At 59.0% G+C, this 57671-nt stretch carries 51 protein-coding genes (1 of these 51 only partly in view); 23 read left to right on the top strand and 28 right to left on the bottom strand.

Annotation, left to right across the window (positions count from 1 at the left end; genetic code table 11):
* The first annotated feature begins 127 nt into the window (after nt 1–127).
* Together GJU83_RS10100 and GJU83_RS10095 are read left to right on the top strand one after the other, a co-directional pair.
* A complete protein-coding gene (locus GJU83_RS10100; protein WP_008176957.1) occupies nt 128–646 on the top strand; it encodes an Hcp family type VI secretion system effector in 519 nt (172 codons plus the stop codon).
* A 97-nt stretch (nt 647–743) separates the two neighbouring features.
* On the top strand, nt 744–1202 hold the full coding sequence (locus GJU83_RS10095) for a hypothetical protein (protein WP_228715170.1): 459 nt from the start codon (nt 744–746) through the stop codon (nt 1200–1202).
* Between the two features lie 56 nt (nt 1203–1258).
* Here the strand turns inward: GJU83_RS10095 and brnA are convergent, their stop codons facing one another.
* The 3 genes from brnA to GJU83_RS10080 are packed head-to-tail and all read right to left on the bottom strand — an operon-like array spanning nt 1259 to nt 2441.
* Nucleotides 1259–1504 carry a type II toxin-antitoxin system BrnA family antitoxin gene (gene brnA, locus GJU83_RS10090; RefSeq protein WP_136630415.1) on the bottom strand — a complete coding sequence of 82 codons (246 nt, stop codon included), beginning with the start codon at nt 1502–1504 and terminating at the stop codon, nt 1259–1261.
* A complete protein-coding gene (locus GJU83_RS10085) occupies nt 1494–1757 on the bottom strand; it encodes a BrnT family toxin (RefSeq protein WP_069182562.1) in 264 nt (87 codons plus the stop codon). The genes brnA and GJU83_RS10085 overlap by 11 nt, the downstream gene beginning before the upstream one ends.
* Before the next feature lie 42 nt (nt 1758–1799).
* Nucleotides 1800–2441, bottom strand: coding sequence for a type IV toxin-antitoxin system AbiEi family antitoxin domain-containing protein (locus tag GJU83_RS10080; protein ID WP_228715169.1), 642 nt, complete (start codon nt 2439–2441; stop codon nt 1800–1802).
* Between the two features lie 251 nt (nt 2442–2692).
* Between GJU83_RS10080 and GJU83_RS10075 the strand changes: the two genes are divergently transcribed.
* Nucleotides 2693–3358 carry a hypothetical protein gene (locus GJU83_RS10075; protein ID WP_153634437.1) on the top strand — a complete coding sequence of 222 codons (666 nt, stop codon included), beginning with the start codon at nt 2693–2695 and terminating at the stop codon, nt 3356–3358.
* On the opposite strand, the gene GJU83_RS10070 is transcribed toward GJU83_RS10075, so the two are convergent.
* Complete coding sequence (locus GJU83_RS10070) at nt 3342–5987, bottom strand: nitrate reductase (protein ID WP_228715168.1); 2646 nt, start codon at nt 5985–5987, stop codon at nt 3342–3344. The two genes, GJU83_RS10075 and GJU83_RS10070, sit on opposite strands and share 17 nt — an antisense overlap.
* Before the next feature lie 503 nt (nt 5988–6490).
* Here GJU83_RS10070 and GJU83_RS10065 point away from each other — a divergent pair.
* The 3 genes from GJU83_RS10065 to GJU83_RS10055 are packed head-to-tail and all read left to right on the top strand — an operon-like array spanning nt 6491 to nt 9794.
* Entirely contained in the window at nt 6491–7873 is a 1383-nt protein-coding gene (locus tag GJU83_RS10065; RefSeq protein ID WP_153634230.1) for a CmpA/NrtA family ABC transporter substrate-binding protein, read from the top strand.
* Between the two features lie 25 nt (nt 7874–7898).
* Nucleotides 7899–8906, top strand: a complete 1008-nt coding sequence (locus GJU83_RS10060; RefSeq protein WP_153634229.1) for an ABC transporter permease — start codon at nt 7899–7901, stop codon at nt 8904–8906.
* A gap of 21 nt (nt 8907–8927) precedes the next feature.
* Nucleotides 8928–9794 (top strand): ABC transporter ATP-binding protein, encoded by an 867-nt coding sequence (locus tag GJU83_RS10055; RefSeq protein WP_153634228.1) that lies wholly within the window; start codon nt 8928–8930, stop codon nt 9792–9794.
* A gap of 10 nt (nt 9795–9804) precedes the next feature.
* On the opposite strand, the gene GJU83_RS10050 is transcribed toward GJU83_RS10055, so the two are convergent.
* Entirely contained in the window at nt 9805–11100 is a 1296-nt protein-coding gene (locus GJU83_RS10050; protein ID WP_153634227.1) for a nitrate- and nitrite sensing domain-containing protein, read from the bottom strand.
* A gap of 387 nt (nt 11101–11487) precedes the next feature.
* Here GJU83_RS10050 and GJU83_RS10045 point away from each other — a divergent pair, with 387 nt between their 5' ends.
* The 3 genes from GJU83_RS10045 (at nt 11488) to nirD (ending at nt 15824) form a co-directional block, all read left to right on the top strand.
* On the top strand, nt 11488–12720 hold the full coding sequence (locus tag GJU83_RS10045) for an NAD(P)/FAD-dependent oxidoreductase (RefSeq protein ID WP_167516394.1): 1233 nt from the start codon (nt 11488–11490) through the stop codon (nt 12718–12720).
* A 35-nt stretch (nt 12721–12755) separates the two neighbouring features.
* Nucleotides 12756–15269: a nitrite reductase large subunit NirB gene (gene nirB / locus GJU83_RS10040; protein WP_153634226.1), complete on the top strand. Its 2514-nt coding sequence runs from the start codon at nt 12756–12758 to the stop codon at nt 15267–15269.
* A gap of 186 nt (nt 15270–15455) precedes the next feature.
* Nucleotides 15456–15824 carry a nitrite reductase small subunit NirD gene (gene nirD / locus GJU83_RS10030; RefSeq protein WP_069182555.1) on the top strand — a complete coding sequence of 123 codons (369 nt, stop codon included), beginning with the start codon at nt 15456–15458 and terminating at the stop codon, nt 15822–15824.
* Between the two features lie 125 nt (nt 15825–15949).
* Here nirD and GJU83_RS10025 read toward each other — a convergent pair whose 3' ends face one another.
* Both GJU83_RS10025 and GJU83_RS10020 read right to left on the bottom strand, forming a co-directional pair.
* Nucleotides 15950–19120, bottom strand: a complete 3171-nt coding sequence (locus tag GJU83_RS10025) for an efflux RND transporter permease subunit (protein ID WP_153634225.1) — start codon at nt 19118–19120, stop codon at nt 15950–15952.
* Nucleotides 19120–20196, bottom strand: coding sequence for an efflux RND transporter periplasmic adaptor subunit (locus GJU83_RS10020; protein WP_228715167.1), 1077 nt, complete (start codon nt 20194–20196; stop codon nt 19120–19122). Before GJU83_RS10020 ends, GJU83_RS10025 begins: the two co-directional genes overlap by 1 nt.
* A 187-nt stretch (nt 20197–20383) precedes the next feature.
* On the opposite strand from GJU83_RS10020, the gene GJU83_RS10015 reads away from it, so the two are divergent.
* Complete coding sequence (locus tag GJU83_RS10015; protein WP_153634224.1) at nt 20384–21751, top strand: WS/DGAT/MGAT family O-acyltransferase; 1368 nt, start codon at nt 20384–20386, stop codon at nt 21749–21751.
* Between the two features lie 9 nt (nt 21752–21760).
* Here GJU83_RS10015 and GJU83_RS10010 read toward each other — a convergent pair whose 3' ends face one another.
* Together GJU83_RS10010 and GJU83_RS10005 are read right to left on the bottom strand one after the other, a co-directional pair.
* Complete coding sequence (locus GJU83_RS10010) at nt 21761–22168, bottom strand: NINE protein (RefSeq protein WP_069182551.1); 408 nt, start codon at nt 22166–22168, stop codon at nt 21761–21763.
* Nucleotides 22169–22534: 366 nt separating this feature from the next.
* Nucleotides 22535–23641, bottom strand: a complete 1107-nt coding sequence (locus tag GJU83_RS10005; protein ID WP_153634223.1) for a helix-turn-helix domain-containing protein — start codon at nt 23639–23641, stop codon at nt 22535–22537.
* Between the two features lie 225 nt (nt 23642–23866).
* On the opposite strand from GJU83_RS10005, the gene GJU83_RS10000 reads away from it, so the two are divergent.
* Complete coding sequence (locus GJU83_RS10000) at nt 23867–24772, top strand: metal-dependent hydrolase (protein ID WP_153634222.1); 906 nt, start codon at nt 23867–23869, stop codon at nt 24770–24772.
* Between the two features lie 134 nt (nt 24773–24906).
* Here the strand turns inward: GJU83_RS10000 and GJU83_RS09995 are convergent, their stop codons facing one another.
* The 3 genes from GJU83_RS09995 to GJU83_RS09985 form a co-directional block, all read right to left on the bottom strand.
* Complete coding sequence (locus GJU83_RS09995) at nt 24907–25686, bottom strand: class II glutamine amidotransferase (RefSeq protein ID WP_153634221.1); 780 nt, start codon at nt 25684–25686, stop codon at nt 24907–24909.
* Nucleotides 25687–25734: 48 nt separating this feature from the next.
* Nucleotides 25735–26835, bottom strand: coding sequence for a GGDEF domain-containing protein (locus GJU83_RS09990; protein ID WP_153634220.1), 1101 nt, complete (start codon nt 26833–26835; stop codon nt 25735–25737).
* A 106-nt stretch (nt 26836–26941) separates the two neighbouring features.
* Nucleotides 26942–27757 carry an SDR family NAD(P)-dependent oxidoreductase gene (locus tag GJU83_RS09985; RefSeq protein ID WP_136630424.1) on the bottom strand — a complete coding sequence of 272 codons (816 nt, stop codon included), beginning with the start codon at nt 27755–27757 and terminating at the stop codon, nt 26942–26944.
* Nucleotides 27758–27962: 205 nt separating this feature from the next.
* Between GJU83_RS09985 and GJU83_RS09980 the strand changes: the two genes are divergently transcribed.
* Both GJU83_RS09980 and GJU83_RS09975 read left to right on the top strand, forming a co-directional pair.
* Nucleotides 27963–28421: an NfeD family protein gene (locus GJU83_RS09980; RefSeq protein ID WP_153634219.1), complete on the top strand. Its 459-nt coding sequence runs from the start codon at nt 27963–27965 to the stop codon at nt 28419–28421.
* A gap of 2 nt (nt 28422–28423) precedes the next feature.
* On the top strand, nt 28424–29458 hold the full coding sequence (locus GJU83_RS09975; RefSeq protein ID WP_069182544.1) for an SPFH domain-containing protein: 1035 nt from the start codon (nt 28424–28426) through the stop codon (nt 29456–29458).
* Between the two features lie 14 nt (nt 29459–29472).
* On the opposite strand, the gene yfbR is transcribed toward GJU83_RS09975, so the two are convergent.
* Nucleotides 29473–30066 (bottom strand): 5'-deoxynucleotidase, encoded by a 594-nt coding sequence (gene yfbR, locus GJU83_RS09970; protein WP_069182543.1) that lies wholly within the window; start codon nt 30064–30066, stop codon nt 29473–29475.
* Between the two features lie 106 nt (nt 30067–30172).
* Here yfbR and GJU83_RS09965 point away from each other — a divergent pair, with 106 nt between their 5' ends.
* Nucleotides 30173–30997, top strand: coding sequence for a substrate-binding periplasmic protein (locus tag GJU83_RS09965; protein WP_227514445.1), 825 nt, complete (start codon nt 30173–30175; stop codon nt 30995–30997).
* Nucleotides 30998–30999: 2 nt separating this feature from the next.
* On the opposite strand, the gene GJU83_RS09960 is transcribed toward GJU83_RS09965, so the two are convergent.
* On the bottom strand, nt 31000–33825 hold the full coding sequence (locus GJU83_RS09960; RefSeq protein WP_153634433.1) for a DUF748 domain-containing protein: 2826 nt from the start codon (nt 33823–33825) through the stop codon (nt 31000–31002).
* 79 nt (nt 33826–33904) lie between these two features.
* A complete protein-coding gene (locus GJU83_RS09955) occupies nt 33905–35191 on the bottom strand; it encodes an MHYT domain-containing protein (protein ID WP_153634218.1) in 1287 nt (428 codons plus the stop codon).
* 233 nt (nt 35192–35424) lie between these two features.
* Between GJU83_RS09955 and pdxH the strand changes: the two genes are divergently transcribed.
* The 5 genes from pdxH to GJU83_RS09930 are packed head-to-tail and all read left to right on the top strand — an operon-like array spanning nt 35425 to nt 38220.
* A complete protein-coding gene (gene pdxH / locus GJU83_RS09950) occupies nt 35425–36060 on the top strand; it encodes a pyridoxamine 5'-phosphate oxidase (RefSeq protein ID WP_153634217.1) in 636 nt (211 codons plus the stop codon).
* Complete coding sequence (locus tag GJU83_RS09945; protein ID WP_153634216.1) at nt 36029–36787, top strand: 4'-phosphopantetheinyl transferase family protein; 759 nt, start codon at nt 36029–36031, stop codon at nt 36785–36787. Before pdxH ends, GJU83_RS09945 begins: the two co-directional genes overlap by 32 nt.
* Nucleotides 36788–36820: 33 nt before the next feature.
* The gene (locus GJU83_RS09940) at nt 36821–37402 is read left to right on the top strand and encodes a DNA-3-methyladenine glycosylase I (protein ID WP_153634215.1); all 582 of its coding nucleotides are present in this window, start codon (nt 36821–36823) and stop codon (nt 37400–37402) included.
* 57 nt (nt 37403–37459) lie between these two features.
* Nucleotides 37460–37765 (top strand): DUF6482 family protein, encoded by a 306-nt coding sequence (locus GJU83_RS09935; protein ID WP_069182537.1) that lies wholly within the window; start codon nt 37460–37462, stop codon nt 37763–37765.
* Nucleotides 37762–38220, top strand: coding sequence for a DUF3429 domain-containing protein (locus GJU83_RS09930; RefSeq protein WP_153634214.1), 459 nt, complete (start codon nt 37762–37764; stop codon nt 38218–38220). The genes GJU83_RS09935 and GJU83_RS09930 overlap by 4 nt, the downstream gene beginning before the upstream one ends.
* Before the next feature lie 33 nt (nt 38221–38253).
* On the opposite strand, the gene GJU83_RS09925 is transcribed toward GJU83_RS09930, so the two are convergent.
* The 8 genes from GJU83_RS09925 to GJU83_RS09890 all read right to left on the bottom strand — a co-directional run bounded on the left by GJU83_RS09925 (nt 38254) and on the right by GJU83_RS09890 (nt 48811).
* The gene (locus tag GJU83_RS09925; RefSeq protein ID WP_153634213.1) at nt 38254–39252 is read right to left on the bottom strand and encodes a sigma-70 family RNA polymerase sigma factor; all 999 of its coding nucleotides are present in this window, start codon (nt 39250–39252) and stop codon (nt 38254–38256) included.
* 138 nt (nt 39253–39390) lie between these two features.
* Nucleotides 39391–40833 carry an aspartate kinase gene (locus tag GJU83_RS09920; protein ID WP_153634212.1) on the bottom strand — a complete coding sequence of 481 codons (1443 nt, stop codon included), beginning with the start codon at nt 40831–40833 and terminating at the stop codon, nt 39391–39393.
* 50 nt (nt 40834–40883) lie between these two features.
* Nucleotides 40884–42152, bottom strand: coding sequence for a diaminobutyrate--2-oxoglutarate transaminase (gene ectB / locus GJU83_RS09915; RefSeq protein ID WP_136630431.1), 1269 nt, complete (start codon nt 42150–42152; stop codon nt 40884–40886).
* 207 nt (nt 42153–42359) lie between these two features.
* Nucleotides 42360–42875 (bottom strand): diaminobutyrate acetyltransferase, encoded by a 516-nt coding sequence (gene ectA / locus GJU83_RS09910; protein WP_069182533.1) that lies wholly within the window; start codon nt 42873–42875, stop codon nt 42360–42362.
* Nucleotides 42876–43023: 148 nt separating this feature from the next.
* Nucleotides 43024–43974, bottom strand: coding sequence for a metallophosphoesterase family protein (locus tag GJU83_RS09905; protein ID WP_153634211.1), 951 nt, complete (start codon nt 43972–43974; stop codon nt 43024–43026).
* Nucleotides 43975–43978: 4 nt separating this feature from the next.
* A complete protein-coding gene (locus tag GJU83_RS09900) occupies nt 43979–45382 on the bottom strand; it encodes a sodium:solute symporter family transporter (protein ID WP_153634210.1) in 1404 nt (467 codons plus the stop codon).
* 182 nt (nt 45383–45564) lie between these two features.
* Complete coding sequence (locus tag GJU83_RS09895) at nt 45565–46536, bottom strand: radical SAM protein (protein ID WP_153634209.1); 972 nt, start codon at nt 46534–46536, stop codon at nt 45565–45567.
* 79 nt (nt 46537–46615) lie between these two features.
* Entirely contained in the window at nt 46616–48811 is a 2196-nt protein-coding gene (locus GJU83_RS09890) for a dihydrolipoyl dehydrogenase family protein (RefSeq protein WP_153634208.1), read from the bottom strand.
* Between the two features lie 321 nt (nt 48812–49132).
* Here GJU83_RS09890 and GJU83_RS09885 point away from each other — a divergent pair, with 321 nt between their 5' ends.
* Nucleotides 49133–50314, top strand: coding sequence for an ADP-ribosylglycohydrolase family protein (locus tag GJU83_RS09885; RefSeq protein WP_153634207.1), 1182 nt, complete (start codon nt 49133–49135; stop codon nt 50312–50314).
* Nucleotides 50315–50321: 7 nt separating this feature from the next.
* On the opposite strand, the gene GJU83_RS09880 is transcribed toward GJU83_RS09885, so the two are convergent.
* Nucleotides 50322–51014: a TVP38/TMEM64 family protein gene (locus tag GJU83_RS09880; RefSeq protein ID WP_153634206.1), complete on the bottom strand. Its 693-nt coding sequence runs from the start codon at nt 51012–51014 to the stop codon at nt 50322–50324.
* A 144-nt stretch (nt 51015–51158) separates the two neighbouring features.
* Nucleotides 51159–52181 carry a Fe(3+) ABC transporter substrate-binding protein gene (locus GJU83_RS09875; RefSeq protein ID WP_136630440.1) on the bottom strand — a complete coding sequence of 341 codons (1023 nt, stop codon included), beginning with the start codon at nt 52179–52181 and terminating at the stop codon, nt 51159–51161.
* Nucleotides 52182–52374: 193 nt separating this feature from the next.
* On the opposite strand from GJU83_RS09875, the gene GJU83_RS09870 reads away from it, so the two are divergent.
* Entirely contained in the window at nt 52375–53502 is a 1128-nt protein-coding gene (locus GJU83_RS09870; protein ID WP_069182525.1) for an ABC transporter ATP-binding protein, read from the top strand.
* Here the strand turns inward: GJU83_RS09870 and GJU83_RS09865 are convergent.
* From GJU83_RS09865 to GJU83_RS09855, 3 genes are all read right to left on the bottom strand, one after another.
* Complete coding sequence (locus GJU83_RS09865) at nt 53499–55211, bottom strand: ABC transporter permease (protein WP_153634205.1); 1713 nt, start codon at nt 55209–55211, stop codon at nt 53499–53501. The genes GJU83_RS09870 and GJU83_RS09865 overlap by 4 nt on opposite strands.
* A gap of 137 nt (nt 55212–55348) precedes the next feature.
* On the bottom strand, nt 55349–56200 hold the full coding sequence (locus tag GJU83_RS09860; RefSeq protein ID WP_069182523.1) for a UDP-2,3-diacylglucosamine diphosphatase: 852 nt from the start codon (nt 56198–56200) through the stop codon (nt 55349–55351).
* Nucleotides 56201–56365: 165 nt separating this feature from the next.
* Nucleotides 56366–56989 carry a YbhB/YbcL family Raf kinase inhibitor-like protein gene (locus GJU83_RS09855; RefSeq protein WP_136631454.1) on the bottom strand — a complete coding sequence of 208 codons (624 nt, stop codon included), beginning with the start codon at nt 56987–56989 and terminating at the stop codon, nt 56366–56368.
* Nucleotides 56990–57102: 113 nt separating this feature from the next.
* Between GJU83_RS09855 and GJU83_RS09850 the strand changes: the two genes are divergently transcribed.
* Nucleotides 57103–57435, top strand: coding sequence for an ankyrin repeat domain-containing protein (locus tag GJU83_RS09850; protein WP_136631455.1), 333 nt, complete (start codon nt 57103–57105; stop codon nt 57433–57435).
* A gap of 6 nt (nt 57436–57441) precedes the next feature.
* Nucleotides 57442–57671, top strand: the beginning of a protein-coding gene (locus tag GJU83_RS09845; RefSeq protein ID WP_153634204.1) for a spermidine synthase. It continues 514 nt past the right edge of the window; the window shows 230 of its 744 coding nt (coding positions 1–230); its start codon is at nt 57442–57444; its stop codon lies off the right edge, out of view.

Genomic DNA, 57671 nt, shown 5'->3' with positions numbered 1-57671 from the left:
TCTCCGAGAAAAAAGATAACCCACTGTTTTAAAAACTATTTCCTCTTCTGGCACAGGCTTTGTAATGAAAGTCCGCGTCCAGGGAACACCCGGGGACACTATTCATTCACAAGTCATGGAGCAGACTATGCCAACTCCTTGTTATATCAGCATCGAAGGCCAGACCCAGGGCAACATCACCGCCGGCGCATTCACGTCCGATTCTGTCGGTAACATCTACGTGGAAGGCCACGAAGACGAAGTGCTGGTGCAGGAATTCAGCCACGTTGTTACCGTTCCGACCGATCCCCAGTCAGGTCAGCCATCCGGCCAGCGCGTGCACAAGCCGTTCAAGTTCACCTCCGCCCTGAACAAGGCCACCCCGCTGATGTATAACGCCCTGGCCTCCGGCGAGATGCTGCCCAAGGTCGAGCTGAAGTGGTACCGCACTTCCGTTGAGGGCAAGCAGGAGCACTTCTTCTCCACCATCCTCGAAGATGCCACCATCATCGACATCAACTGCAACATGCCCCACTGCCAGGATGCCGGCAACGCCGACTTCACCCAGCTGGTGACTGTTTCCCTGTCCTACCGCAAGGTAACCTGGGAGCACGCGGTTGCCGGCACTTCCGGTGCTGATGACTGGCGTTCGCCAATCGAGGCGTAAGTGTATTCGCAGTGAACGGAATAGGTGCTCCGGAGACCAGAGGGTCCTCGGAGCACCAGCTTTGGAGCTTCAAGGAACGAAGAGCAGGGACGGCCCTATGAACTGCTTTGGCATCGAGTCAAAGAAAGCGCTCATCGCTTGCGGGATTTTTTGGATCAGCCTGATCTCGGGTTGTGCTTCTCTTTATCAACAAGCCATCGAGTTCCGCATTTCGAACGGTATTGCGTTCGAGTTCAATAGCGGACAATTTGATACTGTCGATATCCAACCTTCTGAAACGCAGATTTGGCGCGGCTCGGAATTAGTGGGCTCCGTAGCGACGATGGAAACCAACGCCGACTTTTCAACGGCAGTAGAGGAGGTCAGACAGGGTTATAAGGAAGCACAAAAATCCTCTGGTGACGTGACGGAACTGAATTTGGGCGAAGGAGTCTATGGGTTCTCTGCAACTGTAAACGGCTACACCACTGCGTTTATCGCCACGTCGAGCCCCCGTCATCATGGATTACGATTAGCACCGATGATGACGTTTTCTACGAAGTTTTATCCACACTGACGGTTCACGAGAGGCACCAATAATATTTGCCGCTAGTTAACACCACTGGCATTGTCTTAATTGAGCGGCTTATTAGCCGCCTCAGCCTGTAAACGCTCCACCAGCCAGACCTTGATAATCGATTGGCGGGTAACGCCAATACGTGCTGCCTCACGGTCCAGAGACTCCACGACCCAGGCCGGAAAATCAACATTGATTCGCTTTTGTTCCTGATTCACCCGCCTTGCAGAAGACAGATCAAGATCCCCGACAATATCTTCCTGGCCCTCATCAAACTTCTTGTCAAAATCTTTAGCTTTCATAAAGCTCAACCTCTTTCTTGCGGGAACGCCTGACCGAAATCAGGCGAGTACGCCCCGCCCGGTAAGTCACAACGGCCGACCAGTGCTTGTCCCCAATCTTGCCAATTAGCAGATATCGGGGCTCATCCACGCACTTTGCCTTTACTTCCAGCAAATACGGGTCTTTCCACAGCTGCTGGGCATCCACGAAATCAATACCGTGCTTGTCCAGGTTGGCCTGGCTTTTGGTTCCGTCAAATTCAAACACGTCCATGAGTATAAAATATTCCTTTTTTACTCAATCGACAAGAGACTACTACAAGACCTTGGCCGGCATCTCTCGTTTGGCTTCCAGATAGGGCGCCATCACATTGGCGACCCGGCAGATTCTGGCGTATTCCATTAGTCTACCCGGTAGGAAGGTTTTACAGGTGCGATAAAGCTCCAGGGCCTCCAGCACAACATCTATGCCGATGCGATTGCGGAACTTGAAACAGTCCGCCAGGGTTTTCTCAGGGTTGTAGACGTTGAGGACGATGCCATCCACGTCCACACGGTCAATGCCTGCACTGAAAGCCCGCCCGGAGAACCGGTATCCTGCCACCGGCGGATAGTCCAGCACCGGCAGGCGGGCATCCCGTTCCACAGCCAGATGTATCTGGTGAGGAATCTGGGTGGTGATGCCGTGCCAGTCCAGCGCGGAAATCAGGCAAAGTACAGAATGGGAGAAACGGGTGGCGGCGGCCATCAGGTCCGGATTTTCGATCTGGGGCAGATCCGCCAGCCGGTAGAGGCCACGGCTGACGGGCTCAATCAGACCCTCGTCCCGGAGCAGATAGAACTGGTAACGACTATAGCCGCGAGCCAGCGCCTCGCTCAGGCGGAGCTGGCCGCCATGCTGTCGGAACAGGCTTTGGAGTTCTGACCTCGAAGATCGGGCGGAGTCGGAGCCAGACAAATCGTCACCACTTATTTATATATGGTGACAGTTTGTCTGAATGGCATATGTCATTCAAGTATCGGCTTAGCTTGACCTTTCCCAAGGTCGATAATCAGTGCCACCGCATAATATTGCCGAGCTAGACCATAGCAAACCGCAAATTCGAACGTTAAGCTTGTCTGTTCATAAGCATCCGTGAAGTAGCCAGGTACCCGAGTTTGCAGAAAACGCCCCTACCAACCCAGACCGCCATCAGCCTTGGTGAGCTCATGTGCTCCGTCACCCGGGACTGGCTCTGGCAACCGGCGGAGCACTGGGTCCGGGAACGCAATCCGGGCAGCGTCCTGCATTGCCGGGTTGGGTCAGGCCAAGCCACCTACCACCGTTACGATTCTCGCGATCGACAGCATGTGATCACCTACGGTGCCCGAATGATTGCCGCCAAGCACCAGCCGGAGACGGCCAGCGGCTGGCTGTCGGGTCGGGAGATCCGGAAACGTGGGTACTTTGGTGGGGAACTGAGCACCCTGAATCTGCTGGCGCACACCTGCTGCCATGAGTTTGCGCATCTCCTGCAGCAAAGTGCCGGTCAGCGGTATCGGGGATCGGTGCACAACCGCCATTTCTACACCATTCTTGATGAGCTGCACGAGAGCGGGGCTGCGCAAACTACCCGTAAGGCCCTGGCAGAAAGGGCAAGGGAACAGGGCCTGACGCTACCGGATACGCCGTTCGAACCTGTGGACACAAGGCAACAGATGGCCCACTGGCAGGTGGGAGATACCGTACGATTCGGTACCGGCCGGCGGGAACTGCACGGGCAGATTATCCGGGTCAATCGCAAGACCTGTACCGTGGACGGTATCGGGCACTCAAAAGGAGTTCGTTACAGGGTCCCCGTGCAGATGTTGAGCCCGCTTACACCGCCTCGGTAGCCGAATCGAGGAGGCTCCGGATCTCTGGCACACAGGAACCGCAGTTGGTGCCACACTGAAGCTCCCGCCCCAGAGCATCAACGCTGTTGGCTCCCCGCCCGATTGCCCGCTGAATCTGTCGGTCCCCGACCTGGAAACAGCTGCAAACCAGGTTGCCTGCATCATCCCCATCCACGGCCTTTGCCGCCAGCAGGCCACGCCTACTCGCCTCGTCAAGCTCTGGCTGGCTAAAGCAGCTGACCAGCCAGTCCACCGATGGCAGAGCGTCCGGGTCACGATCCACCATGAGCACAGCCTCCAACTGGCCATTGCGCAAGCGCGCGGCCCGGAAGCGGCCTTCGCGGACATCCTCCATCACCAGCTGCGGCTGGCCGCCGAGCCAGTCCGGCACAGCACTTTCCCAATCCATGCTGCACTGCCCGGCAACGAACCAGCTATCGCAATCGGGCAGGACCTGTTTGGCCCAGTAGTCTGCCTTCCAGCGTTTCGGACGATCCCGTCGCACCAGCAAACGTCCATGCCAGCGGGCAGGCCAGTGGGTAAGGGTGGCACGACCGTGCTTGGCCTCCGGTTGCCCGGATATCGGGTCCACCAGGCTGTCAGTAAGCGCTGTAGCCAGACCCTGCCCGGTAAACTGATCGTTCCAGTGGATTGGTACAAACACCTCGCCACGTCGCTGCTCCGGCGCACTGCGGACCCGGCCGACAAAGTGCCCATGGGCACTGTTCAGTGTCGCCAATGCCCCGGGCGTGAGGGAAAGCGCCCGAATATCCTCGGGATGTACTTCAATGAACGGTTCGGGGCGGTGGGCCAGCAACCGGCTGGACCGGGCTGTCCGGGTCATGGTGTGCCACTGGTCCCGGATACGGCCCGTATTCACGATCAACGGAAACGCTTCACCTGGATTTCCGGCCGGTAATCGAGAGGCAATCGGGATCAGGCGGGCTCGACCGGTGGCGGTAGCAAACCGACCGTCAGTGAACAGTCGCCTGGAATCGGAGGTTGGCCCGGTAACCGGCCACTGCACAGGCTCCATGGCCTCGTATTGTTCGTCGGTCAGATCCGCCAACCCGGATATATTGAAAAAACGTTGACCGTCGTTCTCGAACCCCGACAACCGGGCATGTTCCCGGAAAATGTCCGCAGGACGCTCATAGTCAAACCCTGCCTGGTGTCCCAGGGCGCGGGCCACCGCACTGACGATCCACCAGTCCGGCCGGGCCTCTCCGGGCAACGGCAGAAAGCGCCGTTGACGGGAAATGCAGCGTTCGGAGTTGGTAACCGTGCCGTCTTTCTCACCCCAACCAGCCGCCGGCAACAGGATATCTGCATGGCTGGCGGTGTCCGTATTCCTGACGCAGTCAGACACAATGACAGTGGGGCACAGGTCCAGGGCCCGCCGGATACGATGGGTCTCGGGCAAACTGACCGCAGGGTTGGTGGCCATGATCCACAACACCTTGATGTCACCCCGCTCAACCGCATCGAACAAGTCGACGGCTTTCATGCCCGGCCCATCCGCGACCGCCTGCGTCTCCCAGAACCGGGCCACGCGGTCCCGTGCACCCGGACTGTCGTAGTCCATATGGGCGGCAAGGGTATTGGCCAGCCCGCCAACTTCCCGGCCTCCCATGGCATTGGGTTGGCCGGTCAGGGAAAAGGGGCTGGCGCCTGGTTTGCCCACCCGGCCTGTAGCCAGATGGCAATTGATAATGGCGTTGCCTTTATCCGTGCCGGCTGAAGACTGGTTGATGCCCTGGGAGAACGCCGTCACCGTGCGCTGCTCTTCTGCGAACCATCGGTAGAAGGTGATGACATCTTCGACCGGCAGTTCACAGACCCTGGACACCGCATCGGGCGAGGGGGCCGCAGATCTGGCAGCGCTGAGGCTGGCGTCAAATCCCTCGCAGTGGTGCGCGAGGTAACCTTGATCGAGAGCGTGGTGATCCGCCAGCCAGACCAGCAGACCATTGAACAGCACGGTATCTGTCCCAGGACGGAGAGCAAGGTGGAGATCCGCCAGGTCACTGGTCGCTGTCTTGCGCGGATCAATCACCACGACCCGGCGGCCGGGTCGCTTGGAAGCCTGCATTCGTTGATAAAGCACCGGATGCGCCCAGGCGGCATTGCTGCCCGCCAGCACCAACAGGTCGGCCAGCTCCAGGTCTTCATAACAGCCAGGAACCAGATCCCCGCCAAAGGCCCTTTTATGAGCAGCAACGGCAGACGACATACACAGGCGGGAATTGGTATCCACGTTTGGCGTTCGGATAAACCCCTTGGACAGTTTGTTGGCCACGTAATAGTCCTCCGTCAATAACTGACCGGAAAGATAGAAGGCCACTGAACCGGGCCCATGAAGAGCCACGGATTCACGAATCTGCCGGGCCACTTCCGCGACGGCCTCCGGCCAGGTCCTTTCTTGACCATGAACAACGGGCCTCAATAGTCGTCGATCCGGGGTCAGGGTTTCGTGCAATGCGGAGCCCTTCACGCACAGGCGGCCCAGGTTCGCCGGATGAGTCTCGTCCCCACGCGTTGCAGACGGCGCCGCATTCACTCCACAACCCACGCCACAATATGGACAGGTGGTTTTAACCGTCGCCGGTCTCTGGTTGATACCGGTCACAGGATCTCCTCGTGTTTCATAAAAAAAGCCCGCCAATCCGGATGCCTTTAAAGCGCATCTGGGGCGGGCTTCTTTGCCAATGGAATTACGTTGTCGTGAACAGTCTTATTTACGACTGCAATAAAAGGGCCATTCGGATCACGGGGGAAGGTAGCGGATGTCAGATACCGGATAAGGCGGCTCTCAACGATTCCATCCCCCTCATCAACGTAACAGAGGCTCCCGGTCAACCAACAACTCCGGTATCAAAGTGGTGCAAAACCGCTCTCCCACGCACTAAAACCAGACTTGTAACCACAGCCCATTCCCGCCGCTCAGTGAAAACGCCCCTCTAACTCACTGATTTAAGGTGCTACTCCGATCTGGCACGCCCCGTGCAAGACCTGAACCAGAGACGCGCGTTACGACTCAACAGAAAACTGATCCCCAGGCACAGGCGCCTGCTTTCCGGCAACGGAGGGCAGGCGTTCTTGCGTTTGGGCCACACAGAATGAGGTATATCCATGTCCACAGTTACACGACAAACCACCCGCTGGCTGACTCGAATTCTGCTAACAGCCACTTTCTGGACCGTCAGCACGGTGACTCAGGCGGAGATTGGTCCAGCCGAGAAGCCGGACCTCAAGCTCGGTTTTATCAAACTGACCGATATGGCGCCCCTGGCAATTGCCTGGGAACAGGGCTTCTTTATGGACGAAGGCCTTTTCGTGGAACTTGAAGCGCAGGCGAACTGGAAGGTGCTGCTGGACCGGGTCATCACCGGAGAACTGGATGGCGCCCATATGCTCGCTGGCCAGCCTCTTGGCGCCTCCATCGGCTACGGCACCCGGGCCGATATCATCACGGCCTTCAGCATGGACCTGAACGGCAATGGCATTACGGTTTCAAACGATGTCTGGGACACCATGAGCCAGCACATCCCCGACAATGCCGACGGCAGGCCCAAACATCCCATTAGCGCCAGCGCGCTGCGGCCGGTCGTGGAAGCAGCCCGGGATCGGGGCGAACGGTTCCGGATGGGCATGGTGTTTCCCGTGTCCACCCATAATTACGAGCTTCGCTACTGGCTGGCGGCCGGTGGCCTGAATCCCGGCTACTACGCGCCCCAACGAGGCGACACCAGCGGCACCCTGGAAGCCGACGTGCATCTGTCCGTAACTCCGCCGCCGCAGATGCCCGCCACCATGGAGGCGGGCACCATCCAGGGCTACTGCGTGGGTGAGCCCTGGAACCAGCAAGCGGTTTTCATGGGCATCGGCGTGCCGGTGATCACCGATTACGAAATCTGGCCGAATAACCCGGAAAAGGTCTTTGGGGTTACCCGGCAGTGGGCCGAAGACTATCCCAACACCCACCTGCGACTTTTGCGCGCCATGATTCGGGCCGCACATTGGCTCGATGAGAACAACAATGCCAACCGGGAAGAGGCCGTAAAAATCCTGGCCCGGCCCAGCTACGTGGGTGCCGATGAGGCGGTGATCGCCAACTCCATGACCGGCACCTTCGAGTATGAAAAAGGCGACATTCGCGAGGTTCCGGACTTCAATGTCTTCTTCCGGTATCACGCCACCTACCCCTATCCGTCCGATGCCATCTGGTACCTCACCCAGATGCGCCGTTGGGGCCAGATACCCGAGGCCAAGCCAGACGACTGGTATATGGAAACCGCAGCCCGGGTTTACCGGGCGGACATCTACGAGCAGGCGGCCCGTTCACTCATTGCAGACGGCACCTTGGAGGCATCGGACTTCCCGGATTTCGAGACCGAAAACTTCCAGCGCCCGCACCAGGGCGAGCTGATTGACGGTGTCGCCTTCACCCCCCGGACACCAAACGCCTATATCGACAGTTTCGACATCGGCCTGAAAGGTTCGCAAACCCCGTAAGCGGGTTAGCAAGGAGATTTTAACCATGACTACGATCACTTCGGCCAGAAACACACCCCAGCCGCCGCGCTGGCTGGGCCAGAGACTCAAGTCCATCGGTGCATCGCTGACACCCGCTCAGCTCGCCACTAAAGGGCGCCAGATGCTGCTGCCATTGATAGGGATCCTGGTGTTTATCGGTTTCTGGCACATGGCCGCACCACAGGTGGATACCTCCCTGGGAAGTTTTCCGGGCCCCGGACAGGTCTGGGAACAAGCGGGACAGCTCTGGCAGGAGCACGCCAACCAGCGCGAACGGGCCGACAAGTTCATTGCCATGCAGGAAGAGCGGAACGCCCGCATTCTGGCAGACAATCCAGAGGCTGAGGTCAGGATCCGAAGCTACCCGGGCGCACCAACTTTCCCCGATCAGATCATAACCAGCCTGATCACGGTTTTGGCCGGATTCATCGTGGCCACTGCCATCGCAGTGCCCCTGGGCATCGTGGTGGGGCTGAACCGCCACTTCCAGGCGGCGGTCAACCCGCTGATCCAGGTGTTCAAACCGGTTTCGCCGCTGGCCTGGCTGCCACTGGTGACCATGGTGGTCTCGGCGACCTATGTGAGCGATGACCCGATGTTCGAGAAGTCCTTCCTGACCTCCATGATCACGGTCACCCTGTGCAGCCTGTGGCCCACGCTGATCAATACCAGCGTTGGTGTGGCTGCGGTCAATCCGGACCTGCTGAACGTGTCCCGAGTTCTGCGACTGTCCTTTTGGACCCATGTCCGCAAGGTGGTGTTGCCGTCTTCAGTACCGATGATTTTCACCGGTCTGCGTGTATCACTTGGCATCGCCTGGATGGTGCTGATCGCGGCCGAGATGCTGGCCCAGAGTCCCGGGTTGGGCAAGTTCGTCTGGGATGAATTCCAGAACGGCAGCAGCCAGTCCCTGAGTCGGATTATGGTGGCGGTCCTGGCCATCGGTTTTATCGGGTTTGTGCTGGACCGGGTGATGCTCCTGATTCAACGCAAGGTTGCGTGGAACGAATAAATATCTGGATAGGAGAGTGACATGAGCAAAACACATTTGGAGCTGACCGGCGTCGAAATGGCGTTCGATACACCCAAGGGGGCATTTATCGCCCTGGATAACATCAATCTGAAAATCCGGAAAGGCGAATTCGTATCCCTGATTGGCCACTCCGGTTGTGGTAAATCCACGGTGCTGAACATTGTCGCCGGACTGCTTCAGGCCACCAAGGGCGGCTGTGTACTGGATGGCCATGAAGTGAATTCGCCCGGGCCGGAACGGGCAGTGGTGTTTCAGAACCATGCGCTGATGCCCTGGCTGACGGTGTACGAGAACGTTGAGCTGGCAGTGCAGCAGGTGTTTCGGAAAACCATGGGCAAGCAGGAGCGGCGTGACTGGATTCATCACAATCTGGAACTGGTGAACATGGCCCACGCGGCAGACAAGCGACCGGGTGAGGTATCCGGTGGCATGGCCCAGCGGGTGGGCATTGCCAGAGCCCTGGCCATGAAACCCAGTGTTCTGTTGATGGACGAGCCGTTCGGCGCGCTGGATGCTCTGACGCGGGCCCACCTGCAGGACTCACTGATGGAGATTCAGCAGGAGTTGAACAACACCGTCATCATGATCACCCACGACGTGGACGAGGCGGTATTGCTGTCAGACCGGATTATCATGATGACCAACGGGCCCGAGGCTACCGTGGGCGAGGATCTCTACATTGATCTGCCCCGGCCGCGCAACCGGGTGACTCTGGCGGACAACCCGGAGTACGTTCATTACCGGCAGGAGGTACTGCGTTTCCTTTACGAGAAACAGCGCAAGCTGGAACACATCTCTTCACGCCGTCCGGAAAGGCCGGAAGCCTCCGACGACAAACAACCGAAGGCCCGCGCTGCCAGAGCCTAGGACTGTTCCATCACTTCAGCACGTCAGCCATGGATACCAAGGCCCGGGCTACCTCGGGCAATTTCCGGCCCTGGTCCATGGCGAGTTTTCGCAATACCCGGTGAGCTTCGTCGTTGCTGATCCTGCGATGCTCCATCAGCAGCAGCACCGCTTTTTCCTGGGTTTTGCGGTCTTCCAGCGCTTCTCTGGCACTTTGCAGCTCATCGGTCATCTGTTGGAGTCGCCGGGTCTGCTCCTGAACCAGGTCGAAGATGGAACGGCCAAACTGCTGGCCGATACCATCGCTGGCCCAGGATTCGCCGGCCTGTTGGTCGTTTCCGGAATCGCACAGCACCAACATGGGTTGGGACGACGGTTCCTGGGCGCCCAGGGAGGCAACCAGGGTTTCCTGGTGGGCCAGCGAGTTTCTGGCGTCGGCAAAACGCTCGGTGCAGCGGGCGTGAAAACAGCCCTCTACGGAATCCTCTATCGTTTTGAGCTCATCCATCCGCTCAGACATGAGCCTGAACCATTCATCGGCCAGTGCCGGATCCAGATCTTTATAACGACCTATGGCAGTGCCTCGCTGACGAAGCCTTTCAATCTCCGCCTCACGAGGGTTTTCGCGCAGTTTTTCCCACAGATCCAGGGAACCGTCATCGGCAAAGCTGTTAAACACCTCAAAACAGCGCTCTTGCGCCTCAATCAGGTGCGCCATGCGCTCTGACAGTGCACGATCAAACCGGCCACTGGAAAACCCCGCCGAACCGACAGCCCGCTCCTGCCCACAAAACTCTTTGCCGTTCATCAGATGTACCATGGCTACCAGAAGCCCGGCTATGGTGGGGTCAACGGCGGTATCCGCAGCCTCAAATACCACCGCAATCAGGTTGTGGATCAGGGTGCTGTAATCCTCGGTGGCAGAGGCCGCCGTGACTTTCCGGGCAACCACACACCGCCGAAGTTCCGGCAGCCCCTCAAGGCCGTGAAGGGCACTCGCAAGCTGGTTAAGTAGGCGACTACTGACTGGATGCGCCGTCAGCTCCTCGTGAATCTCGGCAAGGGCCTGCTCGAACTCCGAGCGTAGCCGATCCGACGTCGCGACCAGGTGTTTCCGCTCCTGGGCAAATTTTTCGCCGGAAGAACCAAGAAACACGTTAGAGGCACCCCGCTCGCACTGCAGTGCATGTACCAGATTGCTGATGCACTGCACCAGTTTGCCCATCTGCAGGAAGTACTGGAGATTCATCAACTCGCAGCTTTTCGAGGCAATCAGGTAATCACCTGCCGAGGGCGAATTAGGGGCAGGGGCGCGCTTGGTGTTCATGACAGACTCCGGAGGCAGACAGCCTCAATTACGACAATCGAGTTCAGGCCGGTTGTCCTTGTAACCAGCCTCATACCCCCTGCTCAGCAATTACCGCGCCACCGCATCTGGCCCAAAACCGTGCAATCCGCCCCTTCGCAGGGCAGCTTTCGCCTTATCACAGTGCCCGGAGCAAACCCGTAAAAATCTAACCAACTGATTTTAAAGGTTTCCAAGAACTGGCACGAAGATCGCTTTGCAAGAAGCAAGGACGAACGTCCCGGCCAAGGATCAGGCCGGACCATCAGATCATTGTTGTTGGCATTGGCGCCGGACCATCGATTTCCCTTCTGGGAATAGATGCTCCGGCTTTTTTTGTTTGGTCGGAAAAGTACAGGTTCGAGCGAAATGACAGGACACACTGAATCGACACTGGTGATTTGCGGGCACGGCATGGTTTCACAACGCCTGCTGGAAGCTCTCTGCCGTGAGCGAGTCAGACCGTTTGCCCGCATCATCGTGTTCAATGGCGAGGCATCCGCTGCCTACAACCGGATACAACTCTCAGGACTGCTTGCCGGTGAAACCGACGAAGCCGCTCTGACGTTACAGCAGGACAAGTGGTTTCGGGACAACGGCATTGAGGTGTGCACTGGCGAACCGGTGGTCTCCATCAATCGTGAAAATAAGACGGTGACCACCACAACCGGTCGGGTTCAGCGCTACACCCACCTGGTGCTTGCGACCGGTTCGCGTCCCGCGAAACCGGGGCTGCCGGGCCAGGATCTCCCTGGCGTGATGACCTTTCGGGATCTGGACGACGCCAGAACCCTGATCGATGCTGCTCGCAAGCACCGCCGAGCAGTGGTGATTGGCGGCGGTTTCCTGGGCCTGGAGGCAGCTGAGGGGCTGCGCCAACGCGGTATGGCCGTCACTCTCCTGCACCGCAGCAGTCATCTCCTGAACCGCCAACTCGACGAGATCGGCGGCCAACTCCTCCAACAACACATGGAAGAACGCGGCGTGAGTGTTCGCACCGCGGTTGCTCCCAAAGCCCTGCTTGGACGATCCATGGTCAGAGCGGTGCAACTGGACGACGAAACCCTGATCAGCACCGATCTGGTTCTCTTCGCCACTGGCATCACGCCGTCTGCAGAGCTTGCCCGGTCTGCGAGCCTGGAATGCGATCGCGGCATCCTAGTGGACGGACAACTACGTACCAGCGACCCGGCAATCTCTGCACTGGGCGAGTGCTGCCAGTTGGGAGACATCACCTTCGGGCTGGTGGAACCCGGATACCAGCAGGCCGAGGTGCTTGCAGGCGTGCTCAGCGGAAACACTCCAGACGCCAAGTATCGGCCGGTGGATACACCAACCCGCCTGAAAATCAGCGGCGTTCCCATTTTTTCCTGCGGCCAGATCAGCCCCGATGGAGAAACCGAATCGGTGGTCTGGCAGGACCACGAACAGAGTCACTATTGCCGACTACTCATCCGCAACCAGCGCCTCACCGGCGCGGTGTTGCTTGGTGATACCCGGGACGGACCCTGGTACAGCCAGCGCATCCTGCAACAGGACGATATTTCCCGGTACCGGGACTTCATAGCATTCGGCAAGAACTACTGCGAAGCAGCGGCATGAGCCTTCAGCCAGCTGCCCCGAAAGAGGACAGACCCATGAGCAAGAAAACCCTGATCGTCGTCGGCAATGGCATGGTCGGCCATCACTTCCTGGAGCAGTTCTGCGCCAGTCCGGCGGCCGACGACTACGAAATCATCGTGTTTGGCGAGGAGAAACAGCTGGCCTATGACCGGGTTCATCTGTCGGAGTATTTCGGTGGTTCCACCCACGCCGATCTCGCGATGGGCACATTGGAGTGGTACACCGAGCAAGGCATTCAACTGCATCTTAACGAGCAGGTGACCGGCATTGACCGGGAAAATCGCACACTTGAAACGCCCCGGAGCAGCTACCGGTACCACGAACTGGTGCTGGCCACCGGCTCCTATCCGTTCGTGCCGCCGATTGAGGGCAATGACCGGCCCCACTGCCTGGTGTACCGCACCCTTGATGACCTGGATGCCATTCGCGCCAGCTCCGAAGGTGCCCGTACCGGTGTGGTCGTCGGCGGTGGCCTGCTGGGGCTGGAAGCAGCCAACGCGCTCAAGAGCCTGGGACTGGCAGCCCACGTGGTGGAGTTTGCCCCCCGGCTGATGCCGGTTCAGCTTGATGCCGACGGCGGCGCCCTGCTGCGTCACAAAATCGAGGAACTGGGCGTTCAGGTGCACACAGAGAAGGCAACCACTGCCATTGTCGAGGGCAAGGACGCTCGCCTTCGCATGAACTTCAGCGACGAGTCCTTCCTGGAAACAGACCTTATCGTGTTCTCGGCCGGCATTCGTCCCCAGGATGCGCTGGCCCGGGCCAGTGGCCTGGAGATCGGCGAGCGCGGCGGCATCGTGATCAACAATCACTGCACCACTTCCGATCCCCATGTGCACGCCATTGGGGAGTGCGCGCTCTGGGAACAAAAGATTTTCGGCCTGGTTGCGCCCGGATACACCATGGCCCGCACCCTGTCCGCTGCGCTGAACGGTGATCGCGAGACGGCCTTCACAGGTGCCGACATGAGCACCAAACTGAAGTTGCTGGGCGTGGACGTGGGTTCCATTGGCGACGCCCATGCCCAGACCCCGGGCGCTCGCAACATCCGCTTCAACGATGAGCAGGCCGGTCATTATCGCCGCATGGTGATCAGTGAAGACGGTAAAACCCTGTTGGGCGCCATTCTGGTAGGCGACAACAGCCACTACGACACCCTTTTACAATACGCCCTTAACGGCATCACGCTGCCGGAGAATCCGGAAACCCTGATCCTGCCGGAAAGCCAGGGCGGGGCACCAGCCCTGGGCCCCGACGCCCTGCCGGAGACTGCCTCCATCTGTTCCTGTCACAACGTCACCAAGGGCGATATCTGTGGCGCCATCGACGCCGGCTGCTCAGACCTTGGCAGCGTCAAGTCCGAGACCAAGGCCAGTACCGGCTGCGGCGGCTGTACGGCGCTCCTGAAGAACGTGGTGGACAGCGAGCTGGAAAAACGTGGCGTGGAGGTCAGCAAGGATCTTTGCGAGCACTTCCCGTACAGCCGCCAGGAGCTGTTCCACATTGTGAAGGTGAATGGCATTCGCACCTTCCGCACCCTGATCAGCCAGCATGGCAAGGGCCACGGCTGCGACATCTGCAAGCCGGCGGTGGCCTCGATCCTCGCCACCTGCTGGAACGAGCACATCCTGGCCACGGATCACGTGCCGCTGCAGGACACCAACGACACCTTCATGGCCAATATGCAGAAGAACGGCACCTACTCGATTGTGCCGCGCATCCCGGGTGGTGAGATCACGCCGGACAAACTCATCGTGCTGGGTGAAGTGGCCAAGGAATACGACCTGTACACCAAGATCACCGGCGGCCAGCGGGTGGACCTGTTTGGCGCCACCCTGAGCCAGTTGCCGGAGATCTGGGAAAAGCTGATCGCCGCCGGCTTCGAGACCGGCCACGCCTACGGCAAGTCACTTCGTACCGTGAAATCCTGCGTCGGCAGCACCTGGTGCCGCTACGGCGTGCAGGACAGCGTGGGCATGGCGATTCGCCTGGAGGACCGCTACAAGGGCCTGCGGGCGCCCCACAAGGTGAAGATGGCGGTGTCCGGCTGCACCCGGGAATGCGCCGAAGCCCAGAGCAAGGACTTTGGCGTGATTGCGACGGAAAACGGCTGGAACCTGTACGTCTGCGGCAACGGCGGCATGCGGCCCCGCCACGCCGACCTGTTTGCCACGGATCTGTCGGACGAGGAATTGATCCGCACCATTGATCGGGTGGTGATGTTCTACGTGCGCACCGCCGACAGGCTGCAGCGCACCAGCGTCTGGATGGAGAACCTTGAAGGCGGCCTGGAGTACCTGAAGCAGGTGGTGCTGGAGGACAGCCTGGGGATTGGTGCGGAGCTGGAGGAGCACATGGAGGGGATTGTCGGTACCTACCAGTGTGAGTGGAAGACGGCCGTCGAGGATCCGGAAAAGCGGAAGCGGTTCCGGGAGTTTGTTAATGCGCCTTCGCAGAGCGATCCGGTGCAGGAGTGGACTGTTGAGCGAGGGCAGCGTCGGCCTGTTTTGGAGACTGAGTCTGCGTAGTCTGCGGGTTTGGCGTTTTGAGCAAGGCGCCATGGGGATACTTTTCTTCTGGGAAAAACAACTCGCTTCGCTCAGACATCTTTTTCCCGCCAGAAAAGCACCTCCATACCACCTCGCTCGCCAAGCTTTGGTGGTATCGCATCAGAAAATCATTGAGATAAACGCGGAAGGATTAGGAGAAACACAATGAAACCACGCACTCGTTGGGAAGCAGTTTGCACGGTAAACGACCTGGTACCGGAATCCGGCGTTGCAGTCTGGACAGACGAAGGACCGGTCGCGGTGTTTTATCTTCCGCACCGGCTGCCCGCACTGTTTGCCATCAGTCACACGGACCCGTTCAGCGGCGCCAATGTGCTGGCCCGGGGGATTACCGGGGATCTGAAAGGGGAGCCGGTGGTGGCCTCGCCGCTATACAAACAACATTTCAGCCTGCGCACCGGTGTCTGTCTGGAAGACGATGCCGTAAGGGTCAAAACCTACCCTGTCCTGCTGGACGGCAACCAGATCCGCTTGGAGGTCCGGGCCAACCAGCGAGAATCCATCGCGGCCTGAGCCCTTAACAATGCCGGCGCGTGGTATGGGAGTTCTTTGTGCAGGGGAAAAGATGTCTGAGCGAAGCGAGTTGCTTTTCCCCGGAACAAAGACCTCCCATGGCGCGTGACGGCGCTACTCCCAGGTCAGACCTCCCCAGAACGGCGCAACCGCCATCGCTCGCGCCAGCCCAGAACGAAGATGGTCAGTGACGGCAGGAAGGTCACCGTTACGATGGCAGCCCCCAGCAGGCCGAACAGGACGATGGCGCCTACGCCCCGGTAGAGCTCGGTGCCTTCGCCGGGCAGGAACACCAGGGGCGAGAGGCCGCAGATGGTGGTGAGGGTGGTCATGGCGATGGGGCGCAGGCGGGTCTGTACGGCGCTGGTGACGGCCTGCACCACGGTAACGCCTTTCTGGCGCAGGTTCTGGCGGGCCTGGTCCACCACCAGGATCGGGTTGTTCACCACCGTGCCCATCAGGATCAGGAAGCCCAGCATGGTGATCATGTCGAAGGGCTGCCTCAGAGGCTGCAGGCCGAGCATGGGCAGCAGGCCACCCACCAGGTTCATCAGGGCCAGGCCCACGATGCCGCCAGCCACACCAAGTGGGATGGCGGTCATGATCAGCAGCGGGAAGCCCCAGTGGGCGAAGATGGCCACCAGCAGCAGGTAGACAATGGCGATGGCGATGATGAAATTGCCGGTCAGCGCTTCCCGCGTGGCGTTTAACTGGTCGCTGGCACCGGAGATATCGACGTCCACATTCGCCGGCAAGGCACCACTTTCGCGCATGGACTGAAGCAGTTCCGTGCGTACCCGTTCAACGCCGGCCTCAAGCGGCACATCGTCCGGGGGAATCACGTTCAGGGTCACGGTGCGGCGACCATCCACCCGGCGGACGGTGCTGGTATCCACGGTTTCCTCTATGGTGGCGAGGCTGGACAGGGGCAGGGTCGCGCCCTGGGGCGTGTGCACTATGATATCGGGCAGACTGTCCAGTGACGGATTGCGACCCTCGCTGCCATACACATAGATATCGATCTTTTCGTCGTCCAGAAAGAAGTCGTCCACGTAGCTGCCCTCGGTCAGGGAGGCCACGGTGAATCCAATGCCTTCGGCACCCAGGCCAAGCTCCGCTGCACGATCCCAGTCGGGCATGATCTGGATCAGCGGTTGTGCCAGAGACAGCGTGGAGGGCTGGCTCTGGATGCGGGGATGGTCGAAGATTTCCTCCGCCCGCTGGTAGGCGGCATTCGCGGCGCTGTATACCGAGACGAGGTCCGGGCCGGAGATGTCCAGGTTGATGCTGCGGGTGCCGCCGTCGTTGCTGGAAATGATGGAGCCCTTGGCCGCGAAGGCTCGCATGCCCGGGAACTGTTCATAGAACCGGGTGATCTCGTCCATCAGGGCTTCGATATGCCGCGGGTTCAGGGTCTCTGCAATGATCCGGATCCGGGTTGGCGTTACCTGCATATTGAGATAGGCCATGGGCGGCACGCTGGTCTCGCCGGCGGCATAGGCCTGGCCATCGGCGTTCACGTGGGGCAGGAAATAATCCTCTACCTGTCGGGCAATGGCTTCCATCTCCTGCAGGTTATAGCCGGGCGGCGCGGACATGGCCGCAAAGGTCTTGGGTTCCTCACCCTCCGGCAGGTATTCGGCGGGCGGAGTCAGCACGAAGATCACCCAGAGGCTGACACCCACGGTTGCCGCTATGACCAGAACACGACGCACCGCGCCATTCACCAGCCAGCGCACCGCCGCCATGGCGGCCCGACTCCAGCGACCCGAGGTCTCATTGCCGTATTCATCCGTTTGCATACCCCGGCGACCGAAATCCAGCCGGGCACAGAGGGTGGGTATGATGGTTATGGCCACCAGCATGGACGCCAGAATGGCGGCGGAGATCGCAATTGCCACGTCGGAATACAGCTGTCCGGCTTCTTCCTCGATGAACAGGATCGGCAGGAATACCAGGATGGTTGTGGTGGTGGACGCCAGCACCGCCGGCCAGACTTCCCGCACGCCCTTGAGGGCCGATTCGAAACGGTCCAGCCCCAGACGTCGGTGTCGCTCGATATTCTCCAGCACCACGATGCTGTTGTCGACGGTCATACCGATGGCAAAGGCGATGCCCGCCAGGGAAATCACGTTGATCGTACGACCGGTGATCAGCAGCCCGATAAACGCGGCAATGGCGCACAAAGGGATGCCCACCACACCCGCAAACGTCGCTCTACCTGATCGCAGAAACAGGAACATCACCAGGGTTGCGAAGGCGGCGCCAATGCCCAGGTTGGTCCAGACGTTGGCTACAGAGGCTTCCACATAACGGGCATCGTCTGCGGTCAGGCCCAGTCTCATGCCGGCCGGCTCAAGCACCTCCCGGTTGATCGCGGCCACTTCATCCATCATCGCGTGCTTGATATCGATGACGTTGGACCCACTCTCGCGACGAACCTGCAGGCCAATCACCCGCTGTCCGTTAACAACGGACAATTCCCGAATGCGTGAATGCCCCTGCCGAACCTCGGCAACCTCACCCAGGCGCACCACGCTGTCACCCTGCCTTCGAACCACCAGTTGCTCCAGGGATTCAACGTCATCAAAGCGCCCAACCGTGCGCAGGAGGTACCGGCGCTTGCCGGCATCAATCTCGCCACCGGAAATGTCCTGGTTGCGACTGACAATGGCATCACGCAGATCGAGCAAGCCCAGGCCCCGCTGGGCCAGGGCCGCTTCGTCCACAATAACCTGCATCTGCCGGTCGGCACCGCCGCCGACGGTGACCTCGGAAACACCCGGAACACTCTCCATCCTTGGCCGAACGCGGTCTTCAATAAAATCGCGCATCAGTTCGATATCCAGTTCCCTGGGGTTGCCCTCCAGGGTGGCGATGCGGAAATACATGAACGCGTTGGAGGAGAAGGACGCCGCCACGATGCGCGGCTCATCGACGTTTCTCGGATAATCCGGGACCTGGCTCAGGGCATTATTAATCTGGATCAGCGTCTCGGTGATATCGACGCCGAACGGGAACTCCAGCTCGATTTCGGCTGCACCGCTGGACGCGGTGGAGGTCATTCGACTGAGATTGGGAACATTGCGCAGGAAACGTTCCTGCTCGATCAGGATGTCTTTCTCGATGTCCTGGGGAGTGGCGCCGGGCCAACTGGTTTCCACCGTCACCGTGCGCACTTCCAGATCCGGAATCATCTGGACCGGAATTCGAAGTGCGGCGGCGGCCCCGAGGATGGCCACAATCAGGGCAATCACGGCGACCAATGTGCCGTGGCGGATTATGCCGGCAAACATCAGCGGCTCTCCCGTTCGGCAATGCGAACGCTGATGCCCTCGCTCAGGGACTCGTTGCCACGGACCACCACCCTCTGATCTGCCTCAAGGCCACTGGTGACCTCTACCCGGCCCTCAAAGGCGGTACCAAGACGCACCCGCTTTTCGCTCACGGTCCAGGTAGTTTCATCCTCCGGTTCGGCGATCCATACGGTGGTTCGCCCTTCGGGATACCGGTTGATGGCATCCCGTGAGACCGTCAGGCCACGCTCGCCGGTCGTCACGCGCAGAACTGCCTGTGACGACATGCCCGGTAGCAGCTTCACCGAATCGGGCTTTATCGCTCGGAGAAGAAAGGTTCTGGACCGGGGGTCATTGACCGGCACCAGAACGTCGATGGTTGCTCGGGTCAGCTCCTGCCCGTTCTGCACCAGAAGCCGGCTGTTGTCGTCGATACGTTTGTAGAAGGACTGGGGTACCCGGAAATCCAGACGCAGGTTGTCGGTATCAACCAGCGTCAGCAGCTGGTCACCCGGGGTAACCCATTCACCAATATCCCTGGAGCGTTGGCTGACCACACCGTCAAAGGGCGCTGTCACGCGATGGCGGTCGGCCCGGACTTCCACCTGTCGGCGGACAGCTTCCAGGCGTGCTAGCGCCGCCTCGCTGGCCGCCACCTCACTTTCCCGGGCACTGACTTCGGTAGCCGCAATATTGCGGCCCGCACCCACAGACCTGGCCTCACGCAGCCGGCGCTGCGCCTCATCAAGACGACTGCGTGCCTCTTCCTCATCGGCCCTCGCGGCCGCCAGCTCCCAGGTGACCATCTCATCGTCGAGCTCGACCAGCACATCGCCCCGGGAAACACGGTCCCCGGTTTCCACCCGAACCGCCTCCAGCAGGCCGGCCACTGCCGCCGACAAACCGGAGACCCGCAGGGCATTTACCGTGCCGTTCAGGGTCACTTCCTCGATGATATTTTCCGACGAGACGGTTTCCAGCTGGACACCTGGCAGGTCCTGGGCAGCGGTAGACAACGAAAACAGGCCGCACAGAAACAAGAGAACGCCATGCAGGCTCTTGATGAGAGTTCCCACGTCCTTTCTCCAAGATTCATTTTGATGGATGCAGTTACTAACCTTAGTTCATGGCTTACGTTGAAAAACCCCGTCCGGACCTTGGACACGGTTTGGCCCATCCGGGTGAGGGAATGCGAACCGGGGTCAATTCCGTTGCCAGCTATCTGAGCTACTATTGTGGCAACACCAATTACAAGGACGCCCCGTGAAACCTCTCAGCCCGACGGATCAGCTTTTTCTATGGCTGGAAAAGCGGCAGCAGCCCATGCATGTGGGCGGTCTTCAGCTGTTTTCTTTTCCCGAGGACGCACCGGATGACTACGTCGCCCAGCTCGCCGACCGGCTCAGGCAATTCACCAAAGTAACGCCGCCGTTCAACCAACGCCTGGATTACCGGTTCGGCCAGCCAGTCTGGGAGGAAGACGAGCATCTGGATCTGGAGCACCACTTTCGTTTCGAAGCGCTACCGACGCCGGGACGGGTAAGAGAGCTGTTGTCGTTTGTTTCGGCGGAACATTCCCACCTGATGGACCGGGAGCGACCACTGTGGGAGTTCCATCTGATTGAAGGGCTGGGGGAGCGCCAGTTTGCCGTCTATATCAAGGTACATCATGCCCTGGTGGACGGCGTATCGGCCATGCGGATGGTCACCCGGATGCTATGCCAGGATACCGGCGAACGGGACATGCCGCCGATCTGGGCCATGCCACCCCGCCCGTCCCGTGAAACGGAGGATGGTGGCCCCTCCCTGTGGCGCAGTGTCGGCCATCTACTGGGTGAATCCGGCAAACAACTGGGCACGGTGCCCACCGTGGCCCGGGAACTGCTTAGAACCATCAACAACGCCCGCAAGGACCCGGCCTACTCCTCCATCTTCCACGCACCCCGCTGCATCCTGAACCAGAAGATTACCGGCTCCCGGCGCTTCGCGGCGCAATCCTATGAACTCAGTCGGATAAAGGCGGTATGTAAAATCTACAGGACCACGGTGAATGACGTGGTGATGGCCATGTGTGCTACTGCGCTGCGCAGCTATCTGATGAACCGGGACGCGCTGCCGGAGAAACCGCTGATCGCTATGGTCCCGGTATCCCTGCGCCGGGATGACAGCTCAGGCGGTAACCAGGTGGGTGTGATCCTCGCTTCGCTGCACACCGATGTCACCAGCCCGGTCACCCGGCTGATGCAGATCCATGAGGATGTGAAAGCCGCCAAGGACCGCTACGCCCACATGTCCCCGGAAGAAATCATCAACTACACCGCCCTGACCCTGGCGCCGGCAGCGTTCCATCTGCTCACCGGCATGGCTCCGAAATGGCAGACCTTCAATGTGGTGATCTCCAACGTGCCTGGGCCACGGGAGACCTGCTACTGGAACGGCGCAACCCTGGACGGCATGTACCCGGTCTCCATCGCCATGGACCGCCTGGCCCTGAACATGACCCTGACCAGTTACGGCGACCAGGTAGAATTCGGCCTCATCGGCTGCCGCCGCACGCTACCCAGCCTGCAGCGGATGCTCGACTACCTGGAAGAAGCCCTGGTCGAACTGGAGACCGCCGCCGGCCTGTAAGCAGCTCGATCAGCCGAAGCGGCGCTCTTCGTTGCGGATGGAGATCTGGTTGTTCAGGGTCCAGAAGTCATACAGCACACCAATCAGGAACAGGCCGCCGGTCAACAGGTAGATGATGCCGGTAATCCACTTGCCCATGTACATCCGGTGAATCCCGAACACACCCAGGAAGGTCAGCAGGATCCAGCCGATGTTGTAACTGACTTCACCTTCCCGGAACCGCAGGTCCGCCTCCCGGTCCATGGCCGGGATCAGGAACAGGTCGATGATCCAGCCGATGAACAACAGCCCCAGGGTAAAGAACCAGATGGTGCCGGTAACGGGTTTGCCGTAGTAAAACCTGTGGGAACCAAGGAATCCGAAGATCCAGAGCAGGTAGCCGATCAGTTTGCTGTGAGTATCTGGCCTTTGGGTCATGTTCGTTTTCATCCTTTTGGGTTGGTGTCTGGTTTCAATTATGGCCCTAGCCTGGTTGATTTGGGGGCTGGCCGGGGGGAAGGAATTTTTTCCGTCGGGAAAAACAACTCGCTTCGCTCAGACATCTTTTTCCTGTCGGGAAAATATTCCTTCCCCCCGTCCATCCACACATTGTGGCATAGGAAAGAAAAGACAAATTAAGACAGTGCAATAAAAACGTGGACGGCATTCTCAACTGTCAGCAGGGCGTGGGGTGGGGCATTATTTTTTCGGGGAAAAAGATGTCTGAGCGAAGCGAGTTGTTTTTACCCGAAAAAATAATGCCCCACCCTGCGACCACGCTCCAAACTAAGAGGCCCGGAAAGATCAGGGACCAACCTCCGGAGCCGGATCCGGACCACCCTCACGAAACTCGCTGGCCGACTTGCCGGTCCACTTTCGGAAAGCCCGGCTGAAGTTGGACAGGTCCGCATAACCCAACTCATAGGCAATCTCGCTGACGGACTGGTTGGTATAGCGGAGTAACTGGATCGCCCGGTCTTTCAGAACCGACTCGAGGATTTCACGGTAGCTGGTATCGCGGTCGGCCAGCCGGCGTTTCAGGGTTCGGGACGAGACGCAGAAACGCTCGGCCATGGCTTCCAGGGACGGCAAGGGGCCGGGCATCATCCGGAGCATGTTCCGGATGGCCAGGACAATGTCACCCTGCTCTTTCAGGGCCTTCTGGAGCTCGAACTCACACTGATCTCGGGCCATGCGGGAGGCTTCGGCGTCGGCCAGGCGCATGCGCACTTCCAGAAGCTCCCGGGGGAACACCATCATTTCATCCGGCTGGCCGTATTCGAATCGGACCGGTAGCTGGTTCGCAAACTGCCGGTAGCAGAGCGGCTCCGGCGCGCTCAGGCGAACGGTGACGCCCGGGAGCTTGCCGTCTTCCAAAGGAAAGCCGTGTCTGGCAGCGTCTTCCCGGTCCAGGAGCTGTTCGGTCAGCAGGATCAGGGTGGCGCTCACGGTCTCGGCGAGAAACGGATAGAGGCCGGGCACTTCGAATTCGGTGCACAGCTTTACCAGCACCTGATCCCCTGCTTCGGACTGGCTCATACTGAGGAACGGCACCCGCAAATGCAGGTAACGGCGCACGGAATCCAGGGCATCGGCGAAGGTGGGGCTGGTGAGGGCCGCGAAGCCCAGGGTGCCGTGAATGGTCAGGCGCAGTTCGCGGGCCAGCATGAAACTGAGACCGTCCTGCCCGGCCAGGTTCACGGCCCGCTTGGCCATGATGATGGCATCGGTGACAAAGACCCGGCTGTCGTTGGACTTGAGATCGTCCGCGGAGAATTCGAGCCCTTCATAGAGTGACCGGTCGTTATACCCCAGTTGCCGGACGGTTTCGGCCAAGACCCGCAGGTAAGCGCCCGGCACCAGGAACAATCCCAGCATCTGCCGTTCTTTGTCCGGACCAGTTGGGCTCATTGGCATTCCTTATTATTGGGGTGGCTGAAGCACTTCAACTGACTCTATCAGATGCCTCTTGCCGCTACAGTGGGGCCCGGTACACCATGCTCGCCGTCAGCATGGCCAATCAAATCCCGGGCCGTGTCCCATCCTGATCGACTGGCGTCCCATTTGCGCATTCCTGCCCGACGTTGACTGCCCCACACTGGAGCCATGACATCAGCCAGAGTGAGGAGTACACACATGCTGAGCAACAAAACCGCAGAAAACAAAGCGGCTCCCGTTACCCGGGCCTCAAACACCCCGGACAACGTCACCATCATCGCCCAGCGCATGGGGTTCGAGTTTGGCGAGCAGGTACCCCGTTACTGGGTCGACAACAGCTACACCATCAGCCACATCATGAATGCGCTCTCGGTGCTGTTCCCCCAGGGCGAGCAGTTCTTTGTCGATTCGGTAAGGGCGTTCCGGGACAAGATCTCCGATCCCAAGCTCAAAGAGGAGATACGCGGGTTCATTGGCCAGGAGGCCATGCACTCCCTGGAGCACATTGCTATGAACCAGCACGTCCGAGACCAGGGCATGCCGGTGGAAGAGCTGGAAAAGCATCTGGAGGTGGTTCTGGGCATCGCCAAGAAACTGCCCAAACGGCATCAGCTGGCCATCACCTGTGCCCTGGAGCACCTGACCGCTATGATGGCCGGCATGCTGCTGGAACGTGACGATGTTCGCCAGGACATGGACGAGACCATGCGCCCGCTATGGGTTTGGCATGCAATCGAGGAAACGGAGCACAAGGCGGTAGCCTACGACGTATTCCAGGCAGCAGGCGGCACCTACGCCGAAAGAACCTTTTATCTCGCTTTCAGCACCGCCGCCCTGGGGGTGATGAGCACCTACTTCACCAGCCGGATGATGCTGAACGACCGCAAGAATTTCTCATTGAAAGACACGGCCTCAGGTCTCTGGCGCCTGTGGGGCCTGAACGGCACCTTCTCCAGCCTGATTCCCACATGGCTGGAGTATTTCAAGCCCGGTTTTCATCCCTGGGATCACGACAACAGCGACCTGATTGCCCGTTTCAAGGAAGAAATCCAGGCGCACATCGCACCGCAATACAAGAAAGGTAATCGCAGAACGCTTCAGTAGGCTTTGGAGTTACGCGGCAAGCGGGTGGGGGTGGCTTTTCTTCCGGGAAAAACAACTCGCTGCGCTCAGACATTTTTTCCCTGCAGAAAAGCCACCCCCACCCACTCACTCGCTTGATCCGACTATGCGCAAGGCTATGCTGTTGCCACGCCAGAGCGAATAACCTCGCCCTTCCGCCAAAGCCGCCATTCACCTGGCTGGTAAACATCCCACTTTTCATCTGTGGTCAGAGGTTCAGTAACGATCACGCTGACGATGTCATTGGGCGTCGTTTCCGATTCGAAATCCACCGTTACATCGGCGTCTTTCAGACGTGCAGGACCAAACGGGGCTCTCCGGGTGATGCTGGCCATTTTGGTGGTGCAGTAAGTGAACAGCCAATCACCGTTACTCAGTAGGAGGTTGAAAACGCCCTGGCTGGCGTAGGCGACGGACAACCGGACCAGGCGGTCGATGATTTCATCGGTTCCGGTATTGCGATCGCAGTGCGTTCGAAGGTGGTTAAGAATATCGCAGAACAGCGCCTCGCTGTCGGTGGTTCCGACCGGCTCGTAGAAGCCGGGATTCGAACGGAAACCGGAGAGCTGGCCGTTATGGGCGAAGACCCAGTAGCGGCCCCAGAGTTCGCGCATGAACGGATGTGTATTGGCCAGGCAGATGTCGCCAACGTTGGCCTGGCGGATGTGGCAGATGGCTACTTCGCTTTTGATCGGGTGGGTCTGGACCACTTCGGCGATTCGGGAACTGGCGCTGGCATCGGCGTCGTGGAAGGCACGGACGCCTTTGCCCTCGTAGAAGGCCACACCCCAACCGTCCTTGTGGGGGCCGGTCTGGCCGCCGCGGCGGGTGAGGCCGGTGAAGCTGAAACACAGGTCAGTGGGCGTATTGGCGCTCATGGCCAGCAGTTCACACATGGGTCAGGTCAATCTTGCAGGGAAATGATTGCCCCAAGAATACCGCAATCAGCTCGCTTCGACAGTCAGAATCTCAAGCTGGCGGGGGTTATGGCCGGCGCCGACCACCCGATTTCGACCGGCCCGCTTGCCACTGTACAGCCAGCGGTCCGCAACCCGGAGCAGACCTTCGGCTTCCCGGCCGTGTTCTGGCCACTGGGCAACCCCGAAGGAGGCGGTCACCCGGATACGGGCATCACCATAGGGCAAATCGCGTTCAGCAATCCGCTGGCGCAGCTCATCCATCAGGACAAACGCATCCGCCGGCTTCACATCCCGCAGAATCAGGCCGAACTCCTCGCCACCGAGGCGGCCGACGAAGTCCGTGTTTCTCAGGCGCTCGGTCAGGCATCGGCTGATGTTTTTGAGAACATAGTCTCCGGCCTCGTGGCCCAGGGTGTCGTTCACAAGCTTGAAGTGGTCAATGTCCATGACCACGAGAGCAAAACCGGCTCCGCTGCGATCACACTCGGCGATGGTCCGATTCAATGTGCCCTGGAAGTTGCTGCGATTGGCGAGGCCCGTCAGCGCATCAGTCTGGGCCATATCCACCAGGCGCTGCTCGGCCTCTTCGCGGCGGCCCTCATACAGGTGAATGAAGGCCAGCATCAGGGCACCGCACAACACCATGTTGAGCAGATCGATCATCGCGTGGGGGCTGCCGACCTGGCCAAGGTGGATGTAGTAGATGACGCCGCCGACGATCATGAAGGGCGCGCTGAGAATCATGCCTTCTTTCTTGCCGAGCAGCAGGTAGGCAAGAACCGGCATCATCAGCACCCAGACGAAAGCGGACACCGAGGCTTCTGGCAGCAGCATTATCACGAGGAAAAATGCGAACAGAGGCACCAGATAGGCATAAACCCATTGCTGCAGGTGGGGCGTGGATTTCAGGCGCCAGACGCCGAAAAACAGCAATGCGCTGGCACAGAGTTCACCAATGCCCACCCAGAGGAAACCATTGAGAATCTGCAGGCATGCGAAAACCACCAGTGCCGAGCCAGTGATCAGAAAAAGCAGCCGCATCAACGAGCGGCGATGGCTGTCCCGCAGACCTGAGCGGCTCTGTTCCAGTGTGGCCCCCAGGTCGGAATGGTGAGGCGTATTCATGCTGACTCTTCCTTGGATCAGCTTACGAGTATAGCCCCGAAACACTGTTTGTAAAATGTACAGAAGGCCCGGTTCTTCACGGGCCCCTGACACTCAGCCGCACGCATCAGACATACAGGTTCTTGCGAGAGAAGCGTTCCACCAAAGGCTGATAAGCGGAACCCAGCAGACGGTTGATGGCGTCGATACCCCAGGCGTCCGGGCCTACCAGGATGCGGGACTCGTTCTTGAGGATGCCTTTCACAATGGTCTCCGCCGCTTTCTCGGGCGTGGTCATGGCGAGCTTGTCGAAACCCTTGCGCTGGGCGACGGCATTCTCGGACTTGCCCATACGCGCGGCATTGGCAATGTTGGTGCGGATTCCACCGGGGTGCACACAACTCACCGCCACCGGCTGGTTTTCCAGCTTCATTTCCTGCCTGAGGGCTTCGGTGAATCCGCGTACCGCAAACTTGGCGGCGTTGTAGGCGCTCTGTTTGGGCACGCCGATCAGGCCGAACACGCTGGACACATTCACCACATGGCCATCGCCCGAGGCAATCAGATGTGGCAGGAAGGCACGGGTGCCGTGGGCAACACCCCAGAAGTCAATGTCCATGACCCATTTGAAGTCCTCGTCGGTCATCTCACGCACCGTTGCAGACAGTGCCACGCCCGCGTTGTTGATGACCAGATTGACCTGACCAAAGTCTTTTGCAACCTCCTCGGCATGGGCAAAGATGGCATCCCGATCCGAGACATCCAGCCGGTAGGTCTTCACGTCGGCATTCCCGAGCGCTTCCGCCGTTTCCGCCAGGCCGGCCTCATTGACGTCAGACAACGCCAGCCGGCAGCCCCGGTCCGCCAGGGACTTGGCGAGCGCGCGCCCGATACCCGAGCCGGCACCGGTAACAACGGCAACTTTGTTCTTCAGATTCTTCATGGTCACGGACCTCTTGTTGTTTGCTCTGGCAATTAAAGCAGATACTCTAACAATTGCCTGTCCGGGGGATATGGCTTTAGTGAACCAGGCCACATGGCACTCCGGCCACCCTCTGACGCGGCATCCGGTTTCCGGTACAATCCGATGCCGACGGCCGGTGTGCGACACCGAGCCTCCCCCTTCCCCGAACCTGTGGATTTTCTTTATGGAATGGAGTCTTACGCATTTCTGGCTGATCCTGGCGCTGGTGCTGAGCCTGGCTGAACTGGCCTCGGGTGTTCTGTTACTTCTGGCCCTGGGCATTGCCGCGGCGCTGACCGCCTTGCTGGCTTTTCTGGGCGTACCATTTGAGTGGCAGCTCGCCGGCATGGGGGTGTTCTCGGGAATCCTGGTGCCTGTCGCCATTCGCTGGATACGACCACGCTTCTCTCCCAGAGGCGTGGCCTATGGCACGACCGGCACCGGCGTGGAGCAAGGCCGGCGTTACCAGACCCAGAAACGGGATTTCGATGGTGCCACGGGCATCAAGGTCAACGGCGATTTCTATCGCCTGCGGGTCACTGACACCGGAGAAACCGACCTTCCGGAAGGAACCGACGTCATTTTCAAACAGTTTGACGGCACGACCGCCGTTGTTGAGACGATCACACACAAGGAACAGTAAGCATGGAACAGTATCTTTCACCCGGGCTGATCATCAGCCTGATCCTGGTCGCTATTGGCATCTTCATCATTGCCAAGGGACTGGTCATCGTTCGCCAATCCGAAGTCATGGTCATTGAGCGGCTGGGTTCTTTTAATCGCATTCTTGAAAGTGGCGTGAACATCATCATCCCCTTCATCGAGCGGCCACGCCCAATCACCATGATTCGCTACGTCCGCATGGGCGAAGACTACCATCCGGTGATTAGCGATGAGGTCCGGATTGACCGCCGGGAAACGGTTATGGACTTCCCTGGACAGCCGGTGGTGACCACCGACAACGTCACGGTGAAGATCAATGGCGCCCTGTATTACCAGATCATTGACCCGCGCCGGGCCGTTTACGAAGTTGCCAACATGAGCCAGGCGGTGGAGGTTCTGGCCAAAACTACCCTGCGCTCGGTGGTGGGCAAGATGGAGCTGGACAAGCTGTTTGAATCCCGCAGCGAGGTGAACAACGCCATCCAAGCCGAGATGGAAGAGGCCGCTTCCAAGTGGGGCGTCAAGCTTACCCGGGTGGAAGTCCAGGACATCAGCATGCCGGAAGAAGTGGAAGAAGCCATGCGGTTGCAGATGGCGGCCGAGCGCAAGCGCCGGGCCACAGTCACCGAAGCCGAGGGGGAAAAGTCGGCGGCTATCGCCATGGCACAGGGCCAGCGCGAATCCGCCATTCTGAATGCCCAGGGCGACAAGGAGTCGGCCATTCTCCGGGCCCAGGGTGAGCAGGAGTCCATCCGTCTGGTACTCAGCGCCATGGGCGACTCTGAAGAGAACAAGCAGACGGTTATTGGCTACCTTCTGGGCCAGAGCTATATCAAGGTTCTGCCCAATATGGCGAAAGAGGGCGAGCGGGTGTTCGTACCCTACGAATCCTCAGCGCTGCTCGGCTCCATGGGCATGTTCCGCGAACTGGCCGGCAGCCCCGAGGACACGGTTCGCCAGCATCTGCAGTGCGATGGCCTGCGCGGCGGGATGGTCGGCGCGGCTGGCAACAGCTAAGCCCCGAGAACCCGTCAACCCAGGAGATTGTCCAGGGGTTGGTCGTAACTGGGGGCGAATACCTTCAGGAAATAGGCAACCTCTGGCAATCCGTCTTCTTCCAGACGGTTGCGAATCTGTTGGGCGGCCGGCTCGAACTCTTTGTTGCCGGCCCGGATCTCCGCCTGGCACTTGAGCCACGCCGACAGCCTGTCGGCGGCCTTGATCAGTTCCCGGTCTTCTGCCGGTAGCCGAGACTCCCGAACATAAGGTGAAAAATCCTCTCGCAGGTCCTCTGGCAACAACGCCAACAGTTCCGCCTCTGCCTTATGCTCAATGTCCCCGAATGCCTCTCGCATCACCTTTGAATGGTATTTCACCGGTGTCGGCATATCACCGGTAATCACCTCCGTCGCATCATGGTACAGCGCGGCCGCGGCAATACGGTCGGCGTTCACCTGGCCACCGAAATGCCGGTTGCGGATCATGGCAAGCGCATGGGCCAGGGTTGCCACCTCCCAGGAATGGGTGGCCACGTTTTCCTCAATGGCATTGCGCATCAGCCCCCAACGTTTGATCCATCGCAAGCGGGAGACATAGGCGAAAAAATGGCTGGCAATGTTACCCATCACTCACAGACCTGTTTTGCGTTAGTTCATAATCTTTTGCTTCAGGTGCACAAAATCCCCGTGCTATTCTGAATACGTACTCAATTGTTACATAACCGGGAATATTGTGTCCGCTCGACCCCATATACGGAGACTACTGGCCATCCTTGCTGCCGCCATTACGCTGGCAGCGGGGTTGGTTCATGCAAACGAAACCGAAATCACTGTGGGCGTTTACCACTTTCCTCCGATTGCCAATGTTGACGACAACGGGCAAGCCACAGGCCTGCTGGGCGATCTGCTTCAGGAACTCGAATACGCCCACCCAACGGTCTCCTTCCGGGTCTTTCATACCTCGCCCAAGCGCCGCTATCTGGATTTTGATGCCGGTCTCTATGACGTCATCTTCTTTGAAAGCCCCGACTGGGGCTGGACTCAGAAAGAGGTAGACATTACCCGCCCAATCCTGGCTGACGAAGAACTGTACGTTGCTCTCAAAAAGGACGGCAGAGATTCCTCATTCTTCGATGATCTGAACAAGCGATCCATCGTCGCTATTTCCGGCTATCACTACGGTTTTACCGGGTACGAAACCGACAAGTCCGTGCTGGAGCAGAAATTCGACATCGAATTTTCCGACAGCCACAGCCGCAACATAAATCTGATAAAGGCCGATCGGCCTTCCGTTGCGGAAGTTGCGATTGTCAGTCACTCCTACCTGCAGCGGCACCTGGCCAGGCATCCGGAAGACTGGGACAAACTGCTGATATCGAGTGAACCGGACCAGCGCTACCAGCTCAGGATCATTGCCCGGAAGGGCGGCGCCGCCAGTGCAGACCAGATGCTCGAACTGTTGGCGCCACTGGTGGACAATGGCCGATACCGGCAACTCGTCGAAAACTGGGGGCTCCAGTTACCAGCGGGCTTTCTGACCAGCTTCGAGGCACCCTGAGGTCAACGCACATCCAGGTTAAAGGCGACGATCACGTTACCTTCGCCACCCACTTCGGCATTACGGGCCGGATCGAGCAGGAATAGCTGATCAGCCGGTACTCCGTGCGTTTGCTGCAGGACATTCCGCAAGGTTACCCCTCGTGAGGAGGCCAGGTTACTCAATGCTTCCGGCGCCAGTGACCGCTCACCGGCCAGATAGGCTTCCCGGGCCTCCTGCCACTCTTCCTCGGACAGTTCCTGTTCACCACCAGCGGTCAGATCGTCCCGCAACAGCGCAAGTCCGTCAGCCTGGGGCTCAACATTACCCCGAATATTCAGCAACAGGTCCGGGCGTTCCAGCAAGGCGTCCGCCAACGCCGCCAGCTTTTCGGCCTCACCCTCGGCCAGCTGGATACTGCCGGGAACAAAGCTCACCTTGCTCAACTCTTCCCCGCTCAACCCGGCCAGCTCCGCAATCGAACCAAGCATACTGAACGGTGACGCCGCGGCCTTCGCCAACAGATTTACGAATGCCCGCATCACCACCTTGCCGACACTGAAGTCCGGGTCGGACAGGTCGCCGCTGATCGGCAGGTCCACTTCAATAACCCCTTTGCTGTCCCTGAGCAGGGCCAGACCCAGTTTGACCGGCGCATTGACGGCGTCGTCGCTGGCTATGGCGGAGCCCAGTTCCAGCCGATCCATCACCACCAGGTTGGAGGCATCGATTCGTGAGCCGGCAATCTCGTAATCCAGGTTAAGATTCAGCTTGCCACTGTCCACGCCGTAGCCCAGGTATCGCCCGAAATACGGCGACAGCGCCGGTAGCGACAGATCCTGCATGATCAACCGGAGATCGCTGACATCCTCGGTGCCGAGGGTCCCAATGGTGCCTTCAAAATCGAGGTCCGCCACGCCGCCGACCCGGCCCCTTATGGATACCTTGCCCTGCTGCGGGGAAATGTTGCTCAATCCGGTTACGCTGCCATTCAGCTCACCAAACGATGTGGTGAAGGCGGGATCCAGCGTACGATCGGTGTAGGCCAGCTCACCGTTCTCAAGCATCAGCTGTCCAATGCGGAAAATGAATTCGGGCTCGGAGTCGCCGGTTCCCTCTGCGGCCTCCGGGGCCGGTTCTTGTTCCCCGGCGGAACCGGCCCCCTTGGCAATGCGCTCCACGTTATGGACGCTGTCGGTATTGCGGACAATGTTGATCCTCGGCTGGGCCAGGGTCACGGTGCCGATTTCCAACCGGGCAGGGTGGACGTTGTATTCAATCGGCGCCAGGCGCAACGTTTGCCATGACACCAGCGATCCGGAACTGTCAGGCAGTTTCAGGTCCAGGCCGGCCACTTCCGCAGTTCCGCTGAAGGTGCCGGTGAGCGGGTCCTGTTGGCCATCGAGGTCCAGATTGCCATCGAGGCCCAGAGTACCGTTGGTTATGGCGAGGTTGGCGCCCTCCTGCACGTATGGCTCGAAGGCCGCCAGCGCGACACCGCTCCCGGATATGGCCGCTTCCAGGGTAAATGGCGCGGGCGTAACCTGGCCATTCAGCGACAACTGCCCACCACTGGCCAGGGTTCCCCGGGCTTCGTAAGTAACCGGTTCCTCCAGCTCGTGACTTATCCGCCCTACCGAAACCGAGAGTTGCTCAAGAGCAATTTCAGCCGCCGTCTCCGGCTGACTGTCCTGCCAGAAAACCCGACCGTCGGAGAGCGCCAGGCCCGCGACTGACCAGCGGAACGGCTGCCCGGCAGACGATGCGTCGTCTGCGCTTTCAGCCTCTCCCTGTTCGGAGGCCAGCGGCGCCAACCAGTCGATTTCCCCCGCTGCACTGCGCGCCAGGGCGAGATCGAGCTTGTCCAGGGACACCTGGCCGATACGGACCTCCCTCCGGTTGAGGTCGAAACCGATGGCATCCACCGACAGCAGGGCGTTCGTCAGCCTGGCCTGATCACTCTGCTCATCCAGGGCGACGGCAAGATTCTCGAGTTTCAGCTGACCGTTGGTCGTTTCCAGGTAAAAGGCGTCTCCGGCCTGGATTTCATAGTCCGAGCTGAGAGTAACGCTGCCGCCACGCAGGTCGTAGGGGAAAAACGGCGCCAGAAAGTGCGCCAGGGTTTCATAGCCCACCGCCGACACTTTGAGGGTACCGTTGGAATAGAATGGCGCGACACTCAGATCCCCTTGCCACTCGACCGTCTGGCTACCCAAAGCCGCCAGCAGGGAGTAATCGCTGTCCTGCCCTTCCCGTTGCCAGGTGGCGAGGTCGTTCAGTGTCAGATCCAGCGCGGTAATCCGAAACTCTGCCATTTCCTGCTTGGTGAAGTCCCGGAACAGCATTTCGCCGCCGTTCAGCGCAATTTGACCAAAATAGAGCCTGGGTGGGCCGGTTTCCTCGGCTTGCGCGGACGGGCGCTCGTCCTGAACGGCCTTCGGATTGGCCGCCTGCCAGTCCCTGGCAAAATTAACGCTGTAATCCTCCAGGAGGTCTACCCGAACGTAAGGCTCGTCCAGCTGAATACCTTCAAAACCGGCAATTCCGCGAATCAGCTGGAAAAAATTCATGTCCACCATGAGCCGGTCAAAGCCAACCACCTGCTCGCCATCCGCATCGGCCGCAGACAGTCCCAGAGCTTCTACCCGAAGGGTAAAGGGATTGGTACGGATATCGGTGATTTCTGCCTGCCAGCCCATGCGCTGGTCCAGCTGCTCTGGCACCAGCCGCTCCAGCCACCAGGGAAGCAGCAGGAACCCTGCCAGGGTGTACAGAATCAGAAGTGCCAGGAATCCGATCAACAGATTCCTGGGCATGCGACTGCTTTTACGGCTCTGGGCCACAGACATCTCCTTATAACCGGCGGATTCCCGGGGCAATCTTGCCCACCTGCCTGTCCACAAGGATAGTCGGCCTTGTGCCAGTTTGTCAGCTCTGGAGCTTATGACCCGGTAACACCAGCTCCGGGTCCGTGACCATGTTGGAAAACTGGCCAATCTCTTCGGGGTCTCTTGGTACCATGGCAGCGCGGACCAGCTTGCGCGTGGAATTTCCGGTTGCCAGGTAAGCAGACTGGCCGACACGCCAGGTAACCGGCATAGCCGGAGTACCAATACGCTCGTTGATCTGGCGGAGCCGTTTGTACATGAACGCGTGCTGGCTGTCCTCATGATCGGGCACCAGAGCAAAGAAGGCGCTGGCTGAATACCGGGCCAAATAGACCGGGTCCGACATCTGGTCCAGCAGCGCCGCACTGATTTCCTTGACCACCGTATTCAGCGATTCCTCACCCATGCCGCTGGAAAGCTCCCGGAAGTTGGCAATATCCAGATAAATCAGGGCAAACGGGTTACCGCCGGCGTTGTCCCGGGCAAGGATATCCAGCAGTCGTTCCTCCAGTGCTGAACGGTTGGGTAGGCCAGTAACCGTGTCTACAAAAGCCAGCTCTGCCACTCGCTGATCTTCTTCGGCTTTGCGCACTGCAACGTCACGCTGATGTTTCACATCCAGGACAGTGACCACCAACGCGACAGCAAGCAGCGCAATGCAGAAAACGGCCAGCGGGATGCCCATCCAGTCCCCGCGCAGGCCGTTATCCACTGCAGGAACAGCACCTTCAGGAAAAGTCATCGCCATCATGCCGGTGTAGTGCATGCCACAGATTGCCGCAGCCATAGCCAGTGCAGCCACAAACTGAATGGCCAGGGATCCTGCTCCGTCCATGTCCTGCAACTTGCGGCACAGGGCAAGCGCGGCACCGGAAGCGACGACAGCAATCAAGATGGAAACGGCAAGAAACCCGATATTGAATGCTGGCGGTGCCGACATTCGCATCGCGTACATTCCCAGGTAATGCATGACAACAATGCCGCCGGCCATGAAGAGCGTCGCACCAGCAAACAGAGGCGCTCCCAATCGCTCCCGCCCAATAATATGCAGGGCAATGCCGGAGGCAACCACAGCCGCGAGCCACGAAACCGCCGTCATCAGGACATCGAACGTCATGGCGACATCCATCGGCATAGCACGCATTCCGACAAAGTGCATGGTCCAGACGCCGGTTCCCATCAACACGGCTCCAGCGGCCAGCCATTTTCGACGCTCGCCGTCTTTGGCGTTGGTCAACCTGGCGCCGAAGAACAGGGCAGCGTATGCAGCCAGCACAGCGACCAGAAAGGAAGCAGCCACAAGGGGCAAATCGTATTCGGACATCATCTCGTTCGACCTTTTATTGGTGTGTTTGAACGGGTCAGATTTCCCGGTTGCTCAATGCTGACCTACATCAACGTCAGGTTAGATACGGGCTAAGTGTGAATTGGGTCTCATTTTATTGTTGGCTTTATGTAACCGTCTCCGACATAAGCATCGCTGACAGACAGGCCTGAACCCGATATGCTTCGGAATCGTATTTATCCCGGGCCAGTAAAACTCGAATGAGAGGGAGCATTATGGATATCGGCGATATGCGTCGTGATTTCGAGAGTGAAGGGCTGGATCGCGATGCGCTGGACAGTAATCCGGTCAAGCAGTTCCAGGTCTGGTTTGAAGATGCCCGGGAGGCAGGCATTCTCGAGCCCAACGCCATGTCGCTGGCGACCACAGGTCAGGATGGCATGCCGGACCTGCGCACGGTCTTGCTGAAATACTTCGACGACGAGGGTTTTGTCTTCTACACCAACTACGGCAGCCGGAAGGCGCGGGAAATGGAAGAGAACCCCCAGGCAGCCCTGCTATTTCCCTGGATCGGACTGAATCGTCAGGTACGGATCCAGGGCGCCGTTGAGAAGGTAAGCAAGGCAGAATCCCTGCGCTACTTTGCATCACGCCCCCGGGGCAGTCAGATTGGCGCCTGGGTATCCGAACAGAGCAAGGCCATCACGTCCCGAGGGCTGCTCGAACAGAAGGTGGCCGAAATCAAACGCAAATTCAGTGACGGCGAAGTGCCCCTCCCAAGTTTCTGGGGTGGTTATCGCATTGTCCCCGACCGTATCGAGTTCTGGCAGGGCCGGCCCAGCCGGCTCCATGACCGCTTTGAATATGTGAGGGACGGCGATGGCTGGCTCATCCAACGACTTCAGCCCTGATAACCGCCCATCTGTCTGGCTTTGCCACCAGACAGATGGGCCCGAGATCGCCCACCCGGCCTGGCTGACCGACTATGAACGCGAGACCGTAGGCAAATTCAGTGGTCCCCGGGAGCGGGAATACCTGTCCAGTCGCTGGCTTATTCGCCAGGCCATTGGCAAATCCGCCATGGTTCCGCCCAACCATTGCTGCCCGGTGGCCGGCCGCCCTAACGCTTCCGGTACGCCCGAAGGCTGGCGGTTGTCTCTCAGCCATAGCCAGGGCCTCTCCGCCTGCGCCACTCGGGCAGACTCAGCCATCGGGCTGGATCTCGAGCCCTGCCAGCGCCATGCCCAGTGGCAGAAAGTGGTCAAACGCTGGTTCTCCCCGGTCGAACAGGAATGGCTGTTCCGGGAAGACGACTCGAATACCTTCCTCAAGGTCTGGACCCTCAAAGAAGCCTGGCTGAAGGCAACCGGGCGCGGCATTGCCGGCAACCTCCAGACCCTGGAGGTGCGCAAGAATTTCGAGATCTACGGCGACCAGCCGGAACAGGACTGGCAAGCCGCCTGCTGCTACATTGAGGGCTACCTGGTAACCGTGGTGTTTCGGGGAAGCCGGCCGGTATGGCCGGAAATTACCTTGCTTGAACCGCCGCCCCACGATTTCTCACTGGTGGATGCGGAACCCATCGAGGCCTCCTGGGAGCCACTGTTCCAGCGCACTATCCGTTGCAAAACCCCGTGATTCGGGCCAGACACAGATAAAACAGGTCAGTTTATGGACACCCCGGAACGCTGCCCATGGTGTGGCGACGACCCACTCTACGTGCACTATCACGACACCGTGTGGGGCCGCCCCGAATACGACGATCTCGCCTTGTTCGAAAAACTCTGCCTGGACGGTCAACAGGCCGGCCTGAGCTGGATCACCATCCTGCGAAAACAGGAGAACTATCGCGCGGCTTACGATCACTTCGATCCGGAAAAGATCGTGCAATACGACGAGAGCACGGTTGAGGCGCTGCTCAGCGACCCGGGCATTATCCGCAACCGGCTCAAGGTACAGTCAATCATCAAGAATGCCCGTGGCTATCTGGATTTGCGTGATAAAGGCACAGGGTTCAGTGACTTTCTCTGGTCCTTCGTTGAACACCAGCCAATCCAGAACCGCTGGCGCTCCTTTTCCGAGGTTCCCACGGCCACGCCGGAATCCGAAGCCATGTCGAAAGCCCTGAAACGCGCCGGGTTCACCTTTGTCGGTCCTACCATCGTCTACGCGTTTATGCAGGCAACGGGCATGGTGAACGACCATCTGGTGGCGTGCCCACAACATCGGGAGTGCTATTTACTGAGCCAATGATCTCAATAGGCTGAGGGGTCGTAAGTTCTGGAGTGTTATGAACCACGGAGCTTGTCTGTGCGAATCACCCTCGACCAACTCAGAAGCATGCAGAGTCCGGTTATCGACCTGCTTGAGATCCTTTCGCTTGAGGGCCAACATTACATGGCGCGCCTCAGCATTGATGACCAACCTCTGCTGCTCTCTGAAAAAAACGGCACTACCTCACTGTTCCGAAGCGCCTGGCAAATCCAGGATACCCTGGCTTCGTTTGATATCCGTGAAACCCAGGTTGTGCACCCTTCCGCCTACCACGAAATGGTTGGCATGGAACCCTCAGAAGTTGAACCCATGAGAATCCGGGTTCAGAGGCAGAAACCGTGATTGCAGTAGCAAGACTCGCCATCCTTGTTGGCATCGCGGGGCTGGTTCCTTTTATCGGCCTTCTCGCAGGGCTGTTCTTGATGCCTCAGTACAGCGTGGCGCTGTTGGGCTATTTCTATCTGTACAGTGCCGGCATCCTGGCCTTCATGGCTGGCGTCTACTGGCCCATTGCCATGCAGTTGGACAACTGCTCCTATCCCCTGTCGCCCATCGTTACCATACTGCTTAGCCAGGTATTTTTTGTCTCAGCAGGCCTCGGCTTGCTGTTGCCGGTAACCGGTCAGATTGTGCTCTACACCATCGCCTATCTGGCGCTCTACATGGTGGATGCTCGCTGGATGAAGGTTTACTGGCCCGCGTGGTATTTGCGGCTTCGACTTCTTCTTACCTCGGTGGTCGTGGTTTGTCAGCTCACAGCGGCCGCCTGGTTTTTCCTTCTCCACGCGGCGCACTGAGCCTTTCCGGGAAGTGCGGAGCCTGATGGACGATCAGGCTCCAAAGGCGTCTTCAGGTGTTTCGTAGCGACTTTGCAGTTTCCTCAATGCGGTCTTCTCAATCTGGCGCACCCGCTCCCGGCTGATACCAAGATCATCGGAGATCACCTGCAGCGTTTCCGGTTCCGGCAGACCAAGACCGTAGCGACGCGACAGGATGTCCTTCTCCCGATCACTCAGCTCGCTGAGCATGGATTTGAGCGTCCGTCGACGATCGCGATCAGACATCGGGTGATCGGGCGCCATCTGATCGCCGGCGTCCAGGCTATCGCCAAGGGTGACCGAACCGTCTTCCACCAGCGGAACGTCCGTAGACAGCTCCCTGGTCGCCAGGGCTCTCAGTTCGCCAATCCTGGACGGGCTGGCTTCCATCTCGCGGGCCAGCTCGGTCTGGGACGGCGTCCGGCCCAGGCTCTGGTGCAGCCTCAAAGACAGCTTCTGCAGCTGACGGATTTCATCCACCACGTTTTCCGGCGTATGCACCAGACGGGTGCCGCGCTGCAGGCAGCGTTTGACCTCCTCACTGATCCACCAGTAGGCGTAGGTCGAGAAGCGGAAGCCCTTGGTGGGATCAAACCGCTCCACGGCCTTGATCAGGCCCACGTTCGCATCCTGAATCAGGTCTGACATGGGGATGCCGTGCTGCCCGTAGCGACGGGCGATGTGCACCGCCAGGCGCAGGTTGCTCTGGATGAGCTTGCGCCGGCAGGCCGTGGCGAGGTGGAACGCCCGACGACATCGGGAGGAAAACGCACAGGCATCTCCGAGGCTACCAATCACTTCCCGAAACGTCTGCGGGGTTTCCTCCGGCAGGGCCAGTTCGGTACTGATGATTTGGTAACACAGAGTCAGTTTGCGGGAGAGGCGGCGTTCAGCCTCGTCTGTCAGCAGTTCATACCGGGACGCATCCCTGAAGTACAGCCCGACCAGGGAATCCCTTTCACCATCGTTGGGCATTGTCGGAGACGGTCCCAGCCGTTCAGTCGTTCGCATGGCTAAGGTACCGGTCAAAATTTACATCAGGGAATACGACGTGGAGAAGCTGATGGATTTACCGGGGGAGGGTCAGTAAAAACCCACAGGCGACACGAGCGGTCGGCCTGTGGGCATCGCCTGCAAAGCTATGGCAGCTCAGGCTGCGACAATGGCGTACTCGTGGTTATGAGGCTCGATGAGTACGCCGTGCAGAGCTACGATCGCCTTCTCGTAGTCATCCTCATCCACCACAAACTGGATATCCACCTGACGCATGCACTGGTGCAACGCCAGAACGCTGATTTCCTCATCAGCCAGCGCCTTGACGGAGCGGGACAGAATGCCCGGAACCTTCATATCGCTGCCGATCGCCGAAACCACAGCCACTTTCCGGGTGTTGATCTCGGCATTGGGGAACTCTTCCTTCAGCGCCTTGACCACCCGCTTGACGTGTTTGAGCGTGCTGCCCACGTAATGGGTGATGGTGTTGGCGTTGGTGTCCTTGGACAGGAACCGAACCTTGAAACGGCTCAACACATCCAGGATACGGCGGTCGGAACCGGGCTCGCCCTGCATGTCCTGATCGAACACTTCCACGGCAAACACACCCTTGGCGCCGGCAATGATCTCCACCTGGGGTTTCTCACTGACGTAATCGCCGGTGATCAGGGTACCGGTGTGCTCCGGTTCAAAGGTATTCATCACCCGCAGCGGAATCTCGTTCTGGCGCATGCCCTTGCCGGCGCGGGGATGGATCGCCTCCATGCCCAGGTTGGCCAGCTGGTCTGCCACGTCGTAGTTGGTGCGGCCCAGGGGTACCACCTTGTCCGCGCCAACGATGTTGGGATCGGCAGAGCTCAGATGGTATTCCTTGTGGATGATCGCCTCGCGGGCCTCGGTGATCACGGCCACCCGGCTGAAGGTCATCTCACTGTAGCCGCGGTCGAAGGTCCGCATCAGACCTTCTTTACACTGGGCATAACCGGTCACGATCGGCAGTTCGCGGCTCAGGTCCACGGCATCGAAGGCCTGCTTGAGCTTCTCGTCAAGCGGCAGCAGCTCGTTGTCGCGCCAGCCGGTCAGATCCACGAAGCGGGCATTGATGCCTTCCTGCTGGAGCTTCAGGGCGGTGTTGAAGGCACTGTGGGCCTCACCGATGCCGGCCAGCATTTCACGTACAGTGAGCAGATGCTCTTCCAGCTGGAACTGGCCGTAGGAACACAGGCGCTGCAGGTCGATCAGGCAGCCCCGCACACCCTCGATGCGGTCGGTGATGAACTGGTCCGCCTGCTGCTTGAGCATCGGGTCTTCGAACAGCTCACCGTTGATATCAGTCAGAAACTTGACCAATTTGGTGAGGTCGTCGCCCCAGGCCCAGTCCGACTCGGCATCCGCAAACAGGGCATAGACGCCCGGCTCACCGGTCTTCTTGTGTTCCAGCAACTCGTTGGTCACGCCACCGTAGGCAGAGACCACAAAAATGCGCTGGTACAGATTGTCCTTCTTGCGATTACCGATAATGATATTGTCACGGACGGCCTCGTAGTTGCTCATCGAGGTGCCGCCGATTTTTTCAACGGTATGTAGTTGGCTGGTCATAATCTTGCCTTTGCTATCCTGCAGCATGTATGTCCGGAAGTGCGGGCGCCTTACGACGCCTCGCTGAGCCCTTCCTGCATGATTTCGTCCACACTTTTCGCCAGCAGGGCAGCCCCTTTCTTCAGGTCTTCCTCGCTGGTCGTCAACGGCATCAGGCACTTGATGACTTCATCATTCGGACCACTGGTCTCGATGATCAGGCCGTGCTCGAAGGCACGTTTGGTAATCGGGCCTGTGATGTCCGCGTGGGTTGCTTCAATACCACGCATCAAACCGCGCCCCTTCATTTTGAACTGACCGGGGTACTTGTCGCAAATCGCCTGCAGCGCATCGCCCAGCACCTTGGTCTTGGCCTTGACCTCGTTGGCGAAGGCGTCGTCCTTCCAGTAGTTCTCAACCGCGGCACGGGCAGTGATGAAAGCCATGTTGTTACCACGGAAGGTACCGTTGTGCTCGCCCGGATCCCAGACATCCAGCTCCGGCTTGAACAACACCAGCGCCATTGGCAGACCATAGCCACTGAGGGACTTGGAAACCGTTACGATGTCCGGCTTGATGCCGGCGAATTCAAAACTGAAGAACTCACCGGTGCGGCCATTACCCGCCTGGATGTCATCCAGAATCAGCAGGATGTCGTGCTTCTTGCAAAGCTCAGACAGACCCTTCAGCCATTCCGCGCGACAGGCGTTCAGACCACCCTCGCCCTGGACGGCTTCCACAATCACCGCCGCTGGCAGTTCGAAGCCCGAAGAGCCGTCGCTCAGCAGTTTGTCCATGATCGCCAGGGTATCGACATCATCGCCCAGGTAGCCGTCATAGAACATGAAGTCGACATTACCCAGCGGCGTACCAACACCGCCCCGGTGGTGCTTGTTACCGGTGGTGGCAACGGCACCCATGGTGACGCCGTGGAAACCATTGGTGAAGGAAATAATCCCACTGCGGCCTTTCACCTTGCGGGCCAGTTTCAGGGCCGCTTCGACACAGTTGGTGCCGGTGGGGCCGGTAAACTGCATTTTGTAGTCCAGGCCGCGGGGATCCAGGATGTGCTTCTTATAGGCTTCCATGAAGTCGTGCTTGGCCGTGGTAAACATGTCCAGGCCCTGGCTTACGCCATCTGCCTCGATGTATTCAAGCAGTGCTTTCTTCAGGGTATCGTTGTTGTGGCCGTAGTTCAGGGAACCGGCGCCAGCGAGAAAGTCCAGGTATTCCTTGCCATCTTCGGTATACAGATGCGCGTTCTTGGCGCGGTTGAAGATAACCGGAAACGCACGGCTGTATACACGTACTTCGGATTCAGTCGACTTGAAAATTTCCATCGTCTTGCCTCTTAGCATGTCAGGTTCGAGGTAGATGCGCGGCGGCTTAGCAATACTTACGGATGAGTTCGTAAAAGGCCCACCGTGCGTTGATTAAAGCCTTTTGACAGACCTACCTCAGTGGTCTGCCGGCTAATTCAAATCACAGCTTTACAGTCGTTCACAGCCCCGCGATCAGATGACGGGGCCGATCCTGGACCGCGGCTCTCAGACTGGCTTCGTGAAAGGCCCGATACGCAGCAGAAACTCGGAATCATGGTTTCCGCCGAAGTGAGTCTCTTTCTCGAAGTGCTCGTGGTAGGTGAGCTCAGCTCCCATATCACGGGCGAATGAACGGAACAGCGCCCATGAGGCCTCGTTGTCTTCTGTGATGGTCGTCTCCATGTGGGTGACGTTCTTGCACGCATCACGACCAACGATTTCTTTCAGCATCCGCTTGGCGAGGCCCTGTCCACGACCTTTTTCGTGAACCGCCACCTGCCAGACAAACACGGTTTCGGGCTGTTGGGGAGGGATGTATCCGGAGATAAAGCCGACCAGATCGCCTTCCTTCTCCGCGGCCACGCCGGTTTCGGCAAAGTGGCTGCACTGCAACAGGTTGCAGTAAATCGAGTTGGGGTCCAGCGGCGGGCATTCTGCCACCAGCTGGTGGAGCCTGTAGCCATCATCCTTCACCGGTGTGCGAAGCGTGATGGCGGTGGTATTCGATCCTTCTGATGTCATAACGTGATCAGTTCGTGGCAAAAGGTAGTGGTGAATTATATAGACCACAAAATATATTTCAAGTTGGCCCCGGAACCCGCCCACGGCAAGGCCCCAGCTCACTCTTTCAGAATAGACCGGATTGAAGCATTCGCCAGTGACAAAATCGTTAAATTGATGAAGGGAAAATCACATCGTCGGCATGCAGGGAGGTGCCATTCCGAATCCGGTTCCGATAGGACACGGCGGCGGGCGAGCCGGCCGGCCATAACCGGTCAAACTCCGGCAACCAGGCCTCAAGGGAATAGCACACCGGCAGCAGTGACACATTCAGCCCGTGCCGCTCAATGCCGGCAACAGGCTCAGTGACGGGGCTGGAGAAGCCGATCCGGGTAATCAGCCCACGCGGATCAGACTGCAGGTTGCCCATGCCCGCAGAGCCGTTGTTCACCACCACCCGGCTCTGCTCACCCACCAGCCCGGACCAGAGCACCGGCAGGCAGGTGTGGGTGGAGGCAATTACATCGGCCCCCGAGGCCAGGAACCACTCGGTAAGCTTGCCGTCGTTCCCCTCGGTAAAGGATTCGTGAGCCAGACCCCAACCGGCCAGGGAGTCCAGGTCCCCGTGCACCACCAAAACCTTTAGGCCTCCAAAGATCAGGCAGCGATACCTTGGTAAAAATGACAATCGCCGCTGGATATCCGGATGCTCGACGGCAATACCCTGGAGCCGTTCCATGATCCGGTTCGAGCGTTCCACCACGCCCTGATCAACAAAATCCGGATAGGCACAGCCACAACCGGCACCGGCGCTGGGGTTCGCCAGTTCGTAATCCACATTGCCAAGGGAAACCGTGTGATCCAGCACCCGATTATTGATGGCCCGGAACAAGCTGTCGCTGGCGTTGAACCAGTTGAAATCGCCATTGAACACCAGCTTCACCCGGTGTCCCTGCCGCTCCTCCGCCAGCGCCATCTGTTCGATCTCATCCAGGGCCCAGGGATTCCCATAGAGCCCGCCGATGATATAGAGCACGTCCTCGGAGACAGTGCGCGGCTCCTGACACAGATCTTCGGCAGAATAGCGGTACGCCAGTGGACAGCTGCGACCTTCGCTCATAATCTCAGGCCTCACCCGCTGCCAGGGAGCGCCCGGCAAGCCGTCGAAGCAACAGGGGCGCAAAGAAGCCGGCCGTACAGATCAGAAAGCCATAGGCGTTCACGCCCAGCAACATGGCGTACTTGCCATCGCCAATGGCCCAGCTTGCCGGAATCAGACCAACCGCCAGCAACACGCCCAGGCCCAGACCGGTCCAGAAACTCAAATGGAAACTCCAGGGCGACCACTTGGTGAAACCGTAGAACAGGAACACCGGCGCCAGGCCCATCACCATCGTCCCGGAGATAGTGGTGGCCTTGAGGATATCGGTACCGGCAAACATCGGCAGGTTACCCAGGAACGCAAAGATCACCATCACCACAGCACCCACCCTCATACTCGGCAGCTTGTCAGAGGCACGTTGCGCCAGCCGGGGCAGATCGACCGCCAGCGACTTGGCCAGCGAGGTAAAGGTGGAATCCAGAGTGGAACCGGCCGAGGTCATCATCACCACACTCATGAAGAACAACGCCGCCAGCCCCAGAGACTGACCTACTGCCGCGGGCGCGTTACCCATGGCCTCAATGCCGTTAAGCCGGGCATGGACACCCACCAGACTGAAGATAAACACCGCCACGAAGCCCAGCAGCCCGGCCACCACAAAGCTCTTGAGCATGGTCTTTTCTTTGTTCACAAAGCCCCGGTCGGTCAGCACCGGATCGTGGAAGGGATAGCTGAACAGCTGCAGCAGCGCGACCAGCAAGAGATCAAAACCGGCATTGAGCCGGAACTCGCCATTTGTCAGCAAGGCACTGGTATCGTTGGCGGGGATGATGAGGAACAACACCGCCCCCACAAAGAACACAAACACGAACGCCTGAATCACATCGGTAAAAATCGACGACCGCAGCCCACCCTTCAGGCTGTAGGCAAGCGTAAACACCGTAAACAACATCGCCGCCGCGTAATACTCCCACTCACCGGGCAGCCCGAAATAGCCGCCCACCACCGCAGTGTTACTCCAGACCTCGTTATACAAACGGATCAGAATCGCCGCCGCAAACGCCAGGCTCGCCAGCCGACCAAAACGAGAAGTTAGGAAATCCTGCAGACTCTTGGCTCCGGTCTGCGTCCGGATCAGGTAGATGACATAGCCCGCCACCGGAATCGACAGCCAGTAACTGGCATAAGCCAGACCGCCCACCACACCATAAGCCGCACCCAGGTTCGCCGCATTGGTCACCGACTTGGCAAAGATCCAGCTGATAAAAATACTCGCCGTCAACGACCACTGACCCACCGGGTTACCCTGGTCATCGGCGCCCTTATAAAAAGAGTTCGCGTTCTTGCTCTTGGGCGACAGCACATACATCACCACGCCGTAGACCAGCAGGAAACCCCAGAACAGGGAGGCCTCTGTGAAGTTCATGTTTTCTTTCCTTTGTTCTTTGTCGTCTTCCGGGGCTTATTCCGGGGTTTCTGGTTTGGGTGCCTTTCGGGACAGGAAAAAGATGTCTGAGCGAAGCGAGTTGTTTTTCCCAAGGGAAAAAAATCTCACCTCCCAGGCCGCCAATGACCAGCCATCAGTCCTAAGAGGCCCAGAACCAAAACTCAGGCAGGAGCCGAACAACTGGCCCCAAAGCGGTAACAGGAAAAACACCGGTGATGCCGCAACATAATCCGCTCATCCATACTCTCAGCCAGCGTCCCCCCCAGGTCATACTGCGGGTCATCATCCACCAGCGTGCAGGCATACACCCGAACCTGATCGCCCTTCTTCACAAGCATCCGCGTATAGGTGCACATAAAGTGCGACCGGGATTCCTTCGTCGGATACTTCTCCATACACGTCTCGGTAATCTCCGGGCTGCCGTCTTCGGAACCAGGCGTCCCCAGATCCGGAAACGCGGTAAACGCCAGGTTCTCCGGAATGCCCCATTCCCGGAAGATCTCACGGAACGCGGCTTCGACGTCCGCAAGGATTTCCTCCGGGTCGGTCTGGCGGGCAATGGACACCTTGAAGCCCTGTTCAATCAGCCAACGGATGCCCTGGAGGGCTTCATCAAAGCTGCCGTCGCCGCGGTCCTTGTCGTGCCGGGCCCGGTCGGGGAAATCCAGGCTGACCCGGAAATGGATCGGGTAGGGGTTGTCCAGCAACGGCAACACCTGATGCTGGCGTTTGTGCAGTGGCTCGGTGGCGTTGGTGAGCACGAAGCAGGGCCGGTGCTGACTGGCGTAATCCAGGATGTTCACGAAATCCCGGATCACAAAGGGCTCGCCACCGGTGAAGGAAAACTGCTCCACACCCATGTCGATGGCTTCGTGGATAAACGGCTTTACATCACTGAGCTTCATGCCCGGAATGCGGCCATCACCCGGATGCGAACCCTCCAGGCAGAACGGGCAGGCCAGGTTGCAGGCGGTGCCGGTGTGGATCCAGAGTTCTTTGAGCTTGTCCGCATCGATGTAACCCCGAGGGTCGCCGTTGCGGGTGTGGGTCCAGCTGTCGCGGGCCCGGGGTTCCAGGACTTCCACGGCCGGAATGCGATTTTTCCGGGCCGGTCGAACTTCAGTCAGGGGCATGAATGCTCCTCGCTTGTACAGAATTCCAGGGGCAGAGACAGGGGCGATGCCCGTTTGGTTCAGTCATAGCCGTAGGGCCTCAGCTTGTCGTCACTTCTTTTTGCTTAGTCGGCTCGTTTCCACCCCTGCCCCGGCGCCAGCCATGGAGCTTTTCCAGCAGCTTCAGGATGCCTTCGGGGGCATGAGCGCGTTTCCATTCGCCGGCGGCGTATTTGGCCGACTCGTTCCAGGTCGGGTACGGATGAATGGTGCCCAGAATCTTGTTGAGGCCCAGGCCGTGTTTCATCGCCAGGGTAAATTCGGCCAGGATTTCGCCTGCGTGTGTGCCTACCACCACAGCACCCAGGATCTTGTCCTTGCCCGGCGGGGTCAGAACCTTGATGAAGCCGTGGTCCTCACTCTCCGCAATGGCCCGGTCCAGGTCGTCGATACCATAACGGGTCACTTCGTAGGCGACACCCTGCGCTTTTGCTTCGGCTTCGCTAAGCCCTACCCGCGCCACTTCCGGCGAAGTAAAAGTAACCCACGGCATCACCCGGTAGTCCACCGTGAAGCGTTTGAACTGCCCGAAAAGACCGTTCACCGCTGCATACCAGGCCTGATGCGCCGCTGCATGGGTGAACTGGTACGGGCCAGCCACATCGCCGCAGGCGAATACGTTCGGGTAGCGCAGGCTCATGTCCTCCTCCACCGGCACGGTGCCGTTCGGCAGGGTATCCACACCAATCCGTTCGAGGTTCAGGCCGGCGGTGTTGGCCGCACGGCCAACCGCCACGAGAACCTGGTCGAAGGGGATGCGTACCCGCTCACCGTCATGCTCGCAGTACGCAACCTTCTCTCCTTCCTCTATACGGAACTCGGCGGCGGAATGTTTCAGCCGGACATCCACGCCGTCCGCCTGGAACTGCTTCAGAACCAGTTCGGAGACATCCTCATCTTCCCTGGCCAGAATGCGCTCGCCCATTTCCACCTGGGTCACCTTGCTGCCCAGGCGGGCAAACGCATGGGCGAGTTCGGAGCCAATCGGACCACCGCCCAGCACCAACAGACGCTCGGGCTGTTCTTCCAGCTCCCACAGGTTATCGGACGTCAGCGGCTGCATGTCATTGAGACCGGGGATCGGAGGTACGGCCGGCTTGCCCCCAGTAGCAACAACGATACTGCGGGCGGTCAGGCGCTCCGTGCGGCCATCGTTGTGCCGGACCTCAAGCTCCCAGGGCGACACAAAGCTGGCTTCGCCGGCAATGCAGTCCACTCCCAACTTGCGGTAGCGCTCCGGAGAGTCGTGGGGCTCAACTTTCGCAATAACATCCTTGACCCGGTTCATGATGGTCTTGAACGATCCTTTAACCGGCACCGACTCCAGCCCGTACCGATTGGCGTGGCGCAGGGTATCCGCGGCTTTAGCGCTGCGGATCAGGGCCTTGGAGGGCACGCAGCCGGTATTCAGGCAATCGCCACCCATCTTGTGTTTCTCTATCAGGGCCACCTTGGCTTTCACTGCAGCTGCAATGTACGCGGAGACCAGACCGGCTGAGCCACCGCCGATGACCAGCAGGTTGTAATCAAAATGCCCGGGTTTCTGCCAGCCGGCGTACACCTTCCGGCGGCGGATAAAGCCCACCACAAACTTGGCGATCAGCGGGAACAGGCCCAGCAGGGCAAAGGACAACACCAGGTCGGCCGAGACAATGTCGCCGGTGGACTGGATCTGGCCCAGCTGGGTACCGGCGTTCACGTAAACAAACGTACCCGGAAGCATGGCAATCCAGCTTACCAGTGCGTAGGTGCGAAGCTTCATGGCCGTCAGGCCCATGGCCAGGTTGATCAGGAAGAAGGGGAAAACCGGCACCAGGCGCAGGGTTGCCAGGTAGAAAGCACCATCTTTTTCAATGCCCCGGTCCATCTTGGCCACCGTCTCGCCGTAGCGCTTGCGCAGGGTATCCCGCATCAGGAACCTGGCCTCAAGAAATGCGAGTGAGGCGCCGATGGTTGACGCAATCGAAACGGCAGCCAGACCGTAGAGATTGCCAAAAAAGGCACCACCGGCCAGGGTCATGATGGTAGCACCGGGGAGCGAAAGCGCCGTTACCACGATATAAACAGCGACAAAGCCCAGCACCGCAACCAACAGATTCTGATCAATCCAGTTACCGAGAGACTGCTGGTTTTCTTTCAGATTTTCGAGAGTCAGGAGCTCACTCCCGCCACTGGCGATAAACCCGGTGACCACAGCCGCGATCAGCGCGACCAGAATCCATTTCTTGAGTGTCATGAAAAAATCCTTTCTACCTTGAACGTGATAACGAAGAGACACCCGGACCGGGAAGGTGTTACACCAGGCGCTGGCTCGAAGTTCGTTATCGGCTTACCGTTGTTGTACGTGGATCAGGAGCGCATTGTGTCAACGAATGCTCATGAATATCTAACAATTTGATCACGTACACACTTTGGAATTAGCGGGAAATTTATTGACCGATTCCCTAACTTACTACCATTCTTGAACAATTGCTCATAAAAGAAAACAGTCCAGAGCCGCGAAGCTATCGAATAACCCTCCGGGGCGGACTCACAAACCGAACATAAAGGACTCCCAATGGTCAGCAAGCTTCCGAACGAGAGAAAAGCCGCTATCACCGCAGCCCTGGCCGGAGGCTGGGTCGCAGACGCCGCAAGCCTGGGCCTGCACTGGCTCTACAACCCTGAGCGTATCGCTGAGGTTGGCGGCGAAGCACCGGAATTCCTGCCACCAAAGGCAGACTATTACACCAAGGGCTTCGGTTACTTTGCCCATGAGGGCAAGGACATTGGTGATGTCAGCCACTATGGCGCTGCCACTGGCGTGCTCACCGACAGCCTTCTGGCCAATAACGGCAACCTGGACATCCGGGATTACCAACGCCGGTTTCGTTCTTTCTTCGGCCCCGGGGGCCAGTGGCGGGGATTCATCGATAACCCCACGCGAATCACGCTGGAGAATTTCAACGCCATCGAGCGCAGGGCCGTTGAGCAGGCGCAAGCCACCATGCCCGCTGGGCTGACTGAAAAGCAGAAACGGATATTGGTTCAGAAAGTCATGCCCTACACCCGCCGCCTGAGCGGTGGCCAACTGGCCCAGCCAGTTCGCGAGGCCATCAGTCTGACTTACGAGGCTTCGGACGTACAGGAAGCCGGCGTGCACCTGGCAGAAACCATCGACCGGCATATGGTGCGGGAAAGTGGCGCAGACGATATGCAACTGCCGGCGGTGTCGAAACTGCCACCACTGGTGGCCGCCTACTGCGGTAAAAGCGAACTTCTGGATGTAACTGAAGCCGCTGTCAGGGTCACCAACGACAACGACGTTGCCGTCGCCTGGGCGAAATGCGCAGCGGTGCTTCTGGATCGGCTCTTTCGCGGCGAAGGGCTTTCAGCAGCCATGAACGCTGCCTCTGCCGAAGCACCGGAGCAGGAATCCCTGGAGCAAGCACGAGCGTCCGCGCAACTGGACGGTGTGGCTGCTGGAGGAACCTTTGGTCGAACCTGTTATCTGCAGGAAGCGATGCCCGTGATTTTTCACATCCTTACTCATGCAGGGAGCTACGTAGAGGCCATCCGCGCCAATATTCATTGTGGCGGTGACTCCTGCGGAAGGGCGTGGCTCATTGGCCCTGCCATGGCGGCCATTCACGGTGTTGGCAGTGAGAGCGGCGTCCCTTTGAGCTGGCTGGCCCGGGTAACGGAAGCTGCGACCGTCTATCGGGATATCGAGTCTCTTCTGGGCAATCGAGAATTCTGAGCAGGAATCAGATCCTTCCATCCAGCTGCAGCCAGCGGGATAGCCGGGAGTGCGGGCGTCGGCGAAGATACAGGGGCAATGTGCTCATCACCAACAGTACCGTGGCGGCAGCCACGACGGTCAAGGTGGGATTCAGTTCGAAGGTATGGCCGAGGCCGGCGAAGACAAACGTCATCGGCAGCATTCCCAGCAAGGTGGCCAAGGCATACCGCCACAGGTGTATGGCAGTTACGCCGGCTGCATAGCTGATCAGCGCAAAAGAGAACAGCGGAATGAGCCGGGTCAGGAAAACGGCGATGAACAGGAACCGCTGCGAACCGCGAGCCGAGAATACCGGATTGTTTTCAAGCTTCTGCTGAACAGCATCCCGCCCGAGCACCCGGGCCAGATAAAACGCGACAAGCGAACCCGCCAGGGCGCCAACCACGGCAATCACTGTCCCATGGAACATGCCGTAAACCAGGCCAGAGGCCGCGCTTATCGGCAAGGTGGGGATCGGGCCCACCACCACCGCGAGAATCATCAGAAGCATCAGTAATACCGGCCCAAGAGCGCCCTGGCTGGAAAACCAGTCGGACAGCACCGACGGAGTAAAACTGGCGGGCATGCCGAGGTTCCGCAGCAAAAACCAGATCGCCGCCATCAGTAGCGCGACAATTGCCAGAAGGGAGAAACGGAAAACCAACTGCGAACGGGTCATGCAGCTATTCTACGCGCTATACCCAAAACAGTAAGCAATACCATTGCCCTCCAGAACGCAAAAGGCCGGATGCCATACCGACACCCGGCCCTTCAGGACGCAGCCGTTCGAAACTGCTATCGAATCAGTGCTGCGGCATTACAATTAACGCCAGCCTACACGGTCGAAGATTTTCACCGCTTCCGGGTTGTTGGTCCCCAGAACGCTGACATTGATGTCATCAATGTTCAGGTTGCCCCAGGAATCCAGTACCGGGTTCTTCAGTACGCCTTCTACCGCCGGGAATTCGTGGTTGCTTTCAGCAAAGATCTGCTGGGCGGTATCGGAGGACAGGAACTCCAGGAAACGAACCGCGTTGTCCTTGTTCGGTGCAGTGGCTACCACACCTGCACCACCGATGTTGGCGTGTACGCCACGGCCGTCCTGGTTCGGGAAGATAATGCCAACCTCACGGGCCACTTCACGATCGGCAACATCGTCGGAGTTCAGCAGGCGCGCATAGTAGTAGTGGTTGCCCACGGCCAGGTTACATTCACCGGCAGCGACGGCACGAATCTGGTCAGTGTCACCGCCCTGGGGATCACGGGCCATGTTGTCGACAACACCCTGGGCCCATTCCTGTGCGCCTTCAGTGCCGTGGTACTCGACCAGGCTGGCCAGCAGGGACTGGTTATAAATGTTGCTGGAAGAGCGGATGCAGATCTCGCCCTTGAACTCGGGCTTTGCCAGGTCTTCGTATTGGCTGATCTGGGACGGATCGAAATCAGAGCGATCGTAGTAGATCACACGCAGGCGCTGACTGAAACCGAACCAGTGACCTTCGGGATGACGCAGGGAGTCCGGAAGACGGCTGTTCAGGGTTTCAGAATCAACCGGCTGAAAAATGCCCTCCTGGTCCGCACGCCAGAGATTGCCCGCATCAACCGTGATCAGGATATCAGCGGGGCTGGCGACGCCCTCGCGCTTGATCCGCTGGATGAGAGCGTCGGACTTGCCTTCGATCAGGTTAACCTTGATGCCGGTTTCCTCAGTGAAGGCATTGTAAATGGCCTGGTCGGAATCGTAATGCCGTGCCGAGTACAGGTTCACTTCACTCGCAGATACACTGGTTGCCGCCAGAGTTGTCGCCAGTGCAGAGGCCGCCAGCTTCGCTTTATGAGATACCACGGGATCAATCTCCTTGGTTGTTGAGCGTTATTAATGGTGATAACGATTTGTATTTACGGCGATTAGACCCAACTTTCCTGTAGAAGTCAATGAATAGGAATCAGTCGCTTTTACGTATTCAATACACAATCAGACGCAACAAGATTACAATGTGGTCGTCACCAAAGTTTGTACCGGAAGGCTGGATCGGCACATGAGCATTTATCAGCAAAGCCCCACCTACAATGACCAACTCGAAAACGGTCTGTCGGGCCCTTCACTCATGCTTGACCGTGTTCATTGCCAGTTCCATGGCGATACCGTTGTCAGGGACATCAGTCTACACCTGGAAGCGGGTGAGGTGGTTTGCCTGCTTGGGCCATCAGGCTGCGGCAAAACCACCCTGCTGCGCATTGCAGCAGGGCTTCAGATGCCCTCCAGTGGCAAGGTGTTTCTGGGCCGGTCGCTGGTCTCGGCACCCGGCGGCGTCCAGGTGCCACCCGAAAAACGAAATGTCGGCCTTGCCTTCCAGGAGTCTGCGCTCTTTCCTCACCTGACTGTTCTGGAAAACGTCTGCTTTGGCATCAGCACGCTGCCCAAGAAGCAGAAACAGGCCCGCGCACTGGATCTGCTGGAGCGTCTGGGCATGGCTGGATCCGCCAACGTTTACCCGCACACGCTGTCCGGCGGCCAGCAGCAGAGGGTTGCCCTGGCCAGGGCCCTTGCCCCATCGCCCAGGGTCATGCTGCTGGATGAGCCCTTTTCCAGCCTGGACGCTCGCCTGCGCGATCAGATCCGCGACGACACGCTTCATGTACTCAAAGAGTTGAACACAGCAACCCTGCTGGTTACCCACGACCCCGAGGAAGCCATGTTCATGGCCGATCGGATCGCCCTGATGCGCGACGGCGAAATTGTGCAGACCGGCTCGCCCACGGAACTCTACTGCAACCCCGTGGAGCCCTTCGTGGTCAATTTCTTCGGTCAGGTGAATGAACACGTCGGGATTGTGCATGACGGCCAGGTAGCGACGCCCCTGGGCCGACTGGACGCGTCACGATTCGACGAAGGCGCGAATGTCAGGATTCTGATTCGACCTGAGGCCGTCAAAGTGACGCCACTGGAGGGGAAGGTCGCTGATGATCGCACCAGCCATGTCATTATGTCCCGCCTGCTGGGGCCCACCAGCCTGTTGCATATTTGTGCCCATGGACCAGACGGTCAGGAGATGCATTTGCACGCCAAAGTGCCGGGGGTGTTTCTGCCAGAGGAAGGCCAGGCCGTCTCCCTGGAGCTGGATATGTCCCAGGTGTTCCTGTTTGAGGCAGAAACCTGGCGTTAACCCCGGTCACTGCCCGGACGGGATCGGCGCATCGCCAGGCTGAGAATCACCACGGGGATGATGCCCACGGCAACAATGGCCAGGGAGGACATGGCGGATTCCGCCAGCCGCTCGTCGGAAGCCAGGCTGTAGGCACGCACCGCCAGCGTATCAAAGTTGAACGGCCTGAGAATGATCGTGGCCGGCAGTTCCTTCATCACATCCACGAACACCAGTATGCCGGCCGCCAGCAGGCTGCTGCGCATGATGGGCGTGTGCACCTTGCGCAGGGTGCCACCCGCCGTTTGCCCCAGCGTTCGGGCCGCTGCGTCCATGGACGGCGTCACTTTCCCGAGACTGGCCTCGACAGTGTTGAACGACACCGCCAGGAAACGCACGGTATAGGCGTAGATCAGGACAAATGCACTGCCACTGAGTACCAGCCCCACCATAAATCCGAAGCTGTCCCGGAGAAAAAGATTCAACTGCTGGTCTGCCCAGGCCAGGGGGATCATGATACCAACCGCAACAACCGACCCCGGGATGGCGTAACCCATGGCCGCAACCCGGTTGGCGCCACGAACCCAGGCACTGGGATTCAGGCGTGCCCCATAGCTCAGCATAACCGCAAGACCAACGGCCACCAGCGCCGCGCTCGATGCAAGAATAAAGCTGTTGAACGCAAACTCCAGGAAACGGGTACCGAAGAGTGCATCGCCAGTGGTAATGGCCATCTCCAGCAGGATGAGCGCAGGCACAATGAACCCGATCAGAATGGGCAGGAAACAGACCAAAAAGGCCAGCGCGGCCTGTCCGGATGTTAGCGAATACTCCGGCAAGACCTGGTAGCGCGCCGAAGTATGGTATTGCCTGCCACCGCGGGACACTCGCTCCAGAACCACCACCAGCACCACGAACACCAGCAGACAGGCGGCCAGTTGGGCAGCAGCAACCGGCTCTCCCAGACCAAACCAGGTCCGGTAAATACCGGTGGTAAAGGTATCGACACCAAAGAACTGGACCGCCCCGAACTCGTTCAGTGTTTCCATCAGTACCAGCGAGACCCCACCGATAATGGCGGGACGCGACAGCGGCAGGGCAATGCGCTTGAACATGCGCCACGGGCCAAGGCCCAGAGTGCGACCGACATCGAGTGCGCTCACCGACTGCTCCATGAAGGAGGCACGGGCGAGCAGGTAAACGTAGGGATAAAGCACCATGGTTATCAGCAGTGACGCGCCACCCAGTGACCGGATATCCGGGAAATAGTAGTCACCATACTGCCAGCCAAACCAGTCACGCAAAGTACTCTGCAATGGCCCTGCAAACTGCAGGAAATCGGTGTAGGCATAGGCAATCACATAGGTAGGTACGGCAAGCGGCAACAAGAGCGCCCACTCGAACAGGCGCCTGCCGGGAAACCGGCACATGACCACCAGCCAGGCACAGGCAGTGCCGATCAGGGTGGTACCAATAGCCACCGAGAGACTCAGAACCACCGTGTTGCTCAGATATCTGCCGAGGACAGTACTGACCAGATGGTCCCAGACCTCACCGGACGGGAAAAACACGTGGGCCAGTATAACCAGCACTGGCAGGGCCACCAGCAACGAAATCAGGAAGGTGCTGACTGTCCAGGCGCTGAAACGGTGGGCGCGACGACTGGCGCCATCGGTTGCAAGACCGGAGCCTGTCAGATCGCTTGTTTGTGATGTCGTATGTTCAGCCATAGAGCCTTTGAAGGGCGGGACGGGAACGGGAGTATAAGGGATACGGCGGCGTTATGAAAAATGGCCACCTGGAAGGAACGCACAGTCGCCCCGAAGATAGGAATACATAGAGGCAGGCGAGATCCCAGCTTGTCTTTTTAGCTGGCCAGGCGGTTCACCTGTTCAACAAACGCGGTTGGCAGGGTGTCGATGACCGGCCGGGCATCGCCGCACACATCCGGGTTCGGAGCATCCGGCTCTTTTGCAAGTACCACCGGCGACTCCGACCAGTGCAGCAATTCGAGTTTGCCGTTCTCCTGCTCGACCAGAGCCGTGCAGTGCTCCACCCAGTCCCCGTCGTTGCAATAAAGCCCTTCTTCGCTGCGCAGGAACCCGGCAGAGTGGATGTGACCGCAGATGAAGCCGTCGTAGTTACCTTTCTCGGCCACCGTGAGCGCTGCCAGTTCAAACCGGCGGATAAAGGTGCGGGCCTTGCCGATTCGGCTCTTCACCCAGGCCGCCAGGGACCAGTAGGGCTTGCCCTTCAATCGACGCCAGGCGTTGAACCAGCGGTTCAAACGCAGCAGGAGACCGTGGGCACGGTCACCCACCAGCAGCATCAACGGGCTGCAGCGCACCACCTGATCAAACTGGTCGCCGTGGCAGACCATGAACCGCCGACCATCGGCGGTGGTATGCACCGCCTTGTATCGGAGTTCTATGCCGGCGATGGTCTGTCCGCAGAACCGGCGCAGAAAATCGTCGTGATTGCCGGGCACGTAAACCACGCGGGTTCCACTGGCCGCCAGTTCGATGAGTTTGTGGATAACGGCCTGGTGGGCATCGGGGAAATGCACCCGTCGTTGCATTGCGATCAGGTCAATGATGTCGCCCACCAGGTAGAGCGTTTCGCAGCGTACGTGACTCAGGAAATCCAGCAGGTATTCCGCCTGGCAGTCCGCCGTGCCCAGGTGTACGTCGGAAATGAAAACGCTCCGATAGCTCCGCATGGTGTCTCCCGTCTTTCAACCAGTCCGGATGCTGACACCTTGGCAAGATCCGGTGACGGGGAAATGACAACGAAGAGACAGTTCTGTGACGTTTAGAGGGGAAGCATATGCAGGAAATGGGAAATCCGGTAACCCTCAGGTTACCGGACCATCGAGGGCCAGCCGTTAGCGCAGGTCCGGATTCAGGGTGTAAGTCCCCGTTACACGGGCACTGGCCAGCACATGGCCTGCCATCGCCTCACGCACGTCGTTGCCATCGAACTCACCATCCAGGGCAAGGGTATCCACATCGAGTGCGTGCACCTCGAAGTGGTAGTGATGGATGATCTCATCGTTCCAGGGCGGGCAGGGACCATCGTATCCCGCGTAAGTGCCATTCATGTCGGGGTTGCCCGCCAGGAACTGGGTGTAGTTGTTCACGCCACGGATGCCGATGGGGCCGGGACCCGGCGCCTTGCCCTTGGGGATGACACCATCACTGTCCTCGCCTTCCGGGATACGACTGGTGCCGGCCGGTACGTCCACCAGCAGCCAGTGGAAAAAATCGACTCGCGGAATGTCCTTTGAAACCGTCTTGCCCTCCTGGTTCACGTCGTCTGCGACGCTGGGCACGTCCGGATCGAACATCATCACCACGAAGCTCTTGGTGCCCTCCGGCGCATCGTCCCAGACGATCTCGGGGTTCCGATTGGGACCAAAACTCATATGGTCTTCTTCACTGTAGACCCCGAATGCGAATTTCTCGGGAATCGGCTGGCCTTCATCTATGCCTTGAACCTGAAGTTTCACGGCGTTGCCTCCTGTCGTTTGGGCCGTTGGCTCACTGACTGTGTCTGGGACAGTCTCATTCTGTGATAATACGGTTTTAACACAAAATCGATTCAACTGACCACGGAGCCCCGATGAGCCAACAGAAACCCGGAAAGCCGCAAAAGCCCGCAAACCGGAAAGACGAGGACGCGGTTGCCTTTGCCCAGGGTATTTTCGAGCTTGCCCGCAACGGCGGAGCCGGGCCACTCAGCGTGATGCTTGATGCCGGAGTCCCGGTCAACATGCGCACCAGCGAGGGCGAGACCCTGCTGATCCTGGCCAGCAAACACGGCCATCCGGAAACCGTGCGCCTGCTGCTCGAAAAAGGTGCTGATCGCGACGCCGAGGACAGCAACGGTAACACTGCATGGTCGCTGGCAAAAAACGACAGCGTGCGACGTCTGTTCGAAGAACACAGCCAGTAAGCCGGCATGTTCAACAAAGGCGAGATTGTCCACCACACCCGGGATGCCCTGGGCAGCATCCTGGTGGTCGATTACCGTAAGCATCGGGTACTCACCTTCAATTCGGTATTCGAGCAGAGCAAGATCGACCGTCGTTATCCCTACCTGCCGGTACACGAGTACAACCGGGCCATGATGCTGCCGGCGGTGTTTGCCAACCCCGGCCACGTGACCATTCTGGGCCTGGGCGGCGGTGT

This window comes from Marinobacter salsuginis (genome assembly GCF_009617755.1).
GTDB classification, from domain to species: domain Bacteria; phylum Pseudomonadota; class Gammaproteobacteria; order Pseudomonadales; family Oleiphilaceae; genus Marinobacter; species Marinobacter salsuginis.
This window is presented reverse-complemented; position numbering and strand designations above follow the sequence as displayed.

What these genes read in the sequence shown, in the direction of transcription:
- GJU83_RS09865 (WP_153634205.1), bottom strand. Translation starts at nt 55,211, where the DNA reads ATGGCTGAACATACGACATCACAAACAAGCGATCTGACAGGCTCCGGT.
- GJU83_RS09985 (WP_136630424.1), bottom strand. Translation starts at nt 27,757, where the DNA reads ATGAAGAATCTGAAGAACAAAGTTGCCGTTGTTACCGGTGCCGGCTCG.
- GJU83_RS10055 (WP_153634228.1), top strand. Translation starts at nt 8,928, where the DNA reads ATGAGCAAAACACATTTGGAGCTGACCGGCGTCGAAATGGCGTTCGAT.
- ectA (WP_069182533.1), bottom strand. Translation starts at nt 42,875, where the DNA reads ATGACATCAGAAGGATCGAATACCACCGCCATCACGCTTCGCACACCG.
- GJU83_RS09920 (WP_153634212.1), bottom strand. Translation starts at nt 40,833, where the DNA reads ATGACCAGCCAACTACATACCGTTGAAAAAATCGGCGGCACCTCGATG.
- brnA (WP_136630415.1), bottom strand. Translation starts at nt 1,504, where the DNA reads ATGAAAGCTAAAGATTTTGACAAGAAGTTTGATGAGGGCCAGGAAGAT.
- GJU83_RS10075 (WP_153634437.1), top strand. Translation starts at nt 2,693, where the DNA reads ATGTGCTCCGTCACCCGGGACTGGCTCTGGCAACCGGCGGAGCACTGG.
- GJU83_RS10085 (WP_069182562.1), bottom strand. Translation starts at nt 1,757, where the DNA reads ATGGACGTGTTTGAATTTGACGGAACCAAAAGCCAGGCCAACCTGGAC.
- GJU83_RS09940 (WP_153634215.1), top strand. Translation starts at nt 36,821, where the DNA reads ATGGACACCCCGGAACGCTGCCCATGGTGTGGCGACGACCCACTCTAC.
- GJU83_RS09860 (WP_069182523.1), bottom strand. Translation starts at nt 56,200, where the DNA reads ATGCGGAGCTATCGGAGCGTTTTCATTTCCGACGTACACCTGGGCACG.
- GJU83_RS09995 (WP_153634221.1), bottom strand. Translation starts at nt 25,686, where the DNA reads ATGTGTGAACTGCTGGCCATGAGCGCCAATACGCCCACTGACCTGTGT.
- GJU83_RS10010 (WP_069182551.1), bottom strand. Translation starts at nt 22,168, where the DNA reads ATGACCCAAAGGCCAGATACTCACAGCAAACTGATCGGCTACCTGCTC.
- GJU83_RS09885 (WP_153634207.1), top strand. Translation starts at nt 49,133, where the DNA reads ATGGTCAGCAAGCTTCCGAACGAGAGAAAAGCCGCTATCACCGCAGCC.
- nirB (WP_153634226.1), top strand. Translation starts at nt 12,756, where the DNA reads ATGAGCAAGAAAACCCTGATCGTCGTCGGCAATGGCATGGTCGGCCAT.
- GJU83_RS10065 (WP_153634230.1), top strand. Translation starts at nt 6,491, where the DNA reads ATGTCCACAGTTACACGACAAACCACCCGCTGGCTGACTCGAATTCTG.
- GJU83_RS09900 (WP_153634210.1), bottom strand. Translation starts at nt 45,382, where the DNA reads ATGAACTTCACAGAGGCCTCCCTGTTCTGGGGTTTCCTGCTGGTCTAC.
- GJU83_RS09960 (WP_153634433.1), bottom strand. Translation starts at nt 33,825, where the DNA reads ATGTCTGTGGCCCAGAGCCGTAAAAGCAGTCGCATGCCCAGGAATCTG.
- pdxH (WP_153634217.1), top strand. Translation starts at nt 35,425, where the DNA reads ATGGATATCGGCGATATGCGTCGTGATTTCGAGAGTGAAGGGCTGGAT.
- GJU83_RS09975 (WP_069182544.1), top strand. Translation starts at nt 28,424, where the DNA reads ATGGAACAGTATCTTTCACCCGGGCTGATCATCAGCCTGATCCTGGTC.
- nirD (WP_069182555.1), top strand. Translation starts at nt 15,456, where the DNA reads ATGAAACCACGCACTCGTTGGGAAGCAGTTTGCACGGTAAACGACCTG.
- GJU83_RS09955 (WP_153634218.1), bottom strand. Translation starts at nt 35,191, where the DNA reads ATGATGTCCGAATACGATTTGCCCCTTGTGGCTGCTTCCTTTCTGGTC.
- GJU83_RS10045 (WP_167516394.1), top strand. Translation starts at nt 11,488, where the DNA reads ATGACAGGACACACTGAATCGACACTGGTGATTTGCGGGCACGGCATG.
- ectB (WP_136630431.1), bottom strand. Translation starts at nt 42,152, where the DNA reads ATGGAAATTTTCAAGTCGACTGAATCCGAAGTACGTGTATACAGCCGT.
- GJU83_RS10000 (WP_153634222.1), top strand. Translation starts at nt 23,867, where the DNA reads ATGCTGAGCAACAAAACCGCAGAAAACAAAGCGGCTCCCGTTACCCGG.
- GJU83_RS10060 (WP_153634229.1), top strand. Translation starts at nt 7,899, where the DNA reads ATGACTACGATCACTTCGGCCAGAAACACACCCCAGCCGCCGCGCTGG.
- GJU83_RS09980 (WP_153634219.1), top strand. Translation starts at nt 27,963, where the DNA reads ATGGAATGGAGTCTTACGCATTTCTGGCTGATCCTGGCGCTGGTGCTG.
- GJU83_RS09945 (WP_153634216.1), top strand. Translation starts at nt 36,029, where the DNA reads ATGGCTGGCTCATCCAACGACTTCAGCCCTGATAACCGCCCATCTGTC.
- GJU83_RS09870 (WP_069182525.1), top strand. Translation starts at nt 52,375, where the DNA reads ATGAGCATTTATCAGCAAAGCCCCACCTACAATGACCAACTCGAAAAC.
- GJU83_RS09890 (WP_153634208.1), bottom strand. Translation starts at nt 48,811, where the DNA reads ATGACACTCAAGAAATGGATTCTGGTCGCGCTGATCGCGGCTGTGGTC.
- GJU83_RS10025 (WP_153634225.1), bottom strand. Translation starts at nt 19,120, where the DNA reads ATGTTTGCCGGCATAATCCGCCACGGCACATTGGTCGCCGTGATTGCC.
- GJU83_RS09895 (WP_153634209.1), bottom strand. Translation starts at nt 46,536, where the DNA reads ATGCCCCTGACTGAAGTTCGACCGGCCCGGAAAAATCGCATTCCGGCC.
- GJU83_RS10050 (WP_153634227.1), bottom strand. Translation starts at nt 11,100, where the DNA reads ATGAACACCAAGCGCGCCCCTGCCCCTAATTCGCCCTCGGCAGGTGAT.
- yfbR (WP_069182543.1), bottom strand. Translation starts at nt 30,066, where the DNA reads ATGGGTAACATTGCCAGCCATTTTTTCGCCTATGTCTCCCGCTTGCGA.
- GJU83_RS09925 (WP_153634213.1), bottom strand. Translation starts at nt 39,252, where the DNA reads ATGCGAACGACTGAACGGCTGGGACCGTCTCCGACAATGCCCAACGAT.
- GJU83_RS09880 (WP_153634206.1), bottom strand. Translation starts at nt 51,014, where the DNA reads ATGACCCGTTCGCAGTTGGTTTTCCGTTTCTCCCTTCTGGCAATTGTC.
- GJU83_RS10095 (WP_228715170.1), top strand. Translation starts at nt 744, where the DNA reads ATGAACTGCTTTGGCATCGAGTCAAAGAAAGCGCTCATCGCTTGCGGG.
- GJU83_RS09850 (WP_136631455.1), top strand. Translation starts at nt 57,103, where the DNA reads ATGAGCCAACAGAAACCCGGAAAGCCGCAAAAGCCCGCAAACCGGAAA.
- GJU83_RS10100 (WP_008176957.1), top strand. Translation starts at nt 128, where the DNA reads ATGCCAACTCCTTGTTATATCAGCATCGAAGGCCAGACCCAGGGCAAC.
- GJU83_RS09990 (WP_153634220.1), bottom strand. Translation starts at nt 26,835, where the DNA reads ATGAATACGCCTCACCATTCCGACCTGGGGGCCACACTGGAACAGAGC.
- GJU83_RS09905 (WP_153634211.1), bottom strand. Translation starts at nt 43,974, where the DNA reads ATGAGCGAAGGTCGCAGCTGTCCACTGGCGTACCGCTATTCTGCCGAA.
- GJU83_RS10005 (WP_153634223.1), bottom strand. Translation starts at nt 23,641, where the DNA reads ATGAGCCCAACTGGTCCGGACAAAGAACGGCAGATGCTGGGATTGTTC.